This window comes from Pseudomonas sp. GD03858, from assembly GCF_029840925.1.
GTDB lineage: Bacteria > Pseudomonadota > Gammaproteobacteria > Pseudomonadales > Pseudomonadaceae > Aquipseudomonas.
In genome coordinates, this window is the sequence record NZ_JAOCDM010000023.1 from 1 (window position 1) to 55,765 (window position 55,765).

A 55,765-nucleotide genomic window follows, 5' to 3' on the forward strand; every position below is an offset into this window, starting at 1 on the left:
AGGCACAACGCGCACGACTGGTCATCGTCGGCAATGGCATGGTCGGCCACCACTGCGCCGCCCAGCTGATCGAGCGCGGCGCCCTGGCGCGCTTCGAACTGCATGTGTTCGGCGAAGAGCGCCAGCGTGCCTACGACCGGGTCCATCTGTCGGAGTACTTCACCGGCAGCTGTGCCGAGACCCTGGCCCTGTGCGGGCCCGATTACTACGACCAGGGTGGCGTGCATCTGCACCTGGGCGAGGCGGTGCTGGACATCGACCGTGAGCGCCGCGAGGTGGTCACCGCCGAAGGCCGCTACGGCTACGACCAGTTGGTCCTGGCTTGCGGTTCCTACCCGTTCGTGCCGCCCATCGAAGGCTCCAGCGGCAATGCCCGCCTGGTCTATCGCACGCTCGACGACCTCGATGCGATCCGCGCCGCCGCCAGCGGGGCGCGCCGGGGTGTCGTGGTGGGTGGCGGCCTGCTGGGCCTGGAGGCGGCCAACGCGCTCAAGTCCCTGGGGCTGGAGGCGCATGTGGTGGAGTTCGCGCCACGGCTGATGCCGGTGCAACTGGACGGCGAGGGCGGCGCCGCGCTCAAGGCGCGGATCGAGGCGCTGGGCGTGGGCGTGCACCTGTCCCGCGCCACTCAGTCGATCAGCGCGGGCGAGCAGTACCGCTATCGCATGAACTTCGACGGCGGCGAGCACCTGGAGACCGACCTGATCGTGTTCTCCGCCGGCATCCGGCCCCAGGACGCCCTGGGGCGCGCCTGCGGCCTGGAGATCGCCGCTCGGGGTGGCGTGGTGATCGATGATCATTGCAGAACCAGCGATCCGCACATCTTCGCCATCGGCGAGTGCGCCTCGTGGAACGGCAGCGTGTTCGGCCTGGTCGCCCCGGGCTACGCCATGGCGCGCAACCTCGCGGCGCTGTTGGCGGGCGAGTCGGCGGGCGTATTCACCGGCGCGGACATGTCGACCAAGCTCAAGCTGCTGGGCGTGGATGTCGGCTCCATCGGCGATGCCCACGGCGCGACTCCAGGGGCACGCAGCTACCGCTTCATCGACGAGGCCAACGCGGCCTATCGTCGACTGGTGGTGGACGCCAGCGGCAAGCGGGTGCTCGGCGCCGTGCTGGTGGGCGACAACAGCTACTACGACACCTTGCTGCAGTACGCGCAGAACGGCATCAAGCTGCCGGACGACCCGGCCGCGCTGATCCTGCCACAAGGTAGCGGCGTGCCGGCCCTGGGCGCCGACGCTCTGCCCGCCGGCGCGACCATCTGCTCATGCCACAACATCAGCAAGGGCGCGGTGTGCGCGGCCATCGACGGCGGCTGTGGCGACCTGGCGGCGGTGAAAGCCTGCACCAAGGCCGCCAGCGGCTGTGGCGGTTGCGCGGCGCTGCTCAAGCAGGTCGTCGAGCACGAACTCGGCGCCCGTGGCGTGACCGTCGACAAGAGCCTGTGCGAACACTTCGCCTACACCCGCCAGGAGCTGTACGGGCTGGTGCGGGTCGAAGGCATCCGCTCTTTCGGCGAACTGCTCGAACGTCACGGCAAGGGGCACGTGGGCTGTGATATCTGCAAGCCGACGATAGGCTCGATCCTCGCCTCATGCTGGAACCAGCCGATCATGGACCCGGCCCTGGTGCCGCTGCAGGACACCAATGACACCTTCATGGCCAACATGCAGAAGAACGGTACCTACTCGGTGGTGCCGCGCATCCCGGGTGGAGAAATCACGCCGGACAAGCTGATCGTGATCGGCCAGGTGGCGAAGAAATACGACCTCTACACCAAGATCACCGGCGGCCAGCGCATCGATCTGTTCGGCGCCCAACTGCATGAGTTGCCGTTGATCTGGGGCGAGCTGATCGACGCCGGCTTCGAGACCGGGCATGCCTACGGCAAGTCCACGCGCACGGTGAAGTCCTGCGTGGGCAGTACCTGGTGCCGCTACGGCGTGCAGGACAGCGTGGCCATGGCCTTGCGCCTGGAGGACCGCTACAAGGGCCTGCGCGCGCCGCACAAGCTCAAGTTCGCGGTGTCCGGCTGCACCCGCGAATGCGCCGAGGCGCAGAGCAAGGACATCGGCGTGATCGCCACCGACAAGGGCTGGAACCTGTACGTATGCGGCAATGGCGGCATGCGCCCGCGCCACGCCGAGCTGTTCGCCACCGATCTGGACGACGAGACCCTGGTGCGCCTGATCGATCGGGTGCTGATGTTCTACATCCGCACCGCCGACAAGCTGCAGCGCACCTCGGTATGGCGCGAGAACCTGGAGGGCGGGCTGGACTACCTCAGGCAGGTGATCGTCGACGACAGCCTGGGGCTGGCCAGCGAACTGGAAGCGCAGATGCAGCACGTGGTCGAGCGCTATGAGTGCGAATGGGCCAATGCGCTCAAGGACCCGGAAAAGCTCAAGCGCTTCCGCACCTTCGTCAACGATCAGCGGACCGACCCGGATGTGCACTTCGTCCGCGAGCGTGGCCAGCGTCGGCCGGCCGCGCCGCTGCACCTGATCCCCACTCACGAGGAGGTTGTGTGATGAACCCGTCCAACAATAGGGCTGTTGCTCATGAACCCAGCTGGCGGAAGGTGTGCCAGGCCGGCGATCTGGTTGCCGACTCCGGGGTGGTGGTGTGGCACGACGGCGAGCAGGTGGCGTTGTTCTACCTGCCGGGGCAGGGGTGCGAGCTGTATGCCGTCGGCAACCGTGATCCGCGTTCCGGCGCCAACATCATCGGCCGTGGGCTGGTGGGCGATGTGCAGGGGGCGCTGGTGGTGGCCGCGCCGCTGTACAAGCAGCACTTCTGCCTGCAAAGCGGCGTCTGTCTCGAGGATCCGTCACAGCATTTGCGGGTATGGCCCGTGCGCCTGGCGGACGGTGCGGTGCAACTGGCGACCAGCCCGTAGCGGCCGCTCTGTTGCAGCTTGGCTGCGCGCGGATACACTGCCGGGCATGAACCTCGATACCCGCATCAAGTTTCGCCACCTGCTGTGCTTCCTGGAGATTGCCCGGCAGGGCAGCCTGGCCAGGGCCGCCGATGTGCTCGCGATCAGCCAGCCGGCGATCTCCAAGACGCTCAAGGAACTGGAGGCGCTGCTCGAAACCCGTCTGTTCGAGCGCAGCCACCAGGGCGTCGCCTTGACCCCGGCCGGCACCCGCTTCATGCGCTACGCAGGGCCCAGCGTGCAGGCCCTGCGCGATGGCGTGGGCAGTGTCCGGGGCGAGTCGCGGGCGCCTTCGCAGGTGCGTATCGGTGTGCTGTCCACGGTCGAAGGGCTGCTGATGCCCGAAGTGCTGTGCCGCCTGCACCAACGGCACGAGGCGCTGGTGATCAGCGTGGCGACCGGCGTCAGCGCGCAGCTGCTCGGGCAACTGCATCTGGGCGAGCTGGAGCTGGTGGTCGGGCGCATGACCGACAGCCCGCAGATCCAGGGCCTGTCGTTCGAGCACCTGTACAGCGAATCGATGACCCTGGTCGTGCGACCTGGGCATCCGCTGCTGGCGCGCCAACCGCTCGACCCGGTCCGCGTGGGTGACTACCCGCTGGTGCTGCCGCCCCTGGGGACGACCATTCGCAAGCATGCCGACAGCCTGTTCGTGCAGTGCGCGATCCCGCTGCCGGCGCAGCGGCTGGAAACCTTGTCGCTGGCCTTGAGCCGGCGCTATGTGCTGGGCAGCGACGCGGTTTGGGTGGCGCCGCGCGATGCGGTGCTCATCGACCTCGGACGGGCAGAGCTGGCCGAACTCGATCTGGGCGAGCGTGAGCCGGGTGGTTCGGTGGGGATCTGTCGTAACGCGGCGCTGCCTCTGAGCCTGCCGGCGCAGTGGCTGTGCGAGGTGCTGCGGGAGGTGGCGCAGGCCTATCGCGAGGGGTGCTATCCCTGATGGCGCCGGGCGGGTGCCGAGCTCACCCGCCTGGGCGCCTGGCTATCAGCCGTGCAAGGCAATGGCGATCACCACCGCATCGGTCTTTCGCTGCTGCAACAATTCGTTTCTTCCGCATATCAGCAAGCGCTGGCGATCGACATCCACCGCGATGGTGGCGGGATACTCCGGATAGAATCCGTCGTCGGGCAGCTCCGCGCCGAGTTGTCCGTAGCCTCGAGGCGGCACGAAGGTGCTGTCCAGCGTGCCATCGTTTCTGTAGCGCGCGACGAAGTTGGTGGTGTAGAAGCTCCCGTAGCCGACGAGGCGATCACCGATTTCGACGAAGTGGTCCCAGCTCCCCTCCATCCAGTCGAAATTCACCGGTTTGCCGCCATTGAACCGCGTCATCGGCTTGCCGCTGAAGTCCAGCTGGAAGAGCTCGGGTTGCAGGCTCTCGTCCTCGAACTCACGATTGCCGGCCAGCGTGATCGTGCGCGAGGGCTCGTTGACCGAGATTGATCTGTAGTCGGTGAACGGATTCGACACGAAGTGGCCGTCGCTGGCAAACGTGCGATCGAGCGCTCCCCGTAGGTCCAGGGCACTGATTCGCGTCACGTAGCCATTTTCGCCTTCGCCCATTGTCAGCAGCAGTATGCGCGGGCTTGCGTCGTGTGCCGGCAGGATCGCAAGTTTCCGCGCATCATAGAGCCCGTCGGGAAACAGCGTTTGCAAAGGGAGGACACCTTCGTTGGCAAATTGCCCATCGAGTGCGCCGCGGGTATCGAGTGCCACGAGGGCGTACCCTTCCGAGGATGCGAACGTTGACAGGATGCAGTGGGTCCCGATGGATACGAGGCCCAGTGCCGCAGGAGAGTAGTTGAGTCGTTCTTCAAGGGCTACGACTCCCTTGCTGCCGAATGTGTCGTCCGGCCGGCCATCGGGCATGAATCTGCAGACATAGGCTTTCCCGGAGGCGTTGAGGTGGCCTCTGCACAGGAGTTTGCCGTCGATGTCCTCGACCAGTTGTTCAGGTACGAACAGTTCATCGGTGTCGATCACGTCAGCGAAGTCGATCCTGCCCTTGCCATTGAACGTAGGGTCGATCTCGCCATTGTCCTTGAGCACGACAACCACGCTGCTCTGCCGATAAGGCACGGTCCCTCGCGTGAAGTTGTAACCGCAGGCGTAGTGTTGCCCCGGCCTGGCCTTGATGGGGTGGATATCCAGGCAAGTGCCGGACAGGCTTGTCTCGCTTTCAAGGATACGAGCCAGGCCGTCGGCGCCGAATGTCGGGTCTATCGGGGCCAGGGCCGCCAGACGCATGGGAACGTGGGATGGGCAGGCGCGGGTGCCAAGGTTCATGGGCAATCTCCATGGATTGAGGGTTTGCGCGGACCAGGAGTGAGTCAGTGCTCCATGGGTGCGGAGCAAGCCCACAGTGAATGCGATGCCCTGTTTCCACGCTACTGGCAAAAATGCCAGGTACCGATACCACGGTGGGGAAGATCGGGGCTGGCGGATGAACTTGTTTTCACGCACTGAACTTCCATCGGCAATCCCGCTCTCATGCCGGTAGCCATTGGTAACGACCGCCTGCTAAGCTCGCGGCTTTACCCTGATTTGCCCTCATGGCGCATGAACAAGGAACTAGCATGAAACAACATCGTTTGGCGGCTGCGGTTGCCCTGGTTGGCCTGGTCCTCGCAGGTTGCGACGCCCAGACCAGCAGCGTCGAGCTGAAAACGCCAGCACAGAAAGCCTCCTACGGTATCGGCCTGAACATGGGCAAGAGCCTGGCCCAGGAAGGCATGGACGATCTCGACTCCAAGGCCGTTGCCCAGGGCATCGAGGACGCGGTCGGCAAGAAAGAGCAGCGCATCAAGGATGAAGAGCTCGTCGAAGCCTTCACCGCGCTGCAGAAACGTGCCGAAGAGCGTCTGGCCAAGGCCAGCGAAGAAGCGGCCAGCGCCGGTAAGAAGTTCCTCGAGGAGAACGGCAAGAAACCTGGCGTGATCACCACCGCCTCCGGCCTGCAGTACGAAGTGGTGAAGAAGGCCGATGGCCCTCAGCCCAAGCCGACCGATGTGGTGACCGTCCACTACGAAGGCAAGCTGACCGATGGCAAGGTCTTCGACAGCTCCGTCGAGCGCGGCAGCCCGATCGACCTGCCGGTAAGCGGCGTGATCCCGGGTTGGGTCGAAGGTCTGCAACTGATGCACGTCGGCGAGAAGTACAAGCTGTACATCCCTGCCGAACTGGCCTATGGCGCCCAGAGCCCGAGCCCGCTGATCCCGGCCAACTCGGTACTGGTGTTCGACCTGGAACTGCTGGGCATCAAGGACCCGACCAAGGCCGATGCCGAGCCAGCCCCGGCGAAGTAACACCCGGCGCTCTCCAGCAACGCCCCGTTTCGACGGGGCGTTGTCGTTTCAGGGCATTGCTTGACGCGAACTGTCCGGCTCGTTCACTGTCGCAAGCAGTGTCCCGACGACACGCGACCGACCTGTGTCGCAAAACGTTTGCGCGCTTGAAACGGTTGTGTAAAAAACGCCCGATCCGTCGCTCGCCCTTGCCTGGCGGGCACCAGACGGTGCCAAGGCGGCCCTGTTCACAAGGTTATCCACAATTATTGTGGATAACCTTCCTGCTCCTCTGGAGGTCTCATGAGCGCACCCTGGAATTTTGCCCGCTTCCTGCCTTTGGCCGAGCGCCTGCTCAGCCGTGGCCGGCTGCCGGCGCTGCTGTTCGCGGTGGCCCGCAAGGGGCCGAAGCTGGGCCAGTTGCGTGATGACCTGCGCCTGATGCAGGCCTTGTGCCTGGCCTGGTGGCGCGGCGAGTACCGCGCCGTCAGCCCCAAGGCGTTGGTCACCATCGTGGCTGGGCTGCTGTACTTCGTCAGCCCTCTGGATGCCATCCCTGACTGGCTGCTGGGCGTCGGCTTGCTCGACGATATCGCGGTACTGGGCTGGGTGCTCAAGACCGTCGCCGACGAACTGGCCCGTTTCAAGGCCTGGCGCGCCAGCCAGGCGCCGGAGCGCCTGCAAGTAGTCGAGCGCTTGCCGGACAGCCCCGAAGCCTTACGCCTCGAACGCCCCGGCAGCTGATTCACGGTGTACCCGCACACACCCTCGCGGTTGGTAATATAATTGGCATAAGCGTTATGCCTACGGATTACATGCCGTGATCCAATGTCGAGGGGGTTGCAATGGGTATTCAGGTCATCAGCCGGGACGGTCAGCCCGAGTACGCAGTCGTTCCCTGGGAGCAGTATCAGGCGTTGCTGGCGGCCGCTGGCCAGGCACCTGCCGCTGCACCGGCCGCCGCCACCAACATCGAAGACAGTCAACCGGACGCCAGCCTGTGCTCCCTGGGCCAGCTGGCGTCGTTGCGTGAAGCCAAGGGGCTGGCCCCTGAACAGCTGGCACGCAGTGTCGGCATCAGCCCGGCCTACCTGACGATGATCGAGTCGGGCGAGCGCCGTCCGGATGCGGCGATCCTGCGCAGCCTGGCATGGCACCTGGGCGTGGCCGGCTGGAGCGAGCCGTCATGAGCCAGGTCAGGATCAGCCGTCAGCATTGGGAGGGCTTGCTGACCGAGCTCGACCTGGCTCGCCGGCAGCGCCATCTGCTCACCTACCGCGCCTTGCTTGAGCGGCTTCAACTTCCCAGCCCCGCCATGCAGACCCTGACTGCGGCCTTGGAGTACCTGGCGGTGCTCGATGCCCGTGCCGAACAGCCATTGCGCAGTTCGCTGGTGATCAGTCAAGGTGCCAGCCGTCTGCCGCGCACCGGCTTTTTCGAGTGCGTCGAGCGCCTGGGGCGGTTCTCCGGACCTGTCGATGGCATGGAGGCGGCGTCGTGGCACGCCTCGGAAGTGGTACGGGTCTTCGAATACCGTTATCCGGAACAGGCCTGACGAGTCACTCAGGCCTTACCGGGTCGCTCATGTGGCGTTCTGGCCTACATGGGAAAATCCCTTTCAGGCTGTTTGCCGTTAGCGCTGCGGCGGACACCTCGAGGCCGTCACGCGGTCAACAGCCCGCGCACCCAAAGGCCTCGAAAGGGGCGGGACACTTACCATGAAAAAGGGTCGGACACTGACATGTCCGACCCTTTTCATTTCACGACGGTGCGATGACGGCTCACCGTGGCCGCCATCACCTCAGTGCTTGGCCACCGATGTGCTCAGGCTCAGGTAGTCGAGCAGTATGCGACCGGTCTCGGACAGGTAGGCGTCGTCTTCCGGTTTGGTGTCATCCGGCTCGGCGGGCAGCGCGTCCTCGTCTACTTTCTTCAGCTCCTTGAGCGGTTCCTCGCCCTTGGCCTTGCGACGGATGTTCTCCAGCGCCAGTTGCTTGCCTTCGATCTGGTCGTGACGGGCACGGCGTTCCTGTTCGTTGAGGCTGACGGTCTTCTCGTTCATCAGCTTCTGGGTCAGCGCCAGGCGGTCGCGGATGTAGACGAACTCGGCATCCTTGTCGCTGCGGGCTTGGTGCTGCGCCTTGAGCTGGGCCAGGAACGGCTTGAACGGATCGACCACCGGCTTGACCACCGGGCGGATGGTGTCCCACGGCATGGCCTCGGGCAGGGCGCTCTCACCGATTTCCTTGGTGTCGATGATCGACGGGTAGTCGATGTCCGGCAACACGCCCTGGTGTTGGGTGCTCTGCCCGGAAACCCGGTAGAACTTGGCCAGGGTGAGCTTGAGTTCGCCGTGATTGAGCGGCTGGATGGTTTGCACCGTGCCCTTGCCGAAGGTCTGGCCACCGATGATCAGCGCGCGGTGGTAGTCCTGCATGGCACCGGCGAAGATCTCCGAGGCCGAGGCGGACAGGCGGTTGACCAGCAAGGCCAGCGGACCCTTGTAGAACGCGCCAGGGTTTTCGTCCTCGAGCACGTCGACGCGGCCGTCGCTGTTGCGCACCAGCACGGTCGGGCCTTTCTCGATGAACAGGCTGGTCAGCTCGGTGGCTTCCTGCAGCGAGCCGCCACCGTTGTTGCGCAGGTCGATGACCACGCCGTCGACTTTCTCTTTCTGCAGCTCGGTGAGCAGCTTCTTCACGTCGCGGGTGGTGCTCTTGTAGTCCGGGTCACCGGCGCGGTAGGCCTTGAAGTCCAGGTAGAAGGCCGGGATCTCGATGATGCCCAGCTTGTAGTCACGCCCGTCCTGCTTGAGCTTGAGCACCGACTTCTTCGCCGCCTGCTCTTCGAGCTTCACGGCTTCGCGGGTGATCGAGACGATCTTGCTGGTCTGGTCGTTCGGCGCGTTGCTGGCCGGAATGACCTCCAGGCGCACCACCGAGCCTTTCGGGCCGCGGATCAGCTTGACCACCTCGTCCAGGCGCCAGCCGACCACGTCGACCATCTCCTTGTTGCCCTGGGCGACACCAATGATTTTGTCGGCCGGGGCCACCTGCTTGGTCTTGGCGGCCGGGCCGGCCGGCACCAGGCGCACGATCTTGACCTGGTCGTTGTCGCTCTGCAGCACCGCGCCGATGCCCTCGAGCGACAGGCTCATGTTGATGTCGAAGTTCTCGGCGTTGTCCGGCGACAGGTAGTTGGTGTGCGGGTCGTAGGACTGGGCAAAGGTGTTGATGTAGGCCTGGAAGATGTCTTCGGCACGGGTCTGGTCCAGGCGCGCCAGCTGGTTCTTGTAACGCTTGACCAGGGTTTCCTGGATCTGCTTGAGGTCCTTGCCGGCGATCTTCTGGCGCAGCACTTCGTCCTTGACGCGTTTGCGCCACAGTTCGTCGAGCTCGGCCTGGTTCTTCATCCAGGGCGCGTCCTTGCGGTCGACCAGCAGGTCTTCCTTGACGGTGAAGTCGATCTTGTCGACACCCTTGTTCAGCTCGCCGAGGGCGTAGTCCAGACGCTGCTTCACGCGGTCCAGGTAGCGCTTGTAGATGGTGAAGCCGGGGTCGAGGTTGCCGCTCTTGAGGAAGTCGTCGAACTGCGTCTTCCATTTGTCGAATTCGGCGATGTCGGCGGCGGTGAAGTAGCTGCGCGACGGGTCGAGCAGCTTGATGTAGCTGTCGTAGATGATGACCGAACGGGCGTCGTCCAGCGGCGGCTTGCTGTAGTGGTGGCGCTTGAGCAGCTCGACGATGTTGAGGCTGGCGACGACTTCGTCACGGTCCGGCTGCAGGCTGTCCCACTTGTTGGCGGCGGCCGCATTGCCACCGAGCGTGAGGCTGCCCAGGCCGATCATCAGGGCGAGGGCGGTGCTGGGGAGGAAATGCTTCATGCTGATTCGACGTGGAGGCAATTGATCACGCATAGTAGGCCGTCTTATCCGTTCGCCGGTTCCATGGAGCCGGACGCATACTGCAAAAAGCCTGGGAAATGCTCGCCCAGGCTCGGTCATATGATTCAACTATGGAGGCACTGTGAAGGCATTGCAAGGCGTTGACGGACATGTGGCCTGGGTCGAGGCCGAGCGCCCGGCCTGTGATGCGGGGCAAGTGCGCATTCGTGTGGCCGCCGCGGGGCTGAACCGCGCCGACCTGTTGCAGATGAAGGGTCTGTACCCGCCACCGCCTGGCGCCAGCCCCTACATGGGCCTGGAGTGCGCGGGGGTGATCGAGCAAGCCGGCGCTGGCGCCGACTGGCGCGTGGGCGACCGTGTGTGCGCGCTGCTGCCCAGCGGTGCCATGGCCGAGGAGGTGGTGGTCGATGCCCGTCATGTGCTGCCGGTGCCCGAGGGTCTGAGCCTGCACGAGGCGGCGGCGCTGCCGGAGGTGTATGCCACGGCCTGGTTGAACATCTTCCAGCTCGGGGGCCTGAAGGCCGGCGAGAAGGTGCTGGTGCATGCCGGCGCCAGTGGCGTGGGCTCGGCGGCCATCCAGCTGTGCAAGGCTTTCGGCAGCCCTGTGTGGGTCAGCGTCGGCTCCGCCGAGCGCCTGGCCTATTGCCAAAGTCTCGGCGCAGCGGGCGGAGTGGTACGCAATGCCAACCTCGATGAGCTGGAGCAGATGGGGCCGTTCGATGTGATCCTCGACCCGGTGGGTGCCAGCTACGGTCAGCTGAACCTCAAGTTGCTGGCGCGCGACGGGCGTTGGGTGATCATCGGCCTGATGGGCGGGCGCAAGGTCGAGCTGGACCTGGCGCTGGTGCTGGGCAAGCGCCTGCAGATCACCGGGTCGACCTTGCGCAACCGCGACGACGGGTTCAAGGGCGAGTTGCTGCGTGAGCTGCAACAGCAGGTATGGCCGCTGTTCGCCGAAGGGCGGTTGTCGCCGCAGTTGGTCGACACCTATCCGGTGGAATTCGCCCAGGCGGCGTATGCCGAGCTTGAGAGCAACCAGGTGTCGGGCAAGTTGGTGATGGTGATCGATTCGAGTTTGGGCTGAGATAGCTGGGGCCGCTTTGCGCCCCTTTCGCGACACAAGGCCGCTCCTACAGGGGCATGCGATCTTCTGTAGGAGCGGCCTTGTGTCGCGAAAGGGGCGCAAAGCGGCCCCATGGCCCTCAAGCCCAGCTCAATACTGGCCATCCCTCGCTCTGCGCCCGCTCACGCAACACCTCATCCGGATTCACCGCAACCGGATGATCCACTTTCAGCAACAACGGCAAGTCATTGCGCGAATCGGAATAGAAACTCGCCCCCTCCAGGTTTTCCTGCTCCTGATCCAGCCACTCCAGCAACCGGGTGATCTTGCCTTCGCGGTAGGTCAGTACACCGTGGGTCCTGCCGGTGTACACCCCGTTGACGGCCTCCAGGTCGATGGCCAGGTATTCCTCCACTCCCAGGCGCGCGGCGATCGGTCCGACCAGGTGGCTGCCCGAGGCGGAGATGATCAGGATCCGATCCCCGCGCTTGCGGTGCTCGGCGATGCAGCGGCAGGCATCGCCAAAGATGATTGGCTCGATCACATCCTCCACCCAGGGCTCGACCAGATGCTCGACCTCCTCCAGCGTGCGCCCGGCAATCGGCTCGAGACTGAAGGCCATGTATTCCTCCATCCGTAGGTGACCTCTGCCGTAGGCCTCCATCAGTTCATGATCGCGCCTGAGGTATGCCTTGCCATCGACCCAACCCAGCCGGGCCATCTGCTCGCCCCACAGCGACGAGCAGTCGCCGTGGATCAGGGTTTCGTCCAGATCGAAAATTGCCAATGCCATGGGTTGAATCTCCTTAGGCCACTTCCCGTAGCGCTGTGGGGTCGATCGACAAGCATACCTGCTTCCCGTCGGCGTGCAGATCGCTGGCGCAGCGGTTGAGCACGTCCACCACCAGTTCCACGCCGTGTACCAGCACCCGGTAGCGGATGACGTTGCCCAGCAGGCTGTGGCTGCGCACTTCGCCCTGCATGTCGCCCTCCAGGCCCAGGGTGATCGACTCTGGGCGGATCGCCAGGCGGCCACTGACCGGGCGTTGCAACAGGCGGCTGGCGCTGTCCGCGTCGAGCAGGTTGTAGTTGCCGATGAAGCCGGCGGCGAACAGGTCCACCGGCGCGGTATAGAGGGTCTCGGCATCGCCGCTCTGGACGATGCGCCCCTGGTTCATCAGGACGATGCGATCCGACATGGTCAGCGCCTCTTCCTGGTCGTGGGTGACGAAAATGGTGGTCAGCCCCAGTTCGCGCTGAATGGCGCGAATCTGCTCGCGCAGGTGCTTGCGGATGCGCGCATCCAGTGCCGACAGCGGCTCGTCGAGCAGCAGCAGGCGTGGGCGGGTGACCAGCGAGCGGGCCAGGGCCACGCGCTGGCACTGGCCGCCGGACAGCTGATGCGGGTAGCGCCCGGCGAAGCTGCCCAGCTCCACCAGCTCCAGCGCCTCGCGCACCCGCGTCTGGCTTTCGTCGCCTTTGACCTTCTGCATGCGCAGGCCGAAGGCGACGTTCTGTTCCACGGTCATGTTGGGGAACAGCGCGTAGCTCTGGAACACCATGCCGATCCCGCGCTTCTGTGGGCTGAGCGGCACGATGTCCTGTCCGTCGAGCAGGATCTGGCCTTTGTCCACCGGGGTGAGTCCGGCGATGCAACGCAGCAGTGTCGACTTGCCACAGCCCGAGGGGCCGAGCAGGGTGACGAATTCGCCGCGCTCGATCTGGCAGTCGATGTTCTCGAACACCGGGCTGCCGGCGTAGCTCTTTTGCAGTTTCTGCACGCTGACGAAGCTCATGTCAGGTCTTGTCCTTGTTCAAGCGGTTGGCGACCCAGGTCAGTACCAGCACGAAGGCGAAGTAGGAGATCACCAGGGCGCTGTTGAAGTGGCCGCTGCTGTTGCGCATGTTGTTCAGGTACACCTGCAGGGTTTCGTAGCGGGTGCCCACCAGCAGGTTGGCGAACACGAACTCGCCGAACAGGAACGAGAACGACAGCAGCAGCGCCACCATCAGGCCCTTGCGCAGGTTTGGCAGCACGACCAGCAGGGCCGCCTGCCAGGGGCTGGCGCCGAGCAGCTGGGCGGCGTCCATCAGGTCACGCAGGTTGATGGCCTGCAGGTTGTTGGTGATGGCCCGGTACATGAACGGCAGGGCGATGGTGAAGTAGCAGCCGATCAGGATCCACGGCGTGCCGACCATGGCCATCGGTCCACTGCCGTAGAGTTGCAGCAGGCCGACCGCGGACACCACCGGCGGCACCGCGAACGGCAGCAGGATCAGGATGTTCATCAGCGCGTCGAGCTTGGGGAAGTGGTAGTGCACCACGAACAGCAGCGGCAGGATCAGCACCACCGACAGCAGCAGCGCGCCGACGCACACCAGCAGCGACTGGGCGAAGGCGGCGAGAAAGCGCGGCTCGCTCCACAGCGCGATGTACCACTTGAACGTCAGCCCGCTGGGCAGCAGGGTCGCCGACCAGCTGGTGGCCAGCGAGTAGAGCAGGGTGCCGGCCAGCGGCAGCAGCAGGATGAGGAACAGCAGGTACACCACCACTCGGTGGTAGAGCCCGCCGGCGGTTTTTTCAGCGCGCATGGTAGCTCCTCTTGAGCAGCCATTGATGGACCACCGTGACCACCGTCATCAACCCCACCAGGACCATCGCCAGGGCGCTGGCCAGGTTCGGGTCGAGGCTGATGTCGCCGGCCACAAGGCCGGCGATGCGGATCGGCAGCACGTTGAAGTTGCCGGTGGTCAGGGCGTAGACGGTGGCGTAGGCGCCCAGGGCGTTGGCCAGCAGGATGACGAAGGTGCCGAGCAGCGCCGGGGCAAGCACCGGCAGGCCGATATGCCGCCAGAATTGCCAGTGGCTGGCGCCCAGCAGCGCGGCGGATTCGCGCCAGTCTTCACGCAGGGCGTCGAAGGCCGGGTAGAGCAGCAGCACACCGAGGGGGATCTGGAAGTAGGTGTACACCAGGATCAGGCCGGTCTTGGAATAGATGCTGAAGTCGCCGAGCAGGCCCATCTGCTTGAGCAGCAGGGTGAGCGCGCCGTTGAAGCCGAGCAGGATGATGAAGGCGAACGCCAGCGGCACGCCGGCGAAGTTGCTGGTCATGTTGGCGAAGGCGCTGACGAAGTCGCGCAGCTTCGAGTCGACCTGGCGCAGCGAATAGGCGCCCAGGGTGGCGATGACGATGCCGAACAGGCTCGACCAGAAGCTGATCTCCAGACTGCGTTGCAGCGCCTGCAGATAGAACTTCGAGGCGAAGATCTTGCTGAAGTTGGCCAGGCCCCAGCCGCTTTCGCTCTGCAGGCTGTTGATGGCGACCCAGGCCAGCGGCGCGACCTGGAAGATGATGAAGAACACGGCGAACGGCAGCAGGCAGAGCAGGGCCAGGTAGCGGCCACGATGGCTTGCATTCACTTGAGCAGCTCCCGGCAGACCGGTTTGTCGTGGGCGGCGCCGAGCAGCTCGCAGATCGTGCCGCACAGCTCGGTCTGCAACGGCTTGGCCGCGGGATCGAGGCTGAACGCTTCGCCGAACACGAACAGCGGTACTTCGCGTTCCTCGGCCAGCAGGCCGTTGTGCGAGCGGTCGTTGTTCATGCCATGGTCGGCGGTGACCAGCACCTGATAGCCTTCCTCGAGCCAGCGCGGCAGGTAGTCGGCCAGCAGGATGTCGGCGCTGCGCGCGGCGTTGCGGTACTGGCTGCTGTCCAGGCCGTGGCGGTGGCCGGCGTCGTCGATGTTCATCGGGTGCACCAGCAGGAAGTTCGGCGCATGGCGGCGGCGCAGGTATTCGGCGTCGGCCAGCAGGTGCGAGTCGGGGTAGTGGTCGGCGTAGTAGAACAGGCCGTGCTGGATCGGCAGCTTCGGCGCGTGGGTGTGGCGGTCGCGCAGCGGGTCGAAGGGCGAGCGGTTGTACAGCTCGCTCATCCAGTGATAGGCCGCCGCCGCGGTGCCCAGGCCGGCCTCGCGGGCGTAGTGGAACACGCTGCGCTGGTTGGACAGGCGGTTGACGTTGTTATGCACGATGCCGCTGTCGATCGGCGGCACGCCGGTGAGAATGCATTCGTAGAGCGGTCGCGACAGCGACGGCAGCTCGCATTCCACCCGGTACAGCGCGGCGCGATCGGCCTCGACGTAGGCGTGCAGGTGGCCCATGGCGTGGTGCGCGACCTGGTGGTTGAGGCCGTCGAGCAGGACCAGGATGACGTTGTGTTGCATGGTGGCTCCTACATGGAGCTACAAGCTGCAAGCTTCAAGCTGCAAGATGAAGCGGGCATGTCATCTGCCTGCTTTGGCTTGCCGCTTGAAACTTGCGGCTTGAAGCTGCCTCATTCCATCTCGATGATCACCTGCTCCTGCCACTTCTGCGGCAGGGCCTTGGAGGTCGCTTCCCAGGCCTCGGCGTTCTTGATCGGCTGGGCGGCCTTGTACTGCTCGTTGGGCAGCAGCTTGGCCTGCACGTCCGCCGGCAGCTTCAGGTGTTCGGCGCGGATCGGCCGGGCGTGGCCGATGGCCAGGTTGGTCTGCCCTGCATCGCTGAAGATGTACTCCCGGGTCAGCTTGGCTGCGTTCGGATGCTTGGCGTACTTGTTGATGATGGTGGTGTAGCCCGAGGTGATCGAGCCGTCCGACGGGATCAGCACCTCGAAGCGTTTCGGGTCGATCTGGTCGCGATAGCTCAGGCCGTTGAAGTCCCACACCACACCGACCTCCACCTCGCCCTTCTCCAGGGTCTGGATGGTCGGGTTGGCCAGCGACAGGCGCTTCTGCTGGGCCAGCTTGGTGAACAGCTGCAGGCCCGGCTCGATGTTGCTCTCGTCGCCCTTGTAGGCGATGGCGGCGGCGAGCACGCCGTTGGCGGCCTGGGCGGCGGTGCCGACGTCACCGATGGCGACCTTGTACTTGCCCTTTTCCAGGTCGTGCCAGGTGCTGGGGCGTTCGCCTTCCTTGACCAGGTCCTTGTTGATGATGAAAGCGATGGTGCCGGTGTAGGCCAGCGCCCAGTGACCGTCCTGGTCCTTGGCCCATGCCGGGACCTGGTCCCAGGTGCTTGGCTTGTAGGGTTGGGTGACGCCCTTGGCGACTGCGATCGGGCCGAAGGCGGCGCCGACGTCACCGATATCGGCGCTGGCGTTGTCCTTCTCGGCGTCGAACTTGGCGATTTCCTGGGCCGAGCTCATGTCGGTGTCGCTGTGCTTGAGGCCGTACTTTTTCGCCAGGTCGTCCCAGGTGCCTTTCCAGTTGGCCCAGGCATCGGGCATGCCCACGCTGTTGACGGTGCCTTCCTTGCGGGCGGCGTCTTCGAGGGCCTTGAGGTCCTGGGCCATGGCCGAGGTGCAAAAAGCGATGGCCGAACCGAGCAGTGACGCCATGAACAACTTTTTCATCCGAAGCTCCTTTGGTGGTGCCTTGCATTCGTTGTTATGAACAGAAGCCGTGCCTGCAAAACCTTGGTCTAGGTCAGCAAACCTTGCGCCAAGGTAGGCCTGTTGCGTGACAGTTTGATGTAAGGGGAGGGTGTTGGTGGCAGGCCGAAGGCCCTGGGAATACAGCGTAGACCAGATCGAAAGCCCCGAATCCTGCGGCCTGGCCCGGATCTGGCAAGCCCCTCTCGGCGTGTTTGTCACAGGATGTTCATCAGCCGTGCCTAGGCTTGTGCTCATCTCTCCATGCCCTGTTCTGGGGCTGGACTAGTCCAGATAGGTAACCTTTGATGCAAGCGACGCCACCGCGCGCGGTAACAGCCATCTGCCATGCCCTGCGCGAGCAGATCGAACACGGCCTGCTGGCTCCCGGCGGCAAGCTGCCGGCCGAGCGCCGGCTCAGCGAGGTGTTCGACACCACACGCATCACCCTGCGCGAGGCGCTGGTGCAGCTGGAGGCCCTGGGGTTGATCTACCGCGAGGAGCGTCGAGGCTGGTTCGTCGCGCCCGAACGCCTGACCTACGACCTGATCGAGCGCAGTCACTTCCATGCGATGGTGCGTGACCAGGGGCGGGTGCCAAGTACCGAGTTGCTGTCGGCACGGCTGCAGCCGGCTTCGGCGTCGATCTGCGCGCGCCTGCGCCTGCCGGCGCTGTCCAGCGTGGTGCAGGTGTGCCGCTTGCGGCGCATCGATGGGCGGGCGGTGCTGTATGCCGAGCACTACCTCAATCCGCGCTACTTTCCCGGGATCCTCGAGCTGGACCTGGCCCGGTCGCTGACCGAGATCTATGCGCGCGAGTACGCCATTCACTATGGACAGGTGTGCTTCGAGATCCTGCCGACCGCGTTGCCGGTGGCGGCGGCGGGGGCGCTGAAGGTTTCGGTGGGCAGTCCGGGCTTGCACATCACCCGGGTCAACAGCGACCAGCACGGGCATTTGATCGACTGCGACCTGGAATACTGGCGGCACGATGCAATTCGCATTCGCGCCGAGGCTGGGTAGACAATCTCAAGCCTGCGCCAATCCCTGTAGGAGCGGCCTTGTGTCGCGAAAGGGCCGCAAAGCGGCCCCAGCAATTTCTGCCCGTAGCTGAGATCCTGGGTCTGCTGCGCAGCCCTTTCGCGACACAAGGCCGCTCCTACAGGGGGCGTATGTCCCTACTGTTTGATTTGATCAGATCCGCCAGCCGTCACCACCTGCACCGACAACCGCGGCGTCGCCAGGTCCAGCCCTGCCTCGTCCAGTTGCCGCTTCAACGCCAGGTTGAACGCCCGCGACACCTCCCACTGCTTGATCGGCGCGGTCTTGAAGCGTGCCCGCAGGATCGCCGAGCCCGACTCGAAACTCTCCACCCCCTGCAGCTCCAGCGGCGACCAGATGTTGCGCCGCATCAGCGGATCGCTGCGCAGCTTCTGGCCCACTTCGCGAATCAGCGTGATGGCCTGGTCGATGTTCATGTTATGGGGGATGGCCACGCGGAAGATCGCATAGCCGAACTCGCGCGAGTAGTTCTTGATGCTCTTGATCTCGCTGAACGGAATGGTGTGCACGATGCCGTCGATGTCGCGCAGGCGCACGGTACGGATGGTCAGGCCCTCGACCGTGCCCAGGTGGCCGCCGACATCGACGTAGTCGTCGATGGCCAGCGAGTCCTCGATGATGATGAACAACCCGGTGATCAGGTCGGCTACCAGCGACTGGGCGCCGAAGCCGATGGCCAGGCCGATGACGCCGGCGCCGGCCAGCAGCGGGGTGACGTTCATGCCCATGTTGGCCAGGGCGACGATCACCGCGATGATGAAGATCATCACGAACATCACGTTGCGGATCAGCGGCATCATGGTCTGTGCCCGGGCGTTGGCCATGCCTCGGCGCGAGCGCACCAGGGCGTGGTGCACCGCGGTGTCGGCGAGGATCCACACCAGCCATGCGGCGATCAGCGTGCCGGCCAGGCCCAGCAGGCGCAGGCTGATCTCATGGCCGTCACCCTCGGCGAAGCCGATCATCGAATGACCCCAGACGCGCAGGCCCAGTTCGATGAACAGCAACCAGATGAACAGGTGCGCCAGCGCATAGCCGAAGTTGCGCAGACGTTCGGTGTACACCGCCTGGCGCTTGCCTGCGTGCCTGGGGTTGGCGGCGTGACGCCGGACCAGGCCGTTGAGCACCATGCACACCACCACCAGCACGGTGCACATCAGCGACTGGCGCAGGGCGGTGCTGGTGTCGCCGGCGGAAACGAAGGTGGCGAACAGCGAGATCGCCACCAGGATCAGCGCCGGGACGAACCAGAAGCTGCCGAGCAGTTCGATGGTGTCGCTCAGGGTACGCCGGGTCAGGCGTCGGGACAGCGGCTGGTTGCGGATCAGGTGGGCGATCGGGCGGCGAAAACGCAGGATGAACAGCCCGGTGCACAGCGCGGCGATCACATTGGCCAAGGTTGCCAGGGCGTGGGCCAGGTGCCCGCCCAGGGCGGTGGTCATGCGCGGGTCGCTCATCGCCTCGCCGAAGGCGGCGAAGCTGCCGATCAGCCACAGCGGGCGAAACGCCTGGTGGCGCAGGATGTACAGGGCGCGGTGGCGGTGCGGACCGTCGAGCAGCGAGAAGGCGATCACGCAGATCGCCGAGAACAGCGTGCCGACCACCAGCGCGTAGGCCAGCACCATGGCCATCGACTTGCCCAGCGAGGAGGGCAGGGCGAAGCTCAGGTACACGGTGAACACCAGCGCCACCAGCCATGGTCCCAGCTTGCGCAGGGCGAAGCGCACCAGGTCCCAGGTGCGTGGATGCTGCGGCAGTTCCTCGGTCAGGCCGAAGCGCAGGCGCACGCGGTGGCCGATCCAGTTGAAGGCGTAGGCCAGCAGGCTCCAGACCAGGATGACGCCAGCGAAGCCGAACAGGATCGCCGGCCACTGGTGCACTGGCACCACCAGCGCGGCCAGTTCGTCCTGCGCCTGGTCGATTTCCAGCGACCAGCGCTTGAACGGGCTGGCATCGCCGCTGAACTGTTTCTCGAAATCGTGCAGGGCGCCGCCGATCAGGCCGAGCACGCCCTGTTCGACGGTGGGTTGCGATTGCTTGCTGGCATCGCGCAGCTTTTTCAGGTCGGCCAGCAGCTTGGCGCGTTGCTGGTCGTTTTCCAGGTTCTTGATCACCTCGTCCAGTGACTTGCCCAGCGGTTCGCTGGCTTCGGGCTGGGCGGGCGCGCTGGAGCCGAGCAGGCCTGGCAGGCCGGCGGCGTGCACCGGGGTGACGAACAGCAGGAACAGCAGCGTGATGCAACGCAGGAGGGCTGGCACCGGGAAATCTACCTCAGGTCAAACGATTGCCCGAGTGTAGTGGTTTACGACGGCAGTTTCTCCAGGATCTTCCAGCAGGTGAGGCCGAAGATGCCCAGGGTGCCGATCCACATCATCAGCACGCCGATATTGCGCTCGCGCAGGCTGAAGCCGATGGTCAGCAGCATCAGGAACAGGAACACCGGCACGAACAGAGAGATGAAGGGAGACATGGACAGCAATCCTTTTGCTTTGAGGGCATGTCTTAAGCATAGCGGGTTGCCGGCGTCAGGCGTTGATCCGGGGCAGTTGCATCGCCTGTGCCGGCCCCTTCGCGGGCAAGTCGCATCGGCGCACCGCCGCTCCCACAGGGGAATCGCTGCTCTTGAGACCAGTGATTGCCCTGTGGGAGTGGGCGACTCGCTCTCAGGGCAGTTCGCGGCTGCGGTAGAAGGCGGTGAGCACCTTCACCAGGTGCGCCAGGTCCTGGCTGCCGCACAGCTCGCGAATCGAGTGCATGGCGAAGGTCGGCAGGCCGATATCCACGGTACGCACGCCCAGGTGGCTGGCGGTGATCGGGCCGATGGTCGAGCCACAGCCCATGTCGCTGCGCACCACGAAACTCTGCACCGGCACTTCCTCGGCCATGCACAGGTGGCGGAAGAAGCCAGCGGTCTCGCTGTTGGTGGCGTAGCGCTGGTTGTTGTTGACCTTGATCACGGGGCCTGCGTTGAGCTTGGGACCATGGTTGCCGTCGTGCTTGTCGGCATAGTTGGGATGCACGCCGTGGGCGTTGTCGGCCGAGACCAGCAGCGAGCGCTGGATGGTGCGTACATACTCGTCGCCATCGGGCAGCAGGCGCTGCAGGGTCTGTTCGAGCATCGGGCCGTCGGCGCCGCAGGCCGAGCAGGAACCGACTTCCTCGTGGTCGTTGCACACCAGCACGCAGGTCTCGTCGCTGTCGGCGCTCAGCAGCGCCTGCAGGCCGGCGTAGCACGACAGCAGGTTGTCCAGCCGGGCACCGGCGATGAAGTCGCCGTTCAGGCCGATCAGCGCGGCGTCCTGGGTGTCGTAGAAGCTCAGCTCGTAGTCGAGCACCACGTCGGCATTGAGGTCGTGCTCGCGGGCCAGCTGCTCGGTGAGCAGGGCGCGGAAGTCGACGCGCTCGTCGCCGGCCACCTGGGCCAGGATCGGCGGCAGCTCGGTCTGCGGGTTGATCTGCCAGCCTTCGTTGGCGGTGCGATTGAGGTGGATCGCCAGGTTCGGGATCACCGCGATCGGCAGCTTGAAGTCGATCAGCTGGCTCTCGACCTTGCCATCACGGCGGAAGGTGACCCGGCCGGCCAGCGACAGGTCGCGGTCGAACCAGGGGGCGAGCAGGGCGCCGCCGTACACTTCCACGCCCAGTTGCAGGAAGCCTTGGCGTTGCAGCTCAGGCTGTGGCTTTACGCGCAGGCATGGGCTGTCGGTATGGGCGCCGACCATGCGGATGCCGCCCAGCAGCGGCGAATGCTTGCCGAGCTTGATGGCGATGATCGAGGAATCGTTGCGGGTCACGTAGTAGCGACCGCCAGGCACCGTGGCCCAGCTGTCGCGCTCGTCCAGGCGCTGGTAACCGGCGGCCTCGAGGCGCTGCGCGAGGCTGGCGGTGGCGTGGAAGGGCGTCGGGGAGGCCTTGAGGAATTCGATCAGGCCGGCGTTCAGGGCATCGCGCATAAGTCACTCCAGACAGCAGTGGCGCGAGTTTAGCGTAATTGCTCGAAAATTTGTGTCGGCCTCTTCGCGGGCAAGCCCGCTCCCACAGATGCCCGCGCAGATTTCAGGTTAGGCACCCTCTCTGTGGGAGCGGGTTTACCCGCGAAGAATCCAGAACCGATGGATCAGAACGGCGCGGGGCACTCGAACTTCAGACGCTCGCCAGACACCGGATGGGTAAAGCTCAGCATCGACGCATGCAGGCACAGCCGCTCATGGGCCGCCAGCGCTTCCGGGTTGGCATACAGCCGGTCCCCCAGCAGCGGGTGGCCGATCGACAGCATGTGCACGCGCAACTGGTGCGAGCGTCCGGTGATCGGTGTCAGCTCGACCCGGCAGTGATCGCCGCGGCGCTCGACGATGCGCCAGAAGGTCAGGGCGTGCTTGCCCTGCTCGTGGTCGACCACGTGGCGAGGCTTGGTCGGCGGGTCGTAGCGCAATGGCAGGTCGATGCTGCCGCTGTCCAGGGCCGGTTGGCCCCAGCACAGCGCGGTGTAGGCCTTTTCCGTCTCGCGGTCGTGGAACTGGCGCGACAGTTCGCGGTGGCTGTCGGCGTCGCGGGCGAGCAGGATGATCCCCGAGGTTTCCCAGTCCAGGCGGTGGACGATCAGGGCATCCGGATAGCCGTTTTCCTGCAGGCGGGTGATCAGGCAGTCCTTGTTGTCCTCGGCGCGGCCCGGCACCGACAACAGCAGGGTCGGCTTGTTGATCACCAGGATGGCGGCGTCTTCGTGAAGGATCTGGATGTTCGACAGCGGCATTGCAGGTTCTCTTTGCGTATGGAAACCACTGGGGCCGCTTTGCGGCCCTTTCGCGACACAAGGCCGCTCCTACAGGGATTGCGTAACCCCTGTAGGAGCGGCCTTGTGTCGCGAAAGGGCTGCAAAGCAGCCCCAGGATCGGCCCGAAGGCGCTGGATCAGCGCTCGGGCAGGGTGATGTTCAGCTCGAGGATCGAGCAGCTGCCCTGGTTCTCCAGCTCGATATGCACGTCGTCGTTGCCGATGTTGACGTACTTGCGGATGACTTCCACCAGTTCTTTCTGCAGGGCTGGCAGGTAATCCGGGGTACTGCGCTGGCCGCGCTCGTGCGCCACGATGATCTGTAGACGCTCTTTCGCTACCGACGCGCTGCTTTGTTTCTGTCTGCCACGAAAGAAGTCAAGAAGGTTCATGGTTTATTTGCCTCCAAACAGGCGCGCGAAGAATCCTTGCTTCGGCACTTCGATGAACCGCAGTGGCTTGTCTTTACCCAGCAGGCGGTCGACGGTGTCGCTGTAGGCCTGGCCGGCATCGCTCTGGTCGTCAAGGATGACCGGGATGCCCTGGTTGGAGGCCTTGAGCACGGCTTGGGATTCTGGAATCACACCCAGCAGTTCGACCGAGAGGATTTCCTTGACGTCTTCGACGCCAAGCATTTCGCCTTTCTCGACGCGCTCCGGGTGGTAGCGGGTAATCAGCAGGTGCTCCTTGATCGGGTCTTCGCCCTGCTCGGCGCGACGCGACTTGCTGGACAGCAGGCCGATCATGCGGTCGGAGTCACGCACCGACGAGACTTCGGGGTTGGTCACGACGATGGCCTCGTCAGCGAAGTACATCGCCAGGTGCGCGCCTTTCTCGATACCGGCCGGCGAGTCGCAGACCACGAAATCGAACTGCTCCTTGAGCTCCATCAGCACCTTCTCGACGCCTTCCTTGGTCAGTGCGTCCTTGTCGCGGGTCTGGCTGGCAGCCAGCACGAACAGGTTCTCCAGGCGCTTGTCCTTGATCAGGGCCTGCTGCAGATTGGCTTCGCCGTTGACCACGTTGACGAAGTCGTACACCACGCGGCGTTCGCAGCCCATGATCAGGTCGAGGTTACGCAGGCCTACGTCGAAGTCGACGATGACAGTCTTGTGCCCGCGCAACGCGAGGCCGGTACCGATGGCGGCGCTGGTGGTGGTCTTGCCCACCCCCCCCTTGCCGGAAGTGACGACGAGAATCTTGGCCAAGGTGTTTCACCCCTAAATAAATGGGACGCAGGTCCCTGCAAATACAAAAAACGGCAACGTGAAAAAAGTTGCGCTAAAAATGCCGGCAAGTATCCGTTAAAGACGGGTGATGTTCAACACGTCACCGGACAGGCTGACTTGGACGCCCGAGCCCCACAGTGGGTCGCGACGCAGGTCTTCGCAGACTTTGTACTGGCCGGCGATGGAGACCATTTCCGCTGTCATCTGCAGGCAGAAGATACGCGCCTTGGTATTACCCTTGATGCCGGCCAGGGCTCGGCCACGCATGGCGCCGTACACATGGATGTTGCCATCGGCGAGAAGTTCCGCGCCGGGGCTGACGGAGCCTGTGACCACCAGGTCGCCGCCCTGGGCATAGATCTGCTGGCCACCGCGTACGGTCGAGGTGACGATCCGCGTCGGGCGCACTTCCGGCTCTGCGGGTGCCGGCGGTGCGACGGGCACCGGCTCGGGCTTCTTCACTTCCGGCTCGGGCTCGAGCGGTCGCTCGCGGGCGCCGGACGGCGGCAGCACCGGCAGGTCGATGGCGATCGCCGCGGCGATGTCCTCGATGCGGCTGGCACGGATCGCCAGGGTGCGCAGGCCGTGGTGGCGGCACACGCGCATCAACCCGGGCAGGTCGATGGCGCCTTCGTCATGGGGCCGCTTGTCCAGGGCCAGCACCAGCGGCGTGTTGCTGAAGAAATTCGGCGCCTGCGCCACCTTCGCCGCCAGTTGGCGGTCGAGGGATTCGAGGTCGTTGCGCGCCAGTTCCAGCACGGTGATGGCAAGCATGCTGCCCTTGAGCTGGAACACGGGGGCGTTGTCGGGTGTCTGGTTGAGGCTCATGGTCTGCATAGACGGCTTGTTGCGAGAAAAGTGCCCTGACTTATAGCGATAAGACTGATTGCCCGCAACCGATGTAGAATGCCAGGCTCATGTCTTGCCGGAAGCTTCAATGGAACGCCCGCGTTTTCGATCCTCTTTCCTTCACCCGCGATTCTGGGGCCTGTGGCTGGGCCTGGGCCTGCTGTGGCTGGTCGCCCAGCTGCCGTACCGCGTGCTGCTCGGGCTGGGGCGCGCGCTTGGCGCGGTGATGTATCGGGTTGCCGGCGAGCGTCGGCGCATCGCTGCGCGCAACCTCGAATTGTGTTTCCCGGCATTGTCCGGCGACGAACGGCAGCGCCTGCTCAAGGAAAACTTCGCCTCCACCGGCATCGCCTTCTTCGAGATGGCCATGAGCTGGTGGTGGCCAAAGGCACGGCTGGCGCGCCTGGCCCATATCGAGGGCATCGAGCACCTGCAGGTCGCCCAACGTGAGGGAGAAGGCGCGATCCTGATGGCCGTGCATTTCACCACCCTGGAGATCGGCGCCGCGCTGCTGGGCCAGGCGCATACCATCGACGGCATGTACCGCGAGCACGGCAACCCGGTATTCGACTTCATCCAGCGCCGTGGCCGCGAGCGCCACAATCCCGATTCGCTGGCGGTGGAGCGCGACGACGTGCGCGGCATGCTCAAGCTGCTGCGCCGGGGCCGGGCGATCTGGTATGCGCCGGATCAGGACTATGGCACCAAGCAGAGCATCTTCGTGCCGCTGTTCGGCATCCCCGCGGCCACCGTCACCGCCACCACCAAGTTCGCCCGGCTGGGCAAGGCGCGGGTGATTCCGTTCACCCAGCGGCGTTTGGAGGATGGCAGCGGTTATCGCCTGGTGGTGCATCCGCCGCTCGAGGATTTCCCGGGCGAGACCGAAGAGGCCGACTGCCTGCGCATCAACCAGTGGGTCGAGGGCGTGCTGCGCGAGTGCCCTGAGCAGTACCTGTGGGCGCATCGGCGCTTCAAGTCACGGCCAGAGGGTGAGCCGCGGCTGTACGACAAGAAGAAGCGCTGACTGTTGTGATTGCAGGGCCGGCCTCTTCGCGGGTAAACCCGCTCCCACAGCGGCCTTAGCATATACATACCCCCTGTGGGAGCGGGTTTACCCGCGAAGAGGCCAGACCTGTCAACCATGATCCAGGAAGGAAGCATGTCCCCAACCACCGGCCTGATCCTCTCTGGCGGCGGTGCCCGCGCCGCCTACCAGGTTGGCGTGCTGGCCGGCATCGCCGAACTGCTGCCCCCCGGCGCCGCCAATCCCTTCCCGGTGATCGTCGGCACCTCCGCCGGCGCCATCAACGCCGTCAAGCTGGCCAGTGGCGCGACTCGCTTCGTCGAATCGGTGCAACACCTCACCGCCTTCTGGCAGAACTTTCGCAGCCATCTGGTGCTGCGCAGCGACTGGCCCGGGGTGATCCGCCAGGCCAGCCGCTTCGTCGGCCACAGCCTGCTGGGGATCGGCGGGCAGGTGCCGGTGGCGCTGCTCGACAGCCGACCGCTGCGTCGCCTGCTGCACGAACACCTGGACCTGGATGGCATCGCCCATTCGCTGGCCTCCAACCAGCTTCGCGCGATTGCAGTGACCGCCTTCGGCTACGAGTCCGGCCAGGCGGTGACCTTCTACCAAGGCCGCGACACCATCGAACCCTGGCTGCGCCACCGGCGCATCGGCATGCCCACGCCGCTGACCATCGACCATCTGCTGGCCAGCTCGGCGATTCCGCTGCTGTTCGCTCCGGTGCGGCTAGGGGAGGAGTTCTTCGGCGATGGCGCGGTGCGCCAGTCGGCGCCGATCAGCCCGGCGCTGCACCTGGGCGCCAGCCGCGTGCTGGTGGTGGGGGTCAGCGGCAACCCGCAACGGCCCGCGTCGCCCTTGCCGCCCCAGCGAATGTTCAGCGGTCAGCAGCCGAGCCTGGCGCAGATCGGCGGGCATATGCTCAACAGCACCTTCATCGACAGTCTCGAGGACGATATCGAACTGCTGCAGCGGCTCAACCACCTCAGCCACCTGATGCCAGCGCACCTGGACGCCCGGCGCCTGGGGCTGGCGCCGATCGAGGTGCTGGTGGTGGCGCCCAGTCAACCGCTGGACGAGATCGCCGCCCGTCATCGGCGCGAGCTGCCGGCGGCGCTGAGGCTGTTCCTGCGTGGGCCCGGGGCGACCAGGACCAGCGGGGCGGGGGTGCTGAGCTACCTGCTGTTCGAGGCGAGCTATTGCAGCGAGCTGATCGAGCTGGGGCGCAAGGATGCGTTGGCCAAGAAGCGGGAATTGTGTCAGTTCCTGGGATTGCCTGGCTGACCCTGTAGGAGCGGCCTTGTGTCGCGAAAGGGCTGCAGGGCAGCCCCAAGATTTATGCCACACCGCTGATATCGCCGGGGCCGCTTCGCAGCCCTTTCGCGACACAAGGCCGCTCCTACAGGGATCAGGGTTGCATTTACTCGGCAATCTGCAGCTTGCGCGCCTGGGTATACACGTACCGCAGCTTTTCGTACTCGAACGGCGAGTTGGTCTGTCCGTAGCGGAAGTTGGTGGTGTAGCGCTTGTCCACCGCCCGCAGCACGGTGAGCTCCGGGTGGTCGCTGGCGGTGTCGGGCACGTTCAGGTAGTTGATCTCCTTCTCCCCCACGTAGTCGACCACCAGCCCGGTGGTATCGCGCAGGTTCGACGGCCCGAGGATCGGCAGCATCAGGTATGGCCCGTCCGGCACCCCGTAGAAGCCCAGGGTCTGGCCGAAGTCCTCGCTCTGCCGGGGCAGGCCCATCTTGGTCGCCGGGTCCCACAGGCCGCCGACACCGATGATGGTGTTGAACATCAGCCGCGCGGTGATCTGCGCCGAGCGCTTGGGCTTGAGCTGCAGCACGCTGTTGAACAGGTTGGGCACATCGCCCAGGTTGTTGAAGAAGTTGCTCACGCCGGTACGCACGAAACCGGGGGTGACGTAGCGGTAGCCGTCGACCACCGGCAGGAACACCCACTGGTCGAAGCGGTAGTTGAAGTGGTAGATGCGCCGGTTCAGCGATTCCAGCGGGTCGTAGATGTTCAGCGCGGCCAGGGTCGAGCGTTCGAATTCGCGCTGGTCAAGGCCAGGGTTGAACTTGAGCTCACGCAGCGGATCGACGAAACCGTCGGCCTCCACGGTGAGGGTTTCGGTCTTGTCGGCCTCGACCACGCTAGCACGCGGCGCGACTTCCTCGGCCAGGACGCAGCCGCTGGCGAGCAGGGCGGTGACGAGCAGCAGTCTGTTAACCACGGAAGAACTCCAGCATGGCGTCGCTGTTGACGCGGTAGTTGAGGTTGCCGCAATGGCCGCCATGGGGGTAGAGCGTCAGCCGTTCGCCGAACACCCGGCGCAGGAAGCCGATGTCGCCCGGGCCGAGGATCACATCGTCGGCGTTGTGCATCACGGCGATCTTGGGGCTGGCGCGCAGGTAGTCTTCCAGCGCGTACAGGCTCACCTGGTCGACCAGTTGCAGCAGGCTGTTGCCATCGGTGCGCGCCCGCCACATGGGGATCACCTGCTCGGTCAGGTAGCAGTCGAAGTCGCATTGCAGCGCTCGTTTGAAGAACGGCTCCAGGCTGCTGCCCTCGGTGATCGGGAACTTCGGCGGAATGATCAGGCCGCGACGGTTGATCAGGTCGGAGGTGAAGGCGATGTCGGCGGCCGAGAAGCGGAACGAAGTGCCGATGAGCATGGCCATCTGTTCATTGGACAGGTGCTGGCGCGACTTCTGGAAGTCATACAGCAGCGCTTCGTTGAGGTCGATGTAGCCCTTGTCCTGGAAGTAACGGGTGAGTTTTTCCAGCATCAACTCGTAGAACGTGGTGCTGCGGTCGATGCCCTTGACCCGGGTCTGCACCAGCTTGTCCAGGTTGGTGATCGAGGTGTACAGGTTGACCGGCGGGTTGAGCAGCAGCACGCGCTTGAAGTTGAAGCTCTGGCGGGTTTCGTCGAGCTTGCTGACGAATGCCGCGTCCAGCGCCCCCAGGCTGTAGCCGGTGAGGTAGTACTCGCTGACCGGCAGGTGTGCCTGCTGGGCGCGCACCGCCTGCATGACCCGGTACAGGTCCTTGGCGTCCTCGCTGGTCACCCCGGGGGTGGCGAAGCGCGAGGCGGCGCTCATGAAGTCCCAGCTGGTCGGCGACGACAGCTGCACCACGTGGTAGCCGGCCTGGTAGAACAGCTTCTTCAGGTACTCGTTGATGCTGCTGGAGTAGGGCGCGCCGGTGCCGGCGATCAGGAAGATCAACGGCGCTTCGTGGTCCTGTTTGGCCAGGCGGTAGCGCAGTTTCTTCACCGACCAGAAGTTGTCGGGCAGGGTGAACTCGCGCTCCGGGCGCAGGGTGAGGCTGTAGTCGGCCTGGTCGATGTCGTCGTCGCTGGGCAGCGTCGGGCGCTGTTCCGGCGGGGTGGTGGCGATGGTCGCCTCGAACGGGTTGGTCAACGGATAGCCGTAGCTCGCCGCGTCGATATCCCGCGCCGATGCAGCCGCGGCCAGGAGCAGGCCGCCGAGCAGGGCAGCGAGGCGCAAAGATCGAAGCATGTAGTCCCCCAAGGAAAACGCAAGGTCGTGCAGTACGCAGGCTAGGACCACGGCGAGTCGGACAAAGTTGCCCGTCGCCCTGTCGTTCGTCGCACAAGATGTTGCCGCGCCGGACAACGTTTGTCTTGTGCAACATAGCTGCTGGGCCATGATTTTGCCTTGTCGCGGCCCGTGGGCGATCATGCGACGTTTCGATTACCGCTATTGGAGATTCGCATGGCGCGTTGGTGGCCGCTCGTTGCCCTGTTGCTGTTCCTGCCGCTGTGGCTGGCGGCCAGTTATGGCGTGCGCTATGGGCTGATGGAGGATGCCCGGTGGGTCGGGCTGTGCAGCGTGCCGGGGGAGGTCTGGCAATGCCAGGCGCGATCGCTGCTGGGGCTGGGGATTCACTTCCAGGTCATCGCTTGGGGGGCATTGGGGTTGGCGTTGGTCTGCCAACTCGTGCCAGGCCGTGGCGGATGGTGGCTGGCGGTGCTGGCGCTGGTGTTCGGGATCCCGGCGCTGGTGCTGTATACCGCGAGCATCGCGGTGTTTGCCGTGGTACTGGCGGGGTTGCGGCTGGTGCGGCGATCACTGGTTGCCTGATAGAGCCTGTTCGCGGGTAAACCCGCTCCCACAGGGTAGGGGAGTACCCTCTGTGGGAGCGGGTTTACCCGCGAAGAAGGCAACGCATCATTCAGGCCTTGCGCAAACGCAGACTGCGCCACAAGGCGGTGGTCATCATCACGCTGACCACCGCCCAACCCCAGGCCTGGCGATTCGCCAACCCTTCCTGGAACAACTGCGGTGCCACTCCAGCGCCCACGATAAAGGCCAGTAACGCCACCTCCGCCCGCCGCGCCGGCACCGGCCGCAGCAGATAGACCACTGCCGGCAGCAGCAGCGCCGCGCTGGGGAAGCTGCGATAGCGCGGGTCGAACACCATCGCCAGCATGCTCACCGCCGCCGCGAACCCCGCCGCCAGCAGCCACTTGCCCGCGTGCGCATCGAGCCAGGCGAACAGCCGCTGGCGCCAGTCTTTACGCTGAGCCAGGGCCAGGGCGCCATGGGCCAGCACCAGCACGTTCAACACAGCCAGCGCCGCCGCCCACAGCCACTCCCCGGCAAAGCGGGCATTGGTGCGCATCAGCTCCCCCCACAGCCCCAGGCTGCCGGCACCCAGGGCCGCCAGCAACGGCAGCAGCAGGGCGGCGCGACGGCTTGCCGGGCGCCCAGCCAGGGCCAGGGTCGCCAGCATCAACAACACGCTGGCCAGCAACCACTGTGGCCACAACGCCAGGTTGCTCACCGGCCCCTCGAGCACGCCCTTGTCCTGGCGGTCGGCGTCGTAAAGCCCCCAGTAGCCGCCCACGGCGCCTTCGCTGGCACGCTTCCAGGGCTGGTCGAACGCCTCGATCAGGTTGTAGCGCCAGCCGTTGGCCTCGGCCAGGGCGACGAAGCCGCGGATGAAACGCGCCTCGTTGACCCGACTCGGCTCCGCCGTCTCGCGCTGGCGGCCTTCGCTGGGCCAGCCGGTTTCGCCGATCAGGATGTCCTTGGGCGCGAAGCGGTTGCCGAACACCTGGCGAACTTCGGCCACGTGGGCCAACGCCGCATCGATGCCACGTGGGTCATCCTCCCAGTAGGGCAGCAAGTGGAGGGTCAGGAAGTCCACCGCCGGTGCGATCTGCGGATGTTGCAGCCAGAACTCCCAGACATCGGCGTAGGTCACCGGCACCTTCACCTGGCTTTTGACTTTGTCGATCAGCCCGGCCAGGCGCTCGCCGGTGACCTCCTTGCGCAGCAGCGTCTCGTTGCCGACGATCACCGCGCTGACCACGTCGGGGTTGGCGTTGGCCGTGGCGATCAACAGGTCGATTTCCTTGTCGGTGTCCACGGGGTTGGCATTGACCCAGGCGCCGAGCATCACCTTCAGGCCGTGCTTGCGCGCCAGCGCCGGGATCGCCTCCAGGCCGGTCATCGAATAGGTACGGATGCACTGGAATCGCTCGCTGAGCAATGCCAGGTCGGCGTCCATGCGCGCCGGACGCAGGCGAAACGGCTGGTCGAACGGTGACTGATCCTTGTCGAACGGGGTGTAGGACGCGCATTGCAGCTTGTGCGTCGGGCTCGCCGCATCGGGCAGGTGCACCGGTCTGCCGAGGCCGTACCAGAGCGCCCACAGCCCGACGAGGGCAAACAGGCAGGCGAGCAGGTACGCAGGCAGGAGCAGTCGGGTGTTGCTGGGCATCGGGCGGTCCATCGTCAAGCGCAAAGGGCTAGATGATAGCCGCAAATGACCGGCGCCAAGCCTTTGGCATGCAAGGATCGCGCAGGCCGCGCTGGTGGCTTGGCGTTAATGGCACAGTGCTGTCGCTGATCGTTCGCTGGAGGTCGCTGACAGAGCAGGTCCTGCGCTGGGGCGGGTCGATGATGCAGTCTCCAAGACCTGACGAGGGGATGCTTTGATGGCGACTTTTACAAGAGTACGACGTTTCCTGAGTGTGGGCGCCGCCCTGGTATTGACCATGAGCACTGCGCAGGCCATGGCCAAGGAAGTGAGCATCGGTTACGTGGATGGTTGGTCCGATAGCGTGGCCACCACCAACGTGGCTGCTGAGGTAATCAGGCAGAAACTCGGCTACGACGTGAAGCTGCAGGCCGTGGCCACTGGCATCATGTGGCAGGGCGTGGCCACCGGCAAGCTCGACGCCATGCTCTCGGCCTGGCTGCCGGTGACCCATGGCGAGTACTGGGCCAAGAACAAGGACAACGTGGTCGATTACGGCCCCAACTTCAAGGACGCCAAGATCGGCCTGATCGTCCCTGAGTACGTCAAGGCCAGCAGCATCGCCGACCTCAAGACCGATGACAGCTTCAAGAAGAAGATCGTCGGCATCGACGCAGGCTCCGGGGTCATGCTCAAGACCGAGCAGGCGATCAAGGACTACGACCTGGCCGGCTACAAGCTCACCGCCAGCTCCGGCGCGGCGATGACCGCCGAGCTGGGCCGCTCCTACGCCAAGCAGCAGTCCATCGCCGTGACCGGCTGGGTGCCGCACTGGATGTTCGCCAAGTGGAAGCTCAAGTTCCTCGAGGACCCCAAAGGCGTGTACGGCGCCGCCGAGACGGTCAACAGCATCGGCAGCAAGGAGCTGGCGAGCAAGGCGCCGGAAGTGGCCGAGTTCCTCAAGAAGTTCCAGTGGCAGTCCAAGGACGAGATCGGCGAGGTGATGCTGGCGATCCAGGAAGGCGCCAAGCCCGAAGCGGCGGCCAAGGACTGGGTGGCCAAGCATCCGGAGCGGGTCAAGGAGTGGACCGGCAAGTAACCTCGCCGTAGAGGCCAGTGCGACCCTTTCGCGGGTAAACCCGCTCCCACAGGATCACCACGAACTTGAACATTGTGGCTTACCTGTGGGAGCGGGTTTACCCGCGAATGCCCCTGCTCGGGTTTTGGTTGTTGCGAAATCGGTAAAACACCGTTGCATCTAAGACTAAGGTCGTCTGGTTGGCGTCCAACGGCAGCATAAAGTGGAGTCGGGTTCTCCCTAATCTGTGCTGCTAGGACAAAAACAATGAACGACAGCATTTACCTCTCGATACAGAACAGCCCGCGCTTCAAGGAGCTGGTCACCAAGCGCGAGCGCTTCGCCTGGATTCTCTCGGCGATCATGCTCGGCCTCTACTGCGCCTTCATCCTCCTCATCGCCTATGGCCCGCACGTGCTGGGCGCCAAGCTCAGCCCCGACTCGTCGATCACCTGGGGCATTCCCCTGGGCGTCGGCCTGATCATTTCGGCCTTCGTGCTGACCGGCATCTACGTGCGGCGCGCCAACGGTGAGTTCGATGAGCTGAACAAGGCCATCCTGAAGGAGGCGCAACAATGATTCGCCACGCCAAGACCTTGGCCGTACTGGCCTGCGGCGCTTTCGCACCCGCCGTGTGGGCCGCCGATGCCCTGACCGGCGAGGTGCAGAAACAGCCGCTGAACGTCTCGGCGATCGCCATGTTCGTGGCCTTCGTCGCCTTCACCCTGGGGATCACCTACTGGGCCTCCAAACGCAACAAGTCGGCGGCCGACTACTACGCCGCCGGCGGCAAGATCACCGGCTTCCAGAACGGCCTGGCGATTGCCGGCGACTACATGTCCGCGGCCTCGTTCCTGGGCATTTCCGCGCTGGTGTTCACCTCGGGCTATGACGGCCTGATCTACTCCATCGGCTTCCTGGTCGGCTGGCCGATCATCCTGTTCCTGATCGCCGAACGCCTGCGCAACCTGGGCAAGTACACCTTCGCCGACGTGGCCTCGTATCGCCTCGGGCAGAAGGAAATCCGCACCCTGTCGGCCTCGGGCTCGCTGGTGGTGGTGGCGTTCTACCTGATCGCGCAGATGGTCGGTGCCGGCAAGCTCATCGAGCTGCTGTTCGGCCTGGACTACCACGTGGCGGTGATCCTGGTGGGCATCCTGATGTGCCTGTACGTGCTGTTCGGCGGCATGCTGGCCACCACCTGGGTGCAGATCATCAAGGCGGTGCTGCTGCTGTCCGGTGCCAGCTTCATGGCGCTGATGGTGATGAAGCACGTGGGCTTCGACTTCAACACCCTGTTCTCCGAAGCGATCAAGGTGCACGCCAAGGGCGAGGCGATCATGAGCCCAGGCGGCCTGGTCAAGGACCCGATCTCGGCCTTCTCGCTGGGCCTGGCGCTGATGTTCGGTACCGCTGGCCTGCCACACATCCTGATGCGCTTCTTCACCGTCAGCGACGCCAAGGAAGCGCGCAAGAGCGTGCTGTACGCCACTGGCTTCATCGGCTACTTCTACATCCTGACCTTCATCATCGGCTTTGGCGCGATCCTGCTGGTCAGCACCAACCCTGACTTCAAGGACGCCGCCGGCGCCCTGATCGGCGGCAACAACATGGCGGCGGTGCACCTGGCCGATGCCGTGGGTGGCAGCGTGTTCCTCGGCTTCATCTCGGCGGTGGCCTTCGCCACCATCCTGGCGGTGGTTGCCGGCCTGACCCTGGCTGGTGCCTCGGCGGTGTCCCACGACCTGTACGCCAGCGTCTGGCGCAAGGGCAAGGCCAACGACAAGGACGAAATCCGCGTGTCGAAGATCACCACCATCGCCCTCGGCGTGCTGGCGATCGGCCTGGGGATCCTGTTCGAGAAGCAGAACATCGCCTTCATGGTTGGCCTGGCCTTCTCCATTGCCGCCAGCTGCAACTTCCCGGTGCTGCTGCTTTCGATGTACTGGAAGAAGTTGACCACCCGCGGCGCCATGATCGGCGGCTGGATGGGCCTGGTCAGCGCGGTGGGCCTGATGGTTCTCGGTCCGACCATCTGGGTGCAGATCCTCGGCCACGAGAAAGCCATCTACCCGTACGAATACCCGGCGCTGTTCTCGATGATCATTGCCTTCGCCGGCATCTGGTTCTTCTCGGTCACCGACAAGTCCAAGGCCGCCGAAGACGAGCGTGCGTTGTTCTTCCCACAGTTCGTGCGTTCGCAGACCGGCCTCGGGGCCAGCGGCGCGGTCTCTCACTAAGCGCTTGAAGGAAAGCACCAACGCCCCGGCTTGCCGGGGCGTTGGTGCTTCTGACACTCCACTGCTGCAAGTCCCTGGGAAATTTCTCACGCCCTCTGGGAACGGTCTTACTCAGCCCACCTGCCATGCTCACTAATAATTCTCCTTGCCAACTGCACTAACGCCGTAAGGCACGAAACCTTCAAGGAGATTTACTTGTGAAACGTCTTTTCATGGCCCTTCCCCTGGCATTGATGACCACCGCAATGGCCCATGCCGCTGATCCCATCGAAAAGCAGGTTCAGGTGACCGCCACGGTGCCGACCGATGCCTTCTATGTGGAACCGGTGGGTGGCAACTGGATGAACGATCCGCAAGAGCTGGGCTGGAACTCGTTCCGCGGCGAGCTGCAGTCGATCAGCAAGCAGCTGCAGGTCAAGTCCACCGTTGGTCCGATCTCGGCCTATCTGTTGTCTCCGGCCGCCATCACCAGCGGCACCAACAGCATCGGCCTGAACGTCAAGGTGGCCGACACCGTGCTGACCACCACCTCGGCTGAGGTGATCTCCCAGGCCCAGGCGGCGCCGGGCGCCGTTGTCGGCTTCGAGATCGCGGCCCAGGCCGCGCCTTCGAGCGGTTATGTGCCGGGCAACTATCAGGGTCTGGTCAGCATGATGTTCGAAACTGCCGCGCCAACCCCGTAACGCACTGCCCACCGCACCTATCCGTTGTCGCCTGTCCTTCACCCCGGGGTTAGCTCCCCGGCGGTGGAGGAAGCCTACCTGCGTAAGAAAATGATCAAGCATACTTTCATCGCCACGCTACGTGGCCTGCTCGGTGTGGGCGTTTTGTGCGTGCCCTTGCCGGCTTGGGCGGACACTGACCGTGGCATGCTGCCGGGTTTGGGCCAGGCTCAGGGGCTGCCGCGGGAATTCGAAGCGCATTTCTTCGATGTGCCATTGGCTGTGCGCGTCGATCTCGACGGTCGTTATCTGGGGGATGCGATGGTGGTGCTGTCGCGCGACCAGCGTGTCCAGCTGCTCGAGTTTACCGAAACCCTGGAAAGCCAGGAGCCGGAGAGCGTGCGTCGGCGTTGGCAGGAACGCCTGGCCGATGGCCACGCACTGGGCGACTGTCGCAGTCAGTGCTCCGATGGCTTGCTTGCCGTGCACTACAGCCTGGTCAACTCGCAGCTCTCGCTATTGACCAGTCAAGCCGAAGCCAGCGATGGCGAGCATCGCTATCACCGCCTGCCCGAGCAGGGCAGTCACGGACTGTTGCTGCGCAACCAACTCAACCTGGTGGGTGACGGACGTGAGACCAGCGGTCGCTATGCCCTGCAGGGGCAGACCAGTCTGGGCAACTGGACTGGCTTTGCCGATGCGCAACTCGATCGCGGCAGTGATAGCCAGCAGAGCACCCGCTATCGCCTCGATCAACTCTATGGCGAGCGACTGCGCGAGGACTTGTTCTTTCGCTTGGGCTATTTCACCCCGGGCGCGCAAGGGTTGGTGCGCCAGCCACGGGTGTTCGGCAGTAGCCCGGACACGACCTTGGGCCTGATGCTCGGCAGCAGCGACAGCCTGGCGATCGACAGTGCCGCGCCCAGCGCCACCCCCATCTACGTGACGCCTGATCGTCCGGGCGTTGTGGAGATCTATCGCAACGGCGTGCTGATCAACAGCCAGCCGGTGCAGCCCGGCCTGCAGACCCTCGATACCCGCGTGCTGCCTGGTGGCATCTATGAGGTCGAGGTACGCCTGGTGGAGGATGGCCAGGTCACCTCACGCACCCAGGAATTCATCTACAAGCCCAGCAACTGGGGTTCTTCCGATTCGCGTTGGCGTTACAACCTCTATGTCGGGCGTCAGGACAGCTTGCTGAACAATTGGCAAGAGGAACATGAAGACAGCCTCAGTGCTGGTGTCATGGCCAACTACCTGCTGCATCCGCGCGCCGTGCTTGGCCTGTCGAGCCAGCGCATCGACGAACGCATGCAGTACAGCACCTCGCTGGACTGGACCGTGCGCGAGCGCGCCAACCTTTATCTGAATCTGTTCCAGACCCAGGGCTACGGCACCGGTTACGACGTGCAGGGCGTGTACAGCTATGACCTCGGCTCGCTGGTCTTCAGCCATAACCGCTCGTGGATCGAGTCCGTCCGTGGATTCGATGACGGGGCGGTACGTCAGCAGAACAGCCAGACCTCGCTGTCGCTCAATCATCGCCTCGACCAGCGCAACACGGCGACGGTACGGGTTACCCGCAGCAGTGGCGAGGCCAGTGGCATGGCCTACGACCTGGGGTGGTCCTACTTTGGCAAGCTGGGCGGCTCCGACGCCACCTGGCGCCTGTCGCTGTTCGACCGGCCAGGCACTCGCGCCACCGACGATGCGCGCAGTCGGGGCGTCAACCTGAGCCTGAGCATGAGCTTGGGCGCACCCGGCAAGCGTCTGTCGGCCAGCCTCGGCAGCCGGACCTCGCGCGATGGTGGGCGCGACCGCAACGCCTCGGTGTCCTACCAGCAGGATGTCGACCTGGGTGCCGTGCGCACGCTCACCGGCACCGCCACCGTGGACCGCTACGGCGCAGGCTTTACCGGGCACGCCAACTTCGAGAATCGCTGGTTGCACGGCGATAGTTATGTCCAGCAGTCCTCCTACAACGGCGAGGTCAGTGGCGGCCTGAACCTGGAAAGCATGATGGCCGTGGGTGGCGGAAAAATGGCCATGAGCGGCCAGTACCTGCCTCATCAGGCCGGCCTGATCATCGATGTGGATACCGATCTCGACGGGTTGCGCCTGCGCGCCGACGACCACCATGGCGGCAGCGCGGTACTGCGTGCCGGGCGCAACATCGTGCCGGTCAGTGCCTTCAAGTCCGGTCATGTGCAGTTCGACTTCGAGGATGGCGGCAGCGCTGCGGCGGTGATCCAGCCGTCGAGCGTCGACTATCACCTCAATCGTGGCGGCGTGGAGTACCGACAGTTGCATGTGCTGCGCACGGTCACGGTGCTGGGCCGGCTGCTCGATGCCCACGGACAGCCGATGCGCGGAGCGCTGGTGATCAACCACGCCAGCCGTGGAGTCAGCGAGGCCGATGGACATTTCGCGGTGGAGATGAGCGAGTCGACGCCGACCCTGGAGATCCGCAGCGCGGGGGCGGTCGCCTGTCTGCTGACACTCGACCCCGCACACTTGTCCAGAGAGGAGGACGTGCTGTTGGCCGGTGACGTGCGCTGCCTGCCCAAGGGCCTGGCGGGAGCAGATGACGCGAGCCAGGGGAGGGACAGCTGATGGCGCCTTTGCCGGTGATGCAACCACGATTTGAGCCGGCGCCGCGGCGTCTGACTGTTGAACAGAGAAGGAGCACGTCGATGCTGGCTGTACGTGAGTGGGTCGCGAAGCGATCTTGCCGATTCACGGGATTGATACTGGGGATGATGGCGCTGGGGGCACAGGCGGCCGAAGTGACATTCACAGCACAGTATCGCGGCGAAGCCAGTGGTCGCTTCGAGAACACCACGCGCCAGGCGGGATTCTGCGGGCGTTGGCCGACCCACTGCTCTGGCGTGCAGACGGTCGGACTGCCACTGTCCTACATGAAGAGTTCCACGGCCTATGCCAGCGACCCGCGGGATGAGTTCTACGTCAAGCTACCGGAGCGCCGTACGATCTATGTGCGTGGGCCCATCTCGGGTGAAAGCTACCCGATGACCTTCGAGCTCCTCGGCGTGAGCCAGCGCGTGCATGAGCCAAGCAACAGCAACCCTGTTTTCACGCGTTACCCCAGGGGAGGGTGTACGTACGCGATCACCTATTCGATTGGCCAATGGACCATGTACCTGTGGAACGTGACGAACCCACAGCAACCTCAGCCGTGCTATTCCCGTGGGCAGGAAGCCAACCCCGGCGAAGTGCTCACCAGCTATGTGGAAAACATGGCCGTGTCCTATCAATTGAGCATGCCTTCGCCATTGGCCATGAAGCCTGGCATTTATGTCGGCAGCGAGACCTATACGGTCGGCCCTGGCATGGACTTCGACTTCGGCAATGGCGTTACCGGACTCAACGCCAACAGCCTGACCCTGAACTTCGAACTGGATGTCCAGCATGCCTTCGTCATCGACTTCCCGCCGGGCTCGGAACGTGCCGTGCTCGAGCCACCGGGGGGGTGGATGGGATGGTTGTCCCGTGGGCAGCCGCCGCAGCGGCTGTATCGCGATCTGCTGTTCCGCATCTGGTCCAGCGGGCCTTTCACGGCTTACAAGATATGCCAATACCCCGTGGGCGATCGTTGTGGCATTCGCAATGCCGCCAATCATGAGGTTCCTGTGAAGGTAGGCATCAGCTTGCCAGGTGGAATCCGGGCACAAGGCAACAAAGAGGTGAACCAGTTGGGTCTACCCACTGGGCAGGAAGCAGCGCTGTCGTTCGAGGCCATGAGCACGGTGTTCAACCGCAGCGGACAGCTGCATTTCGAAGTGCAGCGCGAGCATGCCAAGGAGATGCTCGATCACCCAGGCAGCACATACCGGGGAGATGTCACGGTGGTCTTCGATGCAGATATGTGACAAGGAAAGAGTAAAAAATGTTGTTCCAGAAATATCCCACGAAATATTCAGCTGCTTCCTCGGGTGGCGTTGGCGAACAATGTCACTTTGATGGCATCCCTCACTTCTCGCAGGAGGCTTGAAATGAACGCACGCTGGCTCATGACACTGACACTGACACTGACGCTGCTGCTGACACCATTGCCGTCGTTGGCGGCTCCCGAAATCAACGTCGGTGCTCTGTACGACTACCTGGAGGGAGGCAAGAGCACCTTGCTCAAGCGGGTACGCAACGGCGGCGACACCACCGCCTTCGTCAAGATCAGCCTGGCCGAGCTGGTTTATGACGGTGACGGCGCGCCACGGGAAGTCGACCAGGACAGCCTGGTGCTGGCCGAGCGTGGCGTGGTGGCCAGCCCCGCACGTCTGATCGTGCCGGCCAAGGGCATGCAGGCGGTGCGCTTGCTGTATCGCGGCGAGCGCGAACGCGAGCGCTACTTCCGGGTGCGCTTCGTGCCGGTGCTGCCGGAAACCCAGGATGGGTTCGGTGTCAGCGCGGCCGAAGCCGAGGAGTATCGCGAAGGGCTCACGGCGGGCGTCAACCTGCTGGCCGGCTACGGCTCACTGCTGTTCATCCGCCCGCTCGAACCCCGCTACGGCACCGCCATCGACGAGCAGCCCGGTCAGCTCACGGTCAGCAACGGTGGCAACACCACGGTGATCCTCGACCGTTTCCGCCATTGCAGCACGGATGGCCTCAAGTGCGAAACCATGACCAAGCATCACCTGCTGCCCGGGCACGTCCGGCGTTTCCCGCGGGAGGCGGGCTGGGCCTACCAGTTCGACCTGCTCGAAGGAGACAGCCGGCGCGAGCTGACGATAGGTGGTTGACCATGGCCACCCCCTCGCACAAGGCGCTGGTCGTCGACGATCATCCTTTCATCCGTGCCAGTGTCTGCATGCAGTTGCGCAAGGACCAGCTCGATGTGGTCGGCCAGGCCGACAACGGCATCGAGGCCATCCGACTGGTGCGTGAGCACAATCCCGACGTGGTGATTATCGACCTGCTCATTCCCGGGCTCGACGGCCTGGAGGTGATCAGCCGGATCAAGACCATGGAACGCCCGGCCAAGATCGTCGTGCTGACCTCGCAGCTGGCGGAGAGTTTTTCGTTGCGCTGCATGAAGGCCGGCGCGGCGGGCTTCGTGTCCAAGACTGACGACCTGCAGGCGCTGAGCAAGGCCGTGCTGGCCGTGCTCTCCGGCTACACCTACTTTCCCGACGTGGCCCTGAGTTCGGTGAACCGGCGGGAACTGGAGGACAGTGAGGCGCAGTGCATCGCCAGCCTGAGCGATCGCGAACTGGTCATCCTGCAACAGCTGGCACGGGGCTTGAGCAACAAGGCGATTGGCGACGCGATGCTGCTGAGCAACAAGACCATCAGCACCTACAAGGCCCGCTTGATCGAGAAGCTCAAGGTCAGCTCGGTGATCGACATGGCGGACATGGCGCGCCGCAATGGGCTGATATAGCACCTTGCGCAGGATTTCTCTGTTGTGGGTCGTGTTCTGCTGCCTGCTGCTGCCTCCTGTGGTGATGGCCACGGAACACTGTCCGGTGGAGTTCGATGGGGGAGGGCCACACGCTCTGGGAAAGCCCCCCGCCGTGCCGCCTGAGTTCCTCTGGTCAGGCAGCACGGCCCGCGGCGCCGAAGTCGGCCTTTGGCCGTTGTGGTCGACAGGCGCGCTGTCGCTGGCGCTGCTGTGCGCGCTGGGCTGGCTGCGCCAGCAGCGCAGAGGCTGTGCCCGAGAGCGGGTACTGGAGGACCGGCTGGCAGCGCAGCGGGCGTTGCTCGATGGCCTGCCCCATCCCGTGTACCTGTGCGATCGAGAGGGGCGCCTGGTCGATTGCAACAGCAGTTTTCTGCAAGCCCAGAACATCGACCGTGAGCAGGTTACGGGGCGTCCTCTGGGGGGCATCGCGGCGGTGGCGTGGCGGCAGGCGCGGGAACAAGTGCTGACCAGCGGGCAGGTGTGGACGCAGGAGTACCGCACGGTGCTTGCCGACGGCCGTCAGCACTGGATGCGGCCGGGGCCTTGCGGGCAATGGATTGCCGCGGGCTGGCTCGATGTCAGCGAGCCGTATCGGCAAGGCCTGCGTCGCGCCGAGGCTGGTGAACGTCTGCTTGGCAACCTGTGTCGGGAGGCGCGCGACTCGCTGCAGAGTGTGCTTGGCATGCTCGATCGGGCATTGCCTCGACTCGCGCCAGGCGCCTTCGAGCAGCAGTCCATCGACCAGGCGGCGCGCGTGTCGCGGGAGCTTTCCGCGCAACTGGCCAGTGTGCACGACGCGCTGCTGCTGCAGACCGGCGAGCGTTCGCTGGCGGTGCAGCCGGTGGCGTTGCGTGAACACTTCACGAGGCTGGTCGAGGCGTGCGAGCAACGCGGGCGCAGCGAGGGCTGGCAGCTTTCGCTGGATTACCAGGGGCCTTCACAGGTCACCGCGCAACTTGACCCGATGCGCGTGCAGCAGCTGCTGTCCTGCATGCTGGCACATGTCTTCAGGTTCACCCATCAGGGGCGCGTTCGGTTGAAGGTGAAGGTGCGCGCGAGCGGCGCCGTGGTGCGGCTGAGGCTGCGCATCGAGTCGATTGCCACTGGCATGAACGAGGATGGCCTGGCCTTGTCCATCGGGCGCGCCCTGTGTCGGTCGATGGGGGGGCAGCTGCGCGCGGGTCGACGGCGTATCGATATCCGCCTGCGCTTGTCGGCGGCGCTGTCGGCAGTGGTGTCCGCCGTGCCGCGAGCTCCCGAGCGGGCTTCGAGCCCCAGGCTGCGTGTACTGGTGGCTGATGACCATCCGGCCAATCGCCTGTTGTTATGCCTGCAGCTCCGGCGGCTGGGGCACCTGGTCGAGGCGGTGGAGGACGGCGGTCAGGCGATACGTGCCCGCATGGGCGGATCGTTCGATGTGGTGATCAGCGATTGCGGCATGCCGGTGATGGATGGCCATGCACTGGCCAGGGCCATTCGTCTCTACGAGTCGCGCCAGCACCTGCGCCCCTGCCTGCTGATCGGCGTCACGGGGCGTTCCACGACGTTCGGCCTGGAGCGCTGCCTGGCGGCGGGCATGGACCAGTGCCTGCTCAAGCCGATGACCTTGACGCAGCTGCGTGAAACGCTGCGGTGGCACGAGTACGGACCTGATGCGCGCCATGGCGGCGCCATCGACCTTGGCGAGTTGGAGCGTCTGACCGCAGGCAACAGCGAGGCCCTGGCCGGGCTGTTGCAGGACTTGCTGCAAGCCAACCGCGATGACCTGCAGCGCTTGCGCGATCACGCCAAGCGCCATGATGTGGGAGCGTTGGCCAATCTGGCGCATCGGATCAAGGGCGGCGTGCGCATCATCAGGGCGTGGGCGCTGGTCGAGGCCTGCGAGCGCCTGGAGCATTGCTGTGGACAGGCTTCGATGGACAGGCGTGAAGTGAAAGCCTGTCTGCGGGTACTGATCCGCGAAGTGCTGTGGCTGGAGGTGCGGCTGCGGCGGTATCAGGTCCATCGCTTGTTGGGAAATTCTGTCTGAGCACTAAGGAATTTTCCTCGTTCAATGTCTGCCGACTTCATTGCAGGATGGCCTGCTGTACCGGGCTATGGCGATGCGGACGGGGGGCTGTGCGGGAGATGCGTGTACTGGTGCTGGAGGACCATGGTTTTCAACGCACGATAGCGGTAAGAGGCTTCGTTACCCTGGGTTGCGGGCAGGTGTTGCAGGCCGCCTGCGCCAGCGAGGCACTGGCCTTGCTGCGGCATGTCGGCTCGGCGGACCTGGTGGTGTGCGACCTGCGCGAACGCGGTAGCGACGGCATGGATGGCCTGGAGTTCATCCATCGAGTCGGTCTGGCGGGCCTGGCAAGGGCGGTGCTGATCAGTGACGAGCTGCCGGCGGACCTGCGGCGCAGCGTTCGCCTGGTGGTCGAGCGCCTGGGCATGGGCTTTCTCGGGGATCTGGCCAAGCCATTGCTGGCCGAGCCTCTGGCACGCATCCTGGCCAAGGGCGCGATGGGGTCGTTGCTCGGTAGCGCGGTGCCCAGGCAACAGCCCGCACGGGCCGACCTGCTCCATGCCTTGCGCGATGGGGCGGTCTTGACTCGCTACCTGCCAAGCTTCGATCTGCGCAGCAACAAAGTGGAAAGCGTGCACGTGCTGGCGGCCTGGCGTTGCGCGCGCTTAGGCATGGTCGAGCCGGATGCCTTCATGGCCATGGTCGAGCACGTCGGCTTGCATGACGAACTGTTGCTGATGCTATTGCGCCAGGCGCTGGCGTTCATGCGCGCCGCGGGCGAGCCGAACCTGCCCATGATCCTGCGCCTGAGCGCCGGGCAACTGGTTTCTCCCCAGTTGTTTCCCTGCTTGCTCGAGATGCTTCAGGACTTGCCGACCCGGCCTCATTCACTGTGTTTCGAGTTGTCGGGGCGGGGCTTGTATCGCTTGCCGGTGCAGGGGCTGGAGAACCTCCTGCGCTTGAACATGCTGGGCTGCGAGCTCGCTCTGGCGGAGTTCGGCAGCGATCAGGCTGGCAGCGCATTGCTGTGCGAGTTACCGATCACCCGCTTGCGACTGAGCGCGCGCCTGGCCCAGGGCGTGCCCGAGCACGCGCGTTGTCGCAGCGTCATCGAGCACTGCCAGAACCTGGCGCGGGCGCTGCAGGTGACCATGGCCGTGAGTGGCGTCGGCAACGCCCGGCAATGCCTGGCCTTGCAGCGCATGGGCTGTGAAGTCGCCCAGGGCGATTACTTCAGCGGCCCGCTGGAAGGCACGGTGTTGCTGCGGCGCTTGCGCCAGGAGCCGCAAGCGCCGGCCTGAGTGGCCTCAGATGCGCCCGAGCAGCAGCAGGATCAGCAGCACCACCAGCACGACGCCGACGATACCGGATGGGCCGTAGCCCCAGCTGCGTGAGTGCGGGAAGACCGGCAGGCCACCGATCAGCAGCAGGATGAGAATGATGATGAGGATCGTGGTCATGGCGGAGTCCTTGCGTGGTTGAGAGGCGAGGGGCTCGGAATGCTGGCCGCTTACTTTTCCGACTGCGCCGCTTGCGCAAAGATTCCATCGGCCTGGTCATGTACATGGCGATACTCCCTTATTCAGCATCCTGATGCCGCACCGCCCAGACTGGTGTTATGGCTAGACTCCAGCCCATTCCCACAGGTCAAGGCACAGCACCATGGACAACCGAATGATGATCACCGGGGCCGGCTCCGGACTGGGGCGCGAGATTGCCCTGCGCTGGGCCCGGGATGGCTGGCGCCTGGCGCTGGCCGACGTCAACGAGCCCGGGCTGCGCGAGACCCTGGCGCAGGTGCGCGAGGTCGGCGGCGATGGTTTCAGCCAGCGCTGCGATGTGCGTGACTACAGCCAGCTGACGGCGCTGGCGCAAGCCTGCGAAGAGAAGTTCGGCGGCGTGGATGTGATCGTCAACAACGCCGGCGTCGCCTCGGGCGGCTTCTTCGCCGACTTGTCGCTGGAGGACTGGGACTGGCAGATCGCGATCAACCTGATGGGCGTGGTCAAGGGCTGCAAGGCCTTCCTGCCGCTGCTCGAGCGCAGCCGTGGGCGAATCATCAACATCGCCTCCATGGCCGCGCTGATGCAGGGGCCGGGCATGAGCAACTACAACGTGGCCAAGGCCGGCGTGCTGGCGTTGTCCGAAAGCCTGCTGGTGGAGTTGCGCCAAGTCGAGGTGGCGGTGCATGTGGTCTGCCCATCGTTCTTCCAGACCAACCTGCTCGACTCGTTTCGCGGGCCTGATCCGGCGATGAAGGTGCAGGTCGGCAAGTTGCTGGAGGGCTCACCGATCAGTGCCGCCGACATCGCCGAACACATTCATGCCGAGGTCGCCGCTGGCCAGTTCCTCATCCTGCCCCACGAAACCGGACGCCAGGCTTGGCAGCTCAAGTGCCAGGAGCCGCAGCGGCTTTATGATGAAATGGCGGACATGGCGGTGAAGATGAGGGCAAAGGCCCGCAAGATCGCAAGTTGAAAGAAGCGGCTGTAGGTTTTTTTACCGCTGGCAGTCGGTCATATCTGTTTTTGGGTTGAGCGATTGAGTAGGCAAAAGCCGAGCAGGCAGTCTCCGATTTTCCCTTGAGTTGTGAGGATCGGAGCATGCTGGTAATCGGACGGGAAGTGGGCGAAGTCATCGTCATCGCCGAGAACATCAGGATTCAGGTGATGGCCGTGGAGAATGGCCAGGTGCGCTTCGGCATCGTCGCGCCGCGGGATGTGGATGTGCATCGGGTCGAGGTGTACCAGCGGATCAAGGCCAAGGCGCGGGAAAAGGAGCGGGTCTGAGCGATGTCACGCGCTCAGTCGAACAGCTCCCGTGGCACTTCGTGCCTGGCCAGCAACTGGCACTGCTGGCTTTCCAGGTCGAACAGGATGAACGCCTGCCCCTTGGCCAGGGCCTGGCGCACGCGCAGCACGCGGGTCTCCAGGGGTGTGTCGTCACCATTGTCGGTACCGTCGCGGGTGACGAAGTCTTCGATCAGGCGGGTCAGGGTTTCGGCTTCGAGTTGGTCGTAGGGGATCAGCATGGTCTGGGTGGTGGTTGTGGGAATGGAGGCATGCTACGTGAAATCGGCAACATGGTGCGCGCTATTCCCCTGTGGGAGCGGCCTTGCGTCGCGAAAGGGCTGCGTAGCAGCCCCAGGATTTCAGTGGTCACGCAAAAATCGCCGGGGCTGCCCTGCAGCCCTTTCGCGACGCAAGGCCGCTCCTACAGGAGTTGCGCATGACTTGAGGTAGGAGCTGACTTGAGCAGCCCCGCCTGATCACCCTTTGATGCCCACCAGGCTGTCCACCGCTGGCACCCGGGTGTCGCTTTCCATCTGCGCGTCGTGCTCCAGCTGGTGGCTGAAACGCTCCAGCGAGGCGCTGGCCGGTTGCGAGTCACTGGCGAACACCGGTGGGCTGAGCAGGTAGGCGCCGAGCAGGCGGCTGAGCGCCGCCAGGCTGTCGATGTGGGTGCGCTCGTAGCCATGGGTGGCGTCGCAGCCGAATGCCACCAGCGCGGTGCGGATATCGTGGCCGGCGGTGACCGCCGAATGCGCGTCGCTGAAGTAGTAGCGGAACAGGTCGCGGCGCACCGGCAGGTCGTGGTCGCGGGCCAGTTTCAGCAGATGGCGCGACAGATGATAGTCATAAGGGCCGGACGAATCCTGCATCGCCACGCTCACCGCATGCTCGCTGGAGGCTTGGCCGGGCGCCACCGGGGCGATGTCGATGCCGACGAACTCGCTGACATCCCAGGGCAGGGCGCCCGCCGCGCCCGAGCCCGTCTCTTCGGTGATGGTGAACAACGGGTGGCAGTCGATCAGTGGCTGGCGACCGCTTTGCACCACGGCCTTGAGCGCGGTCAGCAACGCCGCGACGCCGGCCTTGTCGTCCAGATGGCGGGCGCTGACATGGCCACTTTCGGTGAACTCCGGCAACGGGTCGAAGGCGACGAAATCACCCAGGGCGATGCCCAGTGCTTCGCAATCTGCGCGGGTAGCGCAGTAGGCGTCCAGGCGCACTTCCACATGTTCCCAGCTGATCGGCATCTGGTCGATCGCGGTGTTGAAGGCGTGGCCGCTGGCCATCAGTGGCAGCACGCTGCCGCGCACGATACCGGTGTCGGTGAACACGCTGACCCGGCTGCCTTCGGCGAAGCGGCTCGACCAGCAGCCTACCGGAGCCAGGGCCAGGCGGCCGTTGTCCTGAAGTTGGCGCACGCTGGCGCCGATGGTGTCCAGGTGCGCCGAGACGGCGCGGTCGGGCGAGCTCTGGCGTCCCTTGAGGGTGGCGCGGATAGTGCCGCGACGGGTCAGCTCGAAGGGGATGCCCAGTTCGTCCAGGCGCTCGGCGACATAGCGCACGATGGTGTCGGTGAAGCCGGTGGGGCTGGGGATGGCGAGCATTTCCAGCAACACACGTTTGAGGTAGTCGAGATCGGGTTCGGGGAGTCGTTCGGACATGTCCAGGTCTCCGGTCGGGGTGAAATTTCCAAGCTGCGGGCAAGGTCCTTGTGGGAGCGGCCTTGCCGAGGCGTCGGACCGCTCGGAAAGGCCTGCACCGCGGGCCCGGCAGTAGATGCAGCGAAGCTGAAATCCTGGGGGCGCTTCGCACCCCTTTCGCGACACAAGGCCGCTCCTACAAAGATCCGTGGGGCTGTCAGGCCAAGGGTCGGCTATGTGGAAACAACAGATCCATGAAACGCTCAGCCGTAGGCTGCGGTTCATGATTGGCCAGCCCCGCGCGCTCGTTGGCTTCGATGATCACGTAGTCCGGGTGTTCGGCATCGCGGACCATGAAATCCAGGCCCACCACCGCGATTTCCAGGGCGCGGGCCGCGCGCACCGCGGCATCGGCCAGCACCGGGTGCAGGCGCGCGGTGACGTCTTCCAGGGTGCCGCCGGTGTGCAGGTTGGCCGTGCGCCGCACGGCCAGGCGCTGGCCGGCCGGCAGTACATGGTGGTAGCCCAGCCCCGCGGCCTTGAGCGTGCGCTCGGTCTCCTCGTCGAGCGGGATGCGGCTTTCGCCCCCCGTGGCGGCCTGGCGTCGACGACTCTGGGCCTCGATCAGCGCGTGGATGTTGTGGCGGCCATCGCCGATCACCTGCGCCGGGTGGCGAATGGCGGCGGCCACCACCTCGTAGCCGATGACCACGATGCGCAGGTCGCTGCCGGGGTGGAAGCTTTCCAGCAGCACGCGGCTGTCGAAACGACGGGCCTGTTCGACAGCGCGGCTGACTTCGTCGATACAGTTAAGGTTCACCGCCACGCCCTGGCCCTGCTCGCCATCGACCGGCTTGACCACCACCGCGCCATGCTCGTCGAGAAAGGCCAGATTGTCGTCGGCGCTGCCTGCCAGTTGCTGCGCGGGCACCTGCAGGCCAGCGTTGTGCAAGGCCTGGCGGGTCAGGCGTTTGTCCTGGCAGAGGGTCATGGTGACGGCGCTGGTCAGGTCGCTGAGCGACTCGCGGCAGCGGATGCGGCGCCCGCCCAGACTGAGGGTGAACAGACCGGCGCTGGCATCGTCCACCTGCACGTCGATGCCGCGGCGCAAGGCTTCGTCGACGATGATCCGAGCATAGGGATTGAGATCGGCTTGCGGCCCAGGGCCGAGGAACAAGGGCTGGTTGATACCGTTCTTGCGCTTGACGGCGAAGGTCGGCAGGTTGCGAAACCCCAGTTTCGTGTACAGGCGCTTGGCCTGGCGATTGTCGTGCAGCACCGACAGGTCGAGGCAGGCCAGCCCACGGCTCATGAAGTGCTCGACCAGGTGACGCACCAGCACTTCGCCGACGCCCGGTCGCGTGCAGTGCGGATCCACCGCCAGGCACCATAGGCTGCAACCGTGCTCGGGGTCGTCGAAGGCCTTGTGGTGATCCAGGCCCATGACGCTGCCGATCACCGCGTTGCTGTCCTCGTCCTCGGCCAGCCAGTACACCGGCCCGCCGAGGTGACGCGGGGTCAGCAGCTCGGGAACGACCGGCAGCATGCCGCGTGCCTGGTACAGGGTATTGATCGCCTGCCAGTCCGCCTGGCTCTGCGCCCGACGGATGCGAAAGCCACGGAACACGCGCTGCGCCGGGCGGTAGTCGGTGAACCACAGGCGCAGGGTGTCGGAGGGGTCGAGGAACAGTTGCTGCGGGGCCTGCGCCAGTACCTGCTGCGGCGCGGCCACGTACAAGGCGATGTCGCGCTCGCCGGTCTGCTCCTCCAACAGGGCTTCGGCCAGGCTGACCGGGTTGGGATGGGTATGTCCGATCAGCAGCCGACCCCAGCCGCAGTGCACCGCGCGCGGCTTGTCGTGGGGCTCGCTGCCGTCGCCGGCCAGGCGCGCCTGCAGGCGCTCGTAGGACGGCGCCTGACCGCGCAGCAAGCGCTGACCGTAAGCGGTTTCATGGGCTTTCATCGGTCAGATTCCTTGTTCGCTGAGCCACAGGTTCAGTGCCGCCAGTTGCCACAGCTTGGAGCCGCGCAGTGGCGTGAGCTGTCCGTGCGGGTTGCTCAGCAGGCGGTCGAGCATCGCCGGATTGAACAGGCCACGATCCTGGCTGGGGTCGGTCAGCAGCTCGCGCACCCAGTCCAGGGTGGCGCCCTGCAAGTGCTTGAGGCCAGGTACCGGGAAGTAGCCCTTCTTGCGGTCGATCACCTCGTGGGGGATGACGCGTCGCGCCGCCTGCTTGAGCACCTGCTTGCCGCCGTCGGGCAGCTTGAAACGGGCCGGGATGCGTGCCGACAGCTCCACCAGGCGATAGTCCAGGAACGGCGTGCGTGCCTCCAGGCCCCAGGCCATGGTCATGTTGTCCACGCGCTTGACCGGGTCGTCCACCAGCATCACCGTGCTGTCCAGGCGCAGGGCCTTGTCCACCGCCTCCGGCGCGCCGGGGCGCGCGAAGTGCTCGCGGACGAACTCGCCGGCGGCGTCGGTCTCCAGCAGCCAGGGGGGCTGCACGGTGTCGCGGTACTCGGCGTGGCTGCGATCGAAGAACGCATCGCGGTAGGCGGCGAAGGCGTTCTCGGCGCCGTCCACCTGCGGGTACCAGTGGTAGCCGGCGAACAGCTCGTCGGCGCCCTGGCCGCTCTGCACGCCTTTGCAGTGCTTGGCCACTTCGCGCGACAGCAGGTAGAAGGCGATGCAGTCATGGCTGACCATCGGCTCGCTCATGGCGCGGAAGGCCGCCGGCAATTGCTCGATGATCTCGCGCTCGGCGATGCGCAATTGGTGATGGCGGGTGCCGTAATGGCGGGCGATCAGGTCGGAGTACTGGAATTCGTCGCCGCGCTCGCCACCGGCATCCTCGAAGCCGATGGAGAAGGTCGACAGGTCGTCCACCCCGGCTTCGCGCAGCAGGCCCACGAGCAGGCTGGAGTCGACACCGCCCGAGAGCAGCACGCCGACGTCGACGGCGGCGCGCTGGCGGATCGCCACGGCGTCGCGGGTGGCGTCGAGCACGCGGCTGGTCCACCCCTCCAGGTCGAGCTCGCGCTCGTCCGGATTCGGGCCAAAGTGCAGTTGCCACCAGGTCTGGCGCTCGACTTCGCCATGGCGGTCGATGCGCATCCAGGTGCCGGGCTCGAGCTTTTGCACGTTGGCCAGCAGCGTGCGCGGCGCCGGCACCACGGCGTGGAAATTCAGGTAGTGGTTGAGCGCCACCGGGTCGATCAGCGGGTCGATGTCACCGCCCTTGAGCAGCGCCGGCAGGGTCGAGGCGAAGCGCAGGCGCTCGCCGTCGCGCGACAGGTACAGCGGTTTGACGCCGAGGCGGTCGCGGGCCAGGAACAGGCGCTGGTTGTCGCGCTCCCAGATGGCCAGGGCGAACATGCCGTTGAGCTTGGGCAGCAGCGCCGCGCCCCAGGCGTGATAGCCCTTGAGCAGCACTTCGGTGTCGCCGTCGGACCAGAAGCTGTAGCCCAGGTCCTGCAGTTCCTGACGCAGCTCCGGGAAGTTGTAGATGGCGCCGTTGAACGCCAGGCAAAGGCCCAGGGTGCTGTCGACCATGGGCTGGGCCGAGCCGTCGGACAGGTCCATGATCTTCAGACGTCGGTGGCCGAGGGCGATCGGGCCCTGGCTATGGAAGCCCCAGGCGTCGGGGCCGCGGGGCGCCAGGTGGTGGGTAATGCGCTCCACCGCGGCGAGGTCCGCCGGGCGAGGGGCTTGGTCGATGGGGGTGAAACGTAACTCTCCTGCTAATCCGCACATAGGTCCTTACCGGTTTTGCCGTTGGGGAGGTGTGCCGCGAAGGTGGGCACTTAGGTAGGGACCTGGGTGGATTGCGAGAGTTTTAGATCGATCTGTTATATGCGATGAGTGGGCATCGCGAGGCCAGCCCGCTCCCACAGAGGCACAGTTCTTGTGATGTCTGTGCTACTTGCCGCGAATCAGCCGGCGCAGCGCAAAACGGTTCGGATGACACGCCTCGGCCACTGCCCTGGGCAGCGGCAGCGGCTCGCCGCTGGCCCATGCGCCGATCAGTTCGCCCGACAACGGCGCGGTGATCAATCCCCGCGACCCATGCCCGCTGTTCACGTACAGCCCCTCCAGCCACGGGCAGGCCACATCCGGCACCTGTCGCGCATCCTTGGCCAGCATGGCGTAGGCCTGGTTGAACGCCTCGACATCGGCCAGCGGTCCGACAATGGGCAGGTAGTCCGGGCTGGTGCAGCGGAACGCCGCCCGGCCCTGCAGTTGTGCCGGATCCAGCTCGGCGGTGCGCAGTCGGGTGGCCAGGTCCGCGGAAATATCATCCAGCAGCGCCAGGTTGCCCTGGTGCTCGGCCACGGTCGGCGCCAGGTCCTCGTTGTGGAAGTCGAAGCTGGCGCCCAGGGTATGTTCATCGCCGCGAGGTGGCGCCACATAGCCGTCGGCACAGACCACCGTGCGCAGTTCCCGGCTGGCCAAGGTGGCCGGAAGGCGGGTGATCTGCCCGCGAATGCGCTTGAGCGGCAGCCCGGCGCAGGCGGGGAAGTGACGGACATCTGCAGCCCCGGCCAGCACCACCAGCGGCGCGCTGGCCAGCAGGCGCTCGCCGTCCCAGGCCTGCCACAGGCCGTCGGCCTTGCGCAGCGCGATGACGTTGGCATGGCCGAGCAGGCGGATGCGCGGATGGTTCAGCTGGGCCTGGCACAGCGCCGGCGGATGTACCCAGCCACCTTCGGGGTAGAACAGGCCGCCGCTGGCCAGCGCCACGCCTGCCGTGGCTTCGGCCTGGGCGCGGTCGAGCTGGCGCAGCAGGCTGTCGTCGAAGGCGGTTGCCAGCTTGGCCTGGCGCTCGCCTTCCTTGTCGTCGAAGGCCAGTTGCAGCACGCCGCAGGCGTCCCAGTCGTGGCCGCGTTGCAGGTGCTCGAGCCAGCGACGGGTGTAGCCGAAGCCGGAAAGGATCATCTGCGACAGGGCGGTGCCATGGGCGGAGAGCTTGAGGTACAGCACGCCCTGGGGGTTGCCAGAGGCCTCCTGGGCCGGCCCGTCGTGGCGCTCCAGCACGCTGACCTGCCAACCCCGGGCCGCCAGGCTGCGCGCCGTGGCGCTGCCCGCCAGGCCGGCACCGATCACCAGTGCCTCGCGTGGCCCCGGCAAGGGCGCCGGGCGGGCGTACCAGGGCGCCGCGGGGGCTGCTGGCGCGCCGCCATAGACGCCGTGCATCACCTCCCATTTCTTGCCGATACCGGGCACCTTCTTCATGGCGAAGCCGGCCTCGATCAGCGCGCGGCGGACCCAGCCGGTGGTGGTGAAGGTGCCGAGGGTGGTGCCAGGGTGCGACAGGCGTGCCAGCTGGGCGAACAGCTCCGGCGTCCACATGTCGGGGTTCTTCGCCGGAGCGAAGCCGTCCAGGAACCAGGCGTCGATGCGCGCGTCCAGTTGCGGCAGTTGCTCCAGGGCATCGCCGATCATCAGGGTGAGGGTGACGCGGCCGCCATCGAGGCTCAGTTGCTGGAAACCTGGATGGATCGCCACGTACTGATCGAGCAGGGGCCGGGTGAAAGGCGCCAGTTGCGGCCACAGCCGCATGGCGCGCTCCAGGTCATCCCGGCTCAGGGGGTACTTTTCCACGCTGACGAAATGCAGGCGCGCCTCGGCGTGTGCCAGTTCGGCGAACAGCTGCCAGGCACAGAAGAAGTTCATGCCGGTGCCGAAGCCCGTTTCCCCGATCACCAGGCAGCCCCCCGGCGCTAGCTCGGCGTAGCGCTGGCGCAGGTGGTTCTGCTCGATGAACACGTGCAGGGTTTCGTCGATGCCTTCGTTGATGGCGAAATACACATCGTCGTATTGCCGGGAATGGGGGCGGCCCTGGTCGTCCCAGTCGATCTGGGCGTGCTGGGGGAGGGTGGTGTCGGACATGGTCATATTCAAGCCGCAAGTTGCAAGCTTCGAGCTGCAAGAAAAAAGCGAATAGTGGCACGACCTGCTATTTCTTGCAGCTTGAAGCTTGTAGCTTGTAGCAGATCCATTGAAGGAGCCCTCCATGTTCGAATCCGCCGAAATCGGTCACAGCATCGACAAGGACACCTACGAGGCCGAAGTGCCCGCCCTGCGCGAGGCGCTGCTCGAAGCCCAGTACGAGCTCAAGCAGCAGGCGCGCTTCCCGGTGATCGTGCTGATCAACGGCATCGAGGGCGCCGGCAAGGGTGAGACGGTCAAATTGCTCAACGAATGGATGGACCCGCGCCTGATCGAGGTGCGCACCTTCGACCAGCAGACCGACGAGGAGCTGGCCCGCCCGCCGGCCTGGCGCTACTGGCGGGCGCTGCCGCCGAAGGGCCGGATGGGCGTGTTCTTCGGCAACTGGTACAGCCAGATGATCGAAGGCCGGGTGCACGGCCAGTTCAAGGACGCCGTGCTCGACCAGGCCATCGCCGGTGCCGAGCGGCTGGAGCAGATGCTTTGCGACGAAGGCGCGCTGATCATCAAGTTCTGGTTCCACCTGTCCAAGAAGCAGATGAAGGCACGGCTCAAGGCGCTCAAGGACGATCCGCTGCGCAAATGGCGCATCAGCCCGCTGGACTGGCAGCAGTCCGAGACCTACGACCGCTTCGTGCGCTTCGGCGAGCGGGTGCTGCGGCGCACCAGCCGCGACTACGCACCCTGGCATGTGATCGAGGGCGTCGACCCGTACTACCGCAGCCTGGCGGTGGGGCGCATCCTGCTGGAGAGCCTGCAGGCGGCCCTGGCCAACAATCCCAAGGGCAAGCACCAGAGCAATGTCGCGCCGCTGGGGCGCAGCATCGATCAGAAGAGCCTGCTCGGTGCGCTGGACATGACGCTGCGCCTGGACAAGCACGACTACCAGGAGCAGTTGGTCACCGAACAGGCACGCCTGGCCGGTCTGCTGCGTGACAAGCACATGCGCCGGCATGCGCTGGTGGCGGTGTTCGAGGGCAACGACGCGGCCGGCAAGGGCGGCGCGATCCGCCGTGTGGCGGCGGCGCTGGATCCGCGCCAGTACCGCATCGTGCCGATTGCCGCGCCCACCGAGGAAGAGCGTGCCCAGCCCTATCTGTGGCGGTTCTGGCGGCATATCCCGGCGCGCGGCAAGTTCACCATCTTCGACCGTTCCTGGTATGGCCGGGTGCTGGTGGAGCGGGTCGAGGGCTTCTGCAGCCCGGCGGACTGGATGCGCGCCTATGGCGAGATCAACGATTTCGAGGAGCAGTTGAGCAATGCCGGGGTGGTGCTGGTCAAGTTCTGGCTGGCCATCGACCAGCAGACCCAGCTGGAGCGCTTCGAGGAGCGCGAGCAGATCCCGTTCAAGCGCTACAAGATCACCGAGGAAGACTGGCGCAACCGCGACAAGTGGGACGTCTACAGCGAGGCGGTGGGCGATATGGTGGACCGCACCAGCACCGAGATCGCGCCGTGGACGCTGGTGGAGGCCAACGACAAGCGCTGGGCGCGGGTGAAGGTGCTGCGCACGATCAACCAGGCGCTGGAGGCGGCGTTCGCCAAGGACAAGAAATAATCCGGGCTGGCCTCTTCGCGGGTAAACCCGCTCCCACATGGAGAACGCTGATCTCTGTGGAGCGGGTTTACCCGCGAAGAGGCCAGCTCAGTTGTTCAGGGCATGCCCCCGAGGAATGACCTGATGAAAACATTTCCCGCCACATCCCCCCCGCCAAGCCCGTAGACTGCACCTTCCCCACCAAGGCGCCGATCGAGGACACCATGCACATTTCTTCCGGACGCTGGGTCCAAGGCCTGCTGCTGGCGCTGTTGACCGCGTTTCTCTGGGGCATCCTGCCGATCAAGCTCAAGCAGGTGCTGCAGGTGATGGACCCGGTGACGGTCACCTGGTATCGCCTGAGCGTTTCCGGCGGCCTGTTGTTCGCCTGGCTGGCGGCCAATCGGCGACTGCCGTCGTTCAGCCGTCTCGGAATGAAGGGCAAGGGCCTGGTGGCCGTCGCGGTGGCAGGCCTGGTCGGCAACTATGTGCTGTACCTGGTCGGCCTGAACCTGCTCAGCCCCGGCACCGCGCAACTGGTGGTGCAGCTGGGGCCAGTGCTGCTGCTGGTGGCCAGCGTGTTCGTGTTCAAGGAGCGTTTCAGCCTGGGGCAGGGCCTGGGCCTGCTGGTGCTGCTGGCGGGGTTCGGGCTGTTCTTCAACCAGCGCCTGGAAGAGCTGCTCACTTCGTTGGGTACCTACACCACTGGCGTGCTGACCATCATCCTGGCGACCAGTATCTGGGTGTTCTATGCCCTGAGCCAGAAGCAGTTGCTGACGGTGTGGCACTCGCAGCAGGTGATGATGGTGATCTACCTGTGCTGCGCGTTGTTGCTCACGCCCTGGGCGCAGCCGCTGGAGGCGTTGCAGCTCAGTCCGTTGCAAGGCTGGTTGCTGTTGGCCTGCTGCCTGAACACGTTGGTGGCTTACGGCGCGTTCGCCGAGGCACTGGCGCATTGGGAGGCATCACGGGTGAGCGCGACACTGGCGCTGACGCCACTGGTGACCTTCGTCGCGGTGGCGCTGGCGGCCTGGCTGTGGCCGGACTATGTGCATGCCGAGCAGATCAATGGCCTGGGGTATGTCGGGGCGGTGACGGTGGTGCTGGGGTCGGCGCTGGTGGCGTTGGGGCCTTCGCTGGTGGCGGGGTGGAAGGCGCGTCGG

50 protein-coding genes are annotated in these 55,765 nt (G+C 65.0%); 26 read left to right on the top strand and 24 right to left on the bottom strand.

Annotated features, from left to right (window positions below; translation table 11 throughout):
• From nirB to pcaQ, 3 genes are all read left to right on the top strand, one after another.
• The coding region (gene nirB, locus N5D48_RS08985; protein WP_279883232.1) for a nitrite reductase large subunit NirB at positions 1 to 2,534 on the top strand (2,534 nt) is incomplete at its 5' end.
• A complete protein-coding gene (gene nirD, locus N5D48_RS08990; protein ID WP_279883234.1) occupies positions 2,534 to 2,902 on the top strand; it encodes a nitrite reductase small subunit NirD in 369 nt (122 codons plus the stop codon). The genes nirB and nirD, both read left to right, overlap by 1 nt.
• A gap of 46 nt (positions 2,903 to 2,948) precedes the next feature.
• Positions 2,949 to 3,881 (top strand): pca operon transcription factor PcaQ, encoded by a 933-nt coding sequence (gene pcaQ, locus N5D48_RS08995; protein WP_279883236.1) that lies wholly within the window; start codon positions 2,949 to 2,951, stop codon positions 3,879 to 3,881.
• A gap of 45 nt (positions 3,882 to 3,926) precedes the next feature.
• On the opposite strand, the gene N5D48_RS09000 is transcribed toward pcaQ, so the two are convergent.
• The gene (locus tag N5D48_RS09000) at positions 3,927 to 5,225 is read right to left on the bottom strand and encodes a hypothetical protein (RefSeq protein WP_279883238.1); all 1,299 of its coding nucleotides are present in this window, start codon (positions 5,223 to 5,225) and stop codon (positions 3,927 to 3,929) included.
• A 290-nt stretch (positions 5,226 to 5,515) separates the two neighbouring features.
• Between N5D48_RS09000 and N5D48_RS09005 the strand changes: the two genes are divergently transcribed.
• The 4 genes from N5D48_RS09005 to N5D48_RS09020 all read left to right on the top strand — a co-directional run bounded on the left by N5D48_RS09005 (position 5,516) and on the right by N5D48_RS09020 (position 7,778).
• The gene (locus N5D48_RS09005) at positions 5,516 to 6,244 is read left to right on the top strand and encodes an FKBP-type peptidyl-prolyl cis-trans isomerase (protein ID WP_279883240.1); all 729 of its coding nucleotides are present in this window, start codon (positions 5,516 to 5,518) and stop codon (positions 6,242 to 6,244) included.
• 282 nt (positions 6,245 to 6,526) lie between these two features.
• The gene (locus tag N5D48_RS09010) at positions 6,527 to 6,967 is read left to right on the top strand and encodes a YkvA family protein (protein ID WP_279883242.1); all 441 of its coding nucleotides are present in this window, start codon (positions 6,527 to 6,529) and stop codon (positions 6,965 to 6,967) included.
• 101 nt (positions 6,968 to 7,068) lie between these two features.
• On the top strand, positions 7,069 to 7,413 hold the full coding sequence (locus tag N5D48_RS09015; protein WP_279883244.1) for a helix-turn-helix transcriptional regulator: 345 nt from the start codon (positions 7,069 to 7,071) through the stop codon (positions 7,411 to 7,413).
• Positions 7,410 to 7,778, top strand: a complete 369-nt coding sequence (locus N5D48_RS09020) for a hypothetical protein (protein ID WP_279883246.1) — start codon at positions 7,410 to 7,412, stop codon at positions 7,776 to 7,778. Before N5D48_RS09015 ends, N5D48_RS09020 begins: the two co-directional genes overlap by 4 nt.
• Positions 7,779 to 8,024: 246 nt before the next feature.
• Here the strand turns inward: N5D48_RS09020 and N5D48_RS09025 are convergent, their stop codons facing one another.
• The gene (locus N5D48_RS09025) at positions 8,025 to 10,106 is read right to left on the bottom strand and encodes a carboxy terminal-processing peptidase (RefSeq protein WP_279883248.1); all 2,082 of its coding nucleotides are present in this window, start codon (positions 10,104 to 10,106) and stop codon (positions 8,025 to 8,027) included.
• 142 nt (positions 10,107 to 10,248) lie between these two features.
• Here N5D48_RS09025 and N5D48_RS09030 point away from each other — a divergent pair, with 142 nt between their 5' ends.
• Positions 10,249 to 11,211, top strand: coding sequence for an NAD(P)H-quinone oxidoreductase (locus N5D48_RS09030; RefSeq protein ID WP_279883250.1), 963 nt, complete (start codon positions 10,249 to 10,251; stop codon positions 11,209 to 11,211).
• A 118-nt stretch (positions 11,212 to 11,329) separates the two neighbouring features.
• On the opposite strand, the gene N5D48_RS09035 is transcribed toward N5D48_RS09030, so the two are convergent.
• The 6 genes from N5D48_RS09035 to N5D48_RS09060 all read right to left on the bottom strand — a co-directional run bounded on the left by N5D48_RS09035 (position 11,330) and on the right by N5D48_RS09060 (position 16,583).
• Complete coding sequence (locus N5D48_RS09035; protein ID WP_279883252.1) at positions 11,330 to 11,983, bottom strand: HAD-IB family hydrolase; 654 nt, start codon at positions 11,981 to 11,983, stop codon at positions 11,330 to 11,332.
• A gap of 13 nt (positions 11,984 to 11,996) precedes the next feature.
• Positions 11,997 to 12,986, bottom strand: coding sequence for an ABC transporter ATP-binding protein (locus N5D48_RS09040; RefSeq protein ID WP_279883254.1), 990 nt, complete (start codon positions 12,984 to 12,986; stop codon positions 11,997 to 11,999).
• 1 nt (position 12,987) lies between these two features.
• On the bottom strand, positions 12,988 to 13,782 hold the full coding sequence (locus N5D48_RS09045; protein WP_279883256.1) for an ABC transporter permease: 795 nt from the start codon (positions 13,780 to 13,782) through the stop codon (positions 12,988 to 12,990).
• Positions 13,772 to 14,611, bottom strand: a complete 840-nt coding sequence (locus N5D48_RS09050; protein ID WP_279883258.1) for an ABC transporter permease subunit — start codon at positions 14,609 to 14,611, stop codon at positions 13,772 to 13,774. Before N5D48_RS09050 ends, N5D48_RS09045 begins: the two co-directional genes overlap by 11 nt.
• Positions 14,608 to 15,414: an alkaline phosphatase family protein gene (locus tag N5D48_RS09055; RefSeq protein WP_203647659.1), complete on the bottom strand. Its 807-nt coding sequence runs from the start codon at positions 15,412 to 15,414 to the stop codon at positions 14,608 to 14,610. Before N5D48_RS09055 ends, N5D48_RS09050 begins: the two co-directional genes overlap by 4 nt.
• A 110-nt stretch (positions 15,415 to 15,524) precedes the next feature.
• Entirely contained in the window at positions 15,525 to 16,583 is a 1,059-nt protein-coding gene (locus tag N5D48_RS09060; RefSeq protein ID WP_279883261.1) for an ABC transporter substrate-binding protein, read from the bottom strand.
• A 326-nt stretch (positions 16,584 to 16,909) separates the two neighbouring features.
• On the opposite strand from N5D48_RS09060, the gene N5D48_RS09065 reads away from it, so the two are divergent.
• A complete protein-coding gene (locus N5D48_RS09065; protein WP_279883263.1) occupies positions 16,910 to 17,623 on the top strand; it encodes a UTRA domain-containing protein in 714 nt (237 codons plus the stop codon).
• A gap of 155 nt (positions 17,624 to 17,778) precedes the next feature.
• On the opposite strand, the gene N5D48_RS09070 is transcribed toward N5D48_RS09065, so the two are convergent.
• The 7 genes from N5D48_RS09070 to minC all read right to left on the bottom strand — a co-directional run bounded on the left by N5D48_RS09070 (position 17,779) and on the right by minC (position 24,501).
• The gene (locus tag N5D48_RS09070; RefSeq protein WP_279883265.1) at positions 17,779 to 19,920 is read right to left on the bottom strand and encodes a mechanosensitive ion channel family protein; all 2,142 of its coding nucleotides are present in this window, start codon (positions 19,918 to 19,920) and stop codon (positions 17,779 to 17,781) included.
• A gap of 44 nt (positions 19,921 to 19,964) precedes the next feature.
• Positions 19,965 to 20,132 (bottom strand): hypothetical protein, encoded by a 168-nt coding sequence (locus N5D48_RS09075; protein ID WP_279883267.1) that lies wholly within the window; start codon positions 20,130 to 20,132, stop codon positions 19,965 to 19,967.
• 193 nt (positions 20,133 to 20,325) lie between these two features.
• Positions 20,326 to 21,615: a M18 family aminopeptidase gene (locus N5D48_RS09080; RefSeq protein WP_279883269.1), complete on the bottom strand. Its 1,290-nt coding sequence runs from the start codon at positions 21,613 to 21,615 to the stop codon at positions 20,326 to 20,328.
• 164 nt (positions 21,616 to 21,779) lie between these two features.
• Positions 21,780 to 22,415, bottom strand: coding sequence for an RluA family pseudouridine synthase (locus N5D48_RS09085; RefSeq protein WP_279883271.1), 636 nt, complete (start codon positions 22,413 to 22,415; stop codon positions 21,780 to 21,782).
• Positions 22,416 to 22,572: 157 nt separating this feature from the next.
• On the bottom strand, positions 22,573 to 22,827 hold the full coding sequence (minE, locus tag N5D48_RS09090) for a cell division topological specificity factor MinE (RefSeq protein WP_277461970.1): 255 nt from the start codon (positions 22,825 to 22,827) through the stop codon (positions 22,573 to 22,575).
• Between the two features lie 3 nt (positions 22,828 to 22,830).
• A complete protein-coding gene (gene minD / locus N5D48_RS09095; protein WP_277461969.1) occupies positions 22,831 to 23,643 on the bottom strand; it encodes a septum site-determining protein MinD in 813 nt (270 codons plus the stop codon).
• A 96-nt stretch (positions 23,644 to 23,739) separates the two neighbouring features.
• Positions 23,740 to 24,501: a septum site-determining protein MinC gene (gene minC, locus N5D48_RS09100; protein WP_279883282.1), complete on the bottom strand. Its 762-nt coding sequence runs from the start codon at positions 24,499 to 24,501 to the stop codon at positions 23,740 to 23,742.
• 100 nt (positions 24,502 to 24,601) lie between these two features.
• Here minC and N5D48_RS09105 point away from each other — a divergent pair, with 100 nt between their 5' ends.
• Both N5D48_RS09105 and N5D48_RS09110 read left to right on the top strand, forming a co-directional pair.
• Complete coding sequence (locus tag N5D48_RS09105; protein ID WP_279883284.1) at positions 24,602 to 25,537, top strand: lipid A biosynthesis lauroyl acyltransferase; 936 nt, start codon at positions 24,602 to 24,604, stop codon at positions 25,535 to 25,537.
• 135 nt (positions 25,538 to 25,672) lie between these two features.
• Positions 25,673 to 26,821, top strand: a complete 1,149-nt coding sequence (locus tag N5D48_RS09110) for a patatin-like phospholipase family protein (protein WP_279883287.1) — start codon at positions 25,673 to 25,675, stop codon at positions 26,819 to 26,821.
• Between the two features lie 136 nt (positions 26,822 to 26,957).
• Here the strand turns inward: N5D48_RS09110 and N5D48_RS09115 are convergent, their stop codons facing one another.
• Together N5D48_RS09115 and N5D48_RS09120 are read right to left on the bottom strand one after the other, a co-directional pair.
• The gene (locus tag N5D48_RS09115; protein ID WP_279883349.1) at positions 26,958 to 27,692 is read right to left on the bottom strand and encodes a VacJ family lipoprotein; all 735 of its coding nucleotides are present in this window, start codon (positions 27,690 to 27,692) and stop codon (positions 26,958 to 26,960) included.
• A 73-nt stretch (positions 27,693 to 27,765) separates the two neighbouring features.
• Positions 27,766 to 29,064 carry a serine/threonine protein kinase gene (locus N5D48_RS09120; RefSeq protein ID WP_262951035.1) on the bottom strand — a complete coding sequence of 433 codons (1,299 nt, stop codon included), beginning with the start codon at positions 29,062 to 29,064 and terminating at the stop codon, positions 27,766 to 27,768.
• 216 nt (positions 29,065 to 29,280) lie between these two features.
• Between N5D48_RS09120 and N5D48_RS09125 the strand changes: the two genes are divergently transcribed.
• Positions 29,281 to 29,649 (top strand): hypothetical protein, encoded by a 369-nt coding sequence (locus N5D48_RS09125; RefSeq protein WP_279883292.1) that lies wholly within the window; start codon positions 29,281 to 29,283, stop codon positions 29,647 to 29,649.
• 91 nt (positions 29,650 to 29,740) lie between these two features.
• Here the strand turns inward: N5D48_RS09125 and N5D48_RS09130 are convergent, their stop codons facing one another.
• Entirely contained in the window at positions 29,741 to 31,306 is a 1,566-nt protein-coding gene (locus tag N5D48_RS09130; RefSeq protein ID WP_279883295.1) for a beta (1-6) glucans synthase, read from the bottom strand.
• Positions 31,307 to 31,511: 205 nt separating this feature from the next.
• Here N5D48_RS09130 and N5D48_RS09135 point away from each other — a divergent pair, with 205 nt between their 5' ends.
• The 10 genes from N5D48_RS09135 to N5D48_RS09180 all read left to right on the top strand — a co-directional run bounded on the left by N5D48_RS09135 (position 31,512) and on the right by N5D48_RS09180 (position 43,984).
• Positions 31,512 to 32,372 (top strand): glycine betaine ABC transporter substrate-binding protein, encoded by an 861-nt coding sequence (locus tag N5D48_RS09135; RefSeq protein WP_279883298.1) that lies wholly within the window; start codon positions 31,512 to 31,514, stop codon positions 32,370 to 32,372.
• A 246-nt stretch (positions 32,373 to 32,618) separates the two neighbouring features.
• Entirely contained in the window at positions 32,619 to 32,930 is a 312-nt protein-coding gene (locus N5D48_RS09140) for a DUF485 domain-containing protein (RefSeq protein ID WP_279883301.1), read from the top strand.
• The gene (locus N5D48_RS09145) at positions 32,927 to 34,591 is read left to right on the top strand and encodes a cation acetate symporter (protein ID WP_279883304.1); all 1,665 of its coding nucleotides are present in this window, start codon (positions 32,927 to 32,929) and stop codon (positions 34,589 to 34,591) included. The genes N5D48_RS09140 and N5D48_RS09145 overlap by 4 nt, the downstream gene beginning before the upstream one ends.
• Before the next feature lie 197 nt (positions 34,592 to 34,788).
• Positions 34,789 to 35,274 (top strand): CS1 type fimbrial major subunit, encoded by a 486-nt coding sequence (locus tag N5D48_RS09150; protein WP_279883307.1) that lies wholly within the window; start codon positions 34,789 to 34,791, stop codon positions 35,272 to 35,274.
• Positions 35,275 to 35,460: 186 nt separating this feature from the next.
• Positions 35,461 to 37,866, top strand: coding sequence for a TcfC E-set like domain-containing protein (locus N5D48_RS09155; RefSeq protein WP_279883351.1), 2,406 nt, complete (start codon positions 35,461 to 35,463; stop codon positions 37,864 to 37,866).
• Between the two features lie 80 nt (positions 37,867 to 37,946).
• Entirely contained in the window at positions 37,947 to 39,143 is a 1,197-nt protein-coding gene (locus N5D48_RS09160; RefSeq protein ID WP_279883309.1) for a hypothetical protein, read from the top strand.
• 123 nt (positions 39,144 to 39,266) lie between these two features.
• The gene (locus tag N5D48_RS09165; RefSeq protein ID WP_279883312.1) at positions 39,267 to 40,013 is read left to right on the top strand and encodes a molecular chaperone; all 747 of its coding nucleotides are present in this window, start codon (positions 39,267 to 39,269) and stop codon (positions 40,011 to 40,013) included.
• 2 nt (positions 40,014 to 40,015) lie between these two features.
• A complete protein-coding gene (locus tag N5D48_RS09170; RefSeq protein ID WP_279883315.1) occupies positions 40,016 to 40,654 on the top strand; it encodes a response regulator transcription factor in 639 nt (212 codons plus the stop codon).
• A gap of 133 nt (positions 40,655 to 40,787) precedes the next feature.
• Entirely contained in the window at positions 40,788 to 42,704 is a 1,917-nt protein-coding gene (locus tag N5D48_RS09175; RefSeq protein WP_279883318.1) for a response regulator, read from the top strand.
• Positions 42,705 to 42,802: 98 nt separating this feature from the next.
• Positions 42,803 to 43,984, top strand: coding sequence for an EAL domain-containing protein (locus N5D48_RS09180; protein ID WP_279883321.1), 1,182 nt, complete (start codon positions 42,803 to 42,805; stop codon positions 43,982 to 43,984).
• 6 nt (positions 43,985 to 43,990) lie between these two features.
• On the opposite strand, the gene N5D48_RS09185 is transcribed toward N5D48_RS09180, so the two are convergent.
• Positions 43,991 to 44,143 carry a DUF3309 family protein gene (locus tag N5D48_RS09185; RefSeq protein WP_110736482.1) on the bottom strand — a complete coding sequence of 51 codons (153 nt, stop codon included), beginning with the start codon at positions 44,141 to 44,143 and terminating at the stop codon, positions 43,991 to 43,993.
• Between the two features lie 202 nt (positions 44,144 to 44,345).
• Between N5D48_RS09185 and N5D48_RS09190 the strand changes: the two genes are divergently transcribed.
• Positions 44,346 to 45,161, top strand: coding sequence for an SDR family oxidoreductase (locus tag N5D48_RS09190; RefSeq protein WP_279883324.1), 816 nt, complete (start codon positions 44,346 to 44,348; stop codon positions 45,159 to 45,161).
• A gap of 125 nt (positions 45,162 to 45,286) precedes the next feature.
• The gene (locus tag N5D48_RS09195; protein WP_279883327.1) at positions 45,287 to 45,472 is read left to right on the top strand and encodes a carbon storage regulator; all 186 of its coding nucleotides are present in this window, start codon (positions 45,287 to 45,289) and stop codon (positions 45,470 to 45,472) included.
• Positions 45,473 to 45,486: 14 nt separating this feature from the next.
• Here the strand turns inward: N5D48_RS09195 and N5D48_RS09200 are convergent, their stop codons facing one another.
• From N5D48_RS09200 to mnmC, 5 genes are all read right to left on the bottom strand, one after another.
• A complete protein-coding gene (locus N5D48_RS09200; RefSeq protein WP_279883330.1) occupies positions 45,487 to 45,714 on the bottom strand; it encodes a YheU family protein in 228 nt (75 codons plus the stop codon).
• Positions 45,715 to 45,951: 237 nt separating this feature from the next.
• Positions 45,952 to 47,136 (bottom strand): osmoprotectant NAGGN system M42 family peptidase, encoded by a 1,185-nt coding sequence (locus N5D48_RS09205; RefSeq protein ID WP_279883333.1) that lies wholly within the window; start codon positions 47,134 to 47,136, stop codon positions 45,952 to 45,954.
• A 196-nt stretch (positions 47,137 to 47,332) separates the two neighbouring features.
• On the bottom strand, positions 47,333 to 49,078 hold the full coding sequence (ngg, locus tag N5D48_RS09210) for an N-acetylglutaminylglutamine synthetase (RefSeq protein WP_279883335.1): 1,746 nt from the start codon (positions 49,076 to 49,078) through the stop codon (positions 47,333 to 47,335).
• 3 nt (positions 49,079 to 49,081) lie between these two features.
• Positions 49,082 to 50,869, bottom strand: a complete 1,788-nt coding sequence (locus N5D48_RS09215) for an N-acetylglutaminylglutamine amidotransferase (RefSeq protein WP_279883338.1) — start codon at positions 50,867 to 50,869, stop codon at positions 49,082 to 49,084.
• 165 nt (positions 50,870 to 51,034) lie between these two features.
• On the bottom strand, positions 51,035 to 53,005 hold the full coding sequence (gene mnmC / locus N5D48_RS09220; RefSeq protein WP_279883341.1) for a bifunctional tRNA (5-methylaminomethyl-2-thiouridine)(34)-methyltransferase MnmD/FAD-dependent 5-carboxymethylaminomethyl-2-thiouridine(34) oxidoreductase MnmC: 1,971 nt from the start codon (positions 53,003 to 53,005) through the stop codon (positions 51,035 to 51,037).
• Between the two features lie 124 nt (positions 53,006 to 53,129).
• On the opposite strand from mnmC, the gene pap reads away from it, so the two are divergent.
• Positions 53,130 to 54,623 (top strand): polyphosphate:AMP phosphotransferase, encoded by a 1,494-nt coding sequence (gene pap / locus N5D48_RS09225; protein WP_279883344.1) that lies wholly within the window; start codon positions 53,130 to 53,132, stop codon positions 54,621 to 54,623.
• 203 nt (positions 54,624 to 54,826) lie between these two features.
• Positions 54,827 to 55,765 (top strand): DMT family transporter (locus tag N5D48_RS09230; protein ID WP_279883347.1); only part of this gene is annotated, 939 nt, incomplete at its 3' end.

Coding starts and splice junctions, on each gene's coding strand:
- N5D48_RS09140 (WP_279883301.1), top strand. CDS start 32,619: ATGAACGACAGCATTTACCTCTCGATACAGAACAGCCCGCGCTTCAAG.
- N5D48_RS09025 (WP_279883248.1), bottom strand. CDS start 10,106: ATGAAGCATTTCCTCCCCAGCACCGCCCTCGCCCTGATGATCGGCCTG.
- N5D48_RS09020 (WP_279883246.1), top strand. CDS start 7,410: ATGAGCCAGGTCAGGATCAGCCGTCAGCATTGGGAGGGCTTGCTGACC.
- N5D48_RS09000 (WP_279883238.1), bottom strand. CDS start 5,225: ATGAACCTTGGCACCCGCGCCTGCCCATCCCACGTTCCCATGCGTCTG.
- minC (WP_279883282.1), bottom strand. CDS start 24,501: ATGCAGACCATGAGCCTCAACCAGACACCCGACAACGCCCCCGTGTTC.
- N5D48_RS09125 (WP_279883292.1), top strand. CDS start 29,281: ATGGCGCGTTGGTGGCCGCTCGTTGCCCTGTTGCTGTTCCTGCCGCTG.
- N5D48_RS09130 (WP_279883295.1), bottom strand. CDS start 31,306: ATGGACCGCCCGATGCCCAGCAACACCCGACTGCTCCTGCCTGCGTAC.
- N5D48_RS09160 (WP_279883309.1), top strand. CDS start 37,947: ATGCTGGCTGTACGTGAGTGGGTCGCGAAGCGATCTTGCCGATTCACG.
- N5D48_RS09120 (WP_262951035.1), bottom strand. CDS start 29,064: ATGCTTCGATCTTTGCGCCTCGCTGCCCTGCTCGGCGGCCTGCTCCTG.
- N5D48_RS09190 (WP_279883324.1), top strand. CDS start 44,346: ATGGACAACCGAATGATGATCACCGGGGCCGGCTCCGGACTGGGGCGC.
- N5D48_RS09205 (WP_279883333.1), bottom strand. CDS start 47,136: ATGTCCGAACGACTCCCCGAACCCGATCTCGACTACCTCAAACGTGTG.
- N5D48_RS09045 (WP_279883256.1), bottom strand. CDS start 13,782: ATGCGCGCTGAAAAAACCGCCGGCGGGCTCTACCACCGAGTGGTGGTG.
- N5D48_RS09055 (WP_203647659.1), bottom strand. CDS start 15,414: ATGCAACACAACGTCATCCTGGTCCTGCTCGACGGCCTCAACCACCAG.
- N5D48_RS09075 (WP_279883267.1), bottom strand. CDS start 20,132: ATGTCTCCCTTCATCTCTCTGTTCGTGCCGGTGTTCCTGTTCCTGATG.
- N5D48_RS09215 (WP_279883338.1), bottom strand. CDS start 50,869: ATGTGCGGATTAGCAGGAGAGTTACGTTTCACCCCCATCGACCAAGCC.
- nirD (WP_279883234.1), top strand. CDS start 2,534: ATGAACCCGTCCAACAATAGGGCTGTTGCTCATGAACCCAGCTGGCGG.
- pap (WP_279883344.1), top strand. CDS start 53,130: ATGTTCGAATCCGCCGAAATCGGTCACAGCATCGACAAGGACACCTAC.
- N5D48_RS09155 (WP_279883351.1), top strand. CDS start 35,461: ATGCTGCCGGGTTTGGGCCAGGCTCAGGGGCTGCCGCGGGAATTCGAA.
- N5D48_RS09200 (WP_279883330.1), bottom strand. CDS start 45,714: ATGCTGATCCCCTACGACCAACTCGAAGCCGAAACCCTGACCCGCCTG.
- N5D48_RS09180 (WP_279883321.1), top strand. CDS start 42,803: ATGCGTGTACTGGTGCTGGAGGACCATGGTTTTCAACGCACGATAGCG.
- N5D48_RS09010 (WP_279883242.1), top strand. CDS start 6,527: ATGAGCGCACCCTGGAATTTTGCCCGCTTCCTGCCTTTGGCCGAGCGC.
- N5D48_RS09080 (WP_279883269.1), bottom strand. CDS start 21,615: ATGCGCGATGCCCTGAACGCCGGCCTGATCGAATTCCTCAAGGCCTCC.
- N5D48_RS09005 (WP_279883240.1), top strand. CDS start 5,516: ATGAAACAACATCGTTTGGCGGCTGCGGTTGCCCTGGTTGGCCTGGTC.
- N5D48_RS09105 (WP_279883284.1), top strand. CDS start 24,602: ATGGAACGCCCGCGTTTTCGATCCTCTTTCCTTCACCCGCGATTCTGG.
- N5D48_RS09195 (WP_279883327.1), top strand. CDS start 45,287: ATGCTGGTAATCGGACGGGAAGTGGGCGAAGTCATCGTCATCGCCGAG.
- ngg (WP_279883335.1), bottom strand. CDS start 49,078: ATGAAAGCCCATGAAACCGCTTACGGTCAGCGCTTGCTGCGCGGTCAG.
- N5D48_RS09035 (WP_279883252.1), bottom strand. CDS start 11,983: ATGGCATTGGCAATTTTCGATCTGGACGAAACCCTGATCCACGGCGAC.
- N5D48_RS09165 (WP_279883312.1), top strand. CDS start 39,267: ATGAACGCACGCTGGCTCATGACACTGACACTGACACTGACGCTGCTG.
- N5D48_RS09135 (WP_279883298.1), top strand. CDS start 31,512: ATGGCGACTTTTACAAGAGTACGACGTTTCCTGAGTGTGGGCGCCGCC.
- minE (WP_277461970.1), bottom strand. CDS start 22,827: ATGAACCTTCTTGACTTCTTTCGTGGCAGACAGAAACAAAGCAGCGCG.
- N5D48_RS09145 (WP_279883304.1), top strand. CDS start 32,927: ATGATTCGCCACGCCAAGACCTTGGCCGTACTGGCCTGCGGCGCTTTC.
- N5D48_RS09065 (WP_279883263.1), top strand. CDS start 16,910: ATGCAAGCGACGCCACCGCGCGCGGTAACAGCCATCTGCCATGCCCTG.
- N5D48_RS09040 (WP_279883254.1), bottom strand. CDS start 12,986: ATGAGCTTCGTCAGCGTGCAGAAACTGCAAAAGAGCTACGCCGGCAGC.
- mnmC (WP_279883341.1), bottom strand. CDS start 53,005: ATGTCCGACACCACCCTCCCCCAGCACGCCCAGATCGACTGGGACGAC.
- N5D48_RS09085 (WP_279883271.1), bottom strand. CDS start 22,415: ATGCCGCTGTCGAACATCCAGATCCTTCACGAAGACGCCGCCATCCTG.
- N5D48_RS09015 (WP_279883244.1), top strand. CDS start 7,069: ATGGGTATTCAGGTCATCAGCCGGGACGGTCAGCCCGAGTACGCAGTC.
- N5D48_RS09110 (WP_279883287.1), top strand. CDS start 25,673: ATGTCCCCAACCACCGGCCTGATCCTCTCTGGCGGCGGTGCCCGCGCC.
- N5D48_RS09060 (WP_279883261.1), bottom strand. CDS start 16,583: ATGAAAAAGTTGTTCATGGCGTCACTGCTCGGTTCGGCCATCGCTTTT.
- pcaQ (WP_279883236.1), top strand. CDS start 2,949: ATGAACCTCGATACCCGCATCAAGTTTCGCCACCTGCTGTGCTTCCTG.
- N5D48_RS09170 (WP_279883315.1), top strand. CDS start 40,016: ATGGCCACCCCCTCGCACAAGGCGCTGGTCGTCGACGATCATCCTTTC.
- N5D48_RS09185 (WP_110736482.1), bottom strand. CDS start 44,143: ATGACCACGATCCTCATCATCATTCTCATCCTGCTGCTGATCGGTGGC.